The following is a 50,298-nucleotide window of genomic DNA, read 5'->3' as shown; positions in this document are numbered from 1 at the left end:
GCGCGCGCCGTCATATCTTCGGTTCCGCCGGGCTGAGGCAGTACACGTTTCCCTCCGGCGAGGCACACAGGTGCGAGCGGCCGTCCCGCAGCAGGTCTGGCGCCAGCACCTTGGCCGGTGGCACGAAAAGCCACCGCCGCCCGTCCCACGCCCGCCAGTGACCGAAGTCATCCTTGAAGGCGCGGGTCGGCCGGCAGTCGGCATCGTTGCAGCAGCTCATGCCGGGCTGGTCCGGCTGCCGCCACTGCTTGTAGTCCGCATGCATCTCGGCATGCCCGACGCCATGCGCGCCGTCCTAGGCGCTCGCCCTCCCCACCAGGACGCCGAGGAACAGCCAGACGAGCGTCCAAGCGACAGCGATGGCGAGGAGGTGGCGAGCGAGGCGGGTCACTTGATGCCGTACGTCGCCAGCGTCTGCGCCAGCAGTGCGACGGCGGATGTGGCGTAGGACGACCACTTCTCGACCGAGCTCTGGTCGGTCGACGCGAGGATCTGCGCCTTCGCCTCGACGACGGCGGTGTCGGCCACGACGAGCGCCTTCTTCACCTGGGCGACGATGGCCGGGTCGGAGCAGAGGCTGGTCGCGTTGGCGTCGCCGCACGGCGGCAACGCCGAATAGAGCACGACTGCCGACTTGAGCGCGGCGTAGCTGATGGTGATCTTGTCGGCGATGGCCTGCCGCTCGTCCGTGGTGCCGGCGCATCCGGCCAGTCCGAGGGCGAGCGCGATCGCGGCCATAATGGCCGTTGCGGTGGTCTTCATGATGTCTCCTTGGGTTACTTGCTGCTCAGGCTGGTGATCGTCTTGTCCTTGGAGGCAGAGCCCGACGAGCTGCCGATCCAATAGTTGATGACGCCGACGAAGGCGCCGCCTAGGATGCCGCCGGCGGTGTTCACCACGTCCCGCATCTCGGCCGGGATGGGGACGAACAGGATGGCGCCGACGTAGGCGACGAACGCCGCGATCGCGAGGATGCTGACGCTCACGCGCCCGATGTTCTCGGTGTTCATGTCAGGCTCCCTAAATGCCGAGCGCCCGGCGCGTCATCGCACCGGCGATCCCGTCGACCACGAGGCCGCGATCGGCCTGGAACAGCCGCACGGCCTGATCGGTCAGCGGCCCGAAGTCGCCATCGGCGCGGATGCCGAGGGCCGTCTGCACCGCGACCACGTCGGCGCCCTTGTCGCCCTTGCGCAGCACCCTCGGCGCGGTCGATAGGGCGGCCCCGCCGCCATACAGGGCCGCCGCCGCTTTGAGCTTGACGGCATAGGCGCCGCCTTGGCCGCCGCCGTTGTAGCGCTGCTCGACGTCGCGCCAGGCGCCGATCGACAGGCTCGCCCGCAAGGCAGGATCGGCCTCGACGTAGCGTACGAAAGCATCCATCTGGCCGTCGTCGCCATCGGCGCTCATGCTGTCGACGAAGGCCTGCACGCTGGGGTAGCCAAGCCGCTTCCACTGAAAGCCCATGACCTGGAAGGCGCCATGGCTCGCCGCTTGGTTCGCCGCGTCTCGGTCGAGCACTCGAGCCCGCTCGAGTTGCTCCCACGCGCCGGCCCGCGTCGTGGCCGCCAGAGCAGGGCTCCACTCGACGCACGACAGGTCGGGATGGCTGTCGTTGAACCGATAGCCGGTCAGCTTGCCGAACCAGTGCGCCTCGAACCGCACCGGCACGACCAGACGGCCGTTCAGTGCCCAGAAGGTCTCGCCGGAACTCTCGACGGCCGCCATCGCCATGACGTGTGCGACGGGACACTCGAGGCGCGCGGCCGCGCGCTGGTAATCAGCGGTGTCGAACATGGAAGCTCCGATGTGATTGGAGAGCGGGCTACAACCCGACCTTGAACTTGATGCCGAGCCAGAGCGCGCCGGCACCGAGCAGCGCGTACATCAGCGCCTTGCCGAACGCCGCGGCCGCGCTGTTGCGGACATGCCGGTAGACCGACAGGAGGTCACGCAGGCTGCGGACATCGTTTGCCGCGCGATCATCGTGCAGCCCCACCGATGCCAGCGCCTTGCGGGCGCCGCGCTCGGCGGCAACCTCGATCAGGTCGTCCAGCTCGGCGCGCGACAGGGTGATGTGATCGTTCATGTGGCTCCCCTGCCGCGGCTAGATCGGCCGTCCCGTCGACACCGGGATATTTGCCGAGAACACGATGCGGTGATCGCTCTTGTTCTTGAGATACATCGTGGCGACGCTGGAATGCGCGCTGTTGTCGAGCGAGATCAGGAACTTGCCCGTCGGCGACGACCCATCATCCTCCGTCAGCACGGCATCGGTCGTGAGCGTGAAATCGGCGTCGTCGTCGTCTTCCACCAGGAGCCACTTCAGCACCGTCGCATCGACAGTGTGCGCGACCAGCTTCAGGATACCGTTCGGGCTCGGCGCATCCTGCGTATAGGTCACGATCGACATGTGGTGCGCGCCGGCCGGGATCGGCAGGGTCAGCACCTTGCCTGGATCGAACGCCATCTTCCAACCGCGCGTGATGCCGACCATGCTCGTGTGGCCGAAGAACACCGGCCCGTGCACGAACGCGGCATACTCAGATTCGTCGTGGTCGCGATCGATGACCGACCCGGGCGGCAGGGTCATGGCGCCGATGGTCGACTTGGCGTCCAGCGTGCCGAGGCGCTTGAAGATCGCGATGTCTTCGTCGGCCTTGACGATGACGTTGTCGATGCGGACGTCCGGCGACGTGTCGACCGGGATGTTGAGCAGCACCAAGTTGCCGAGCAGGTCGGCGCCGCGGAAGTCGAATTCGACGTTCCGCATCGTCAGCTTTTCCATGGTGATGTTGCGGATCACCTGGTTCTTGATCACCCGGCCGGGGTTCGAATATTTGAACCGGCAGTCCTCGAGAATGAGCTCGGTGCCGAGCAGATCGATTTCGATCATGTCGTCGGTATCGGGCCCGGCGACATCGCTCTCGAACGTGCACCGCGACACCCGCATGCTGCCGGCCTTGTTGCTCACGAAGCCGAAGCGCGGGTTCTTGACGATGATATTCTCGAACCAGATGCCGTCCGAAACGCCGAACACCTCGCCGTCGTCGTCGGTCTGCTTGAAGCCTGCGATGCCCGTGGCGCAGCTCTCGATCACGCAGTCGCGGGCGCCGTTGCGGATGCCGCGGAGCGACAAGCCGGAACCGTCGCAGTTACGGGCCTGGCAGCGCTCGAAATAACAACCAACGGTATTGTGGTGAAAGGTGAACGGCGCTACCCGCGCACCGACCACGATCGAGTCATGCCCGACGCAGTAATAGTTGGCACCGTACGAAGCGAACTTCGAATAGCAGGTCGTCCTGCTCCCCATGTCGATCGGGTGCCGGCCGCCCGTCGAGTTCTTGACCATCGTGCGCGAGCCGTAGCAGCCGCTGAGCCGTGTGATGTAGCTGCCCAGCTCGTCGCCGCCGCCGCCATAATCGACGTCGAGGTCGCCGCCGACGCAGGCGCGATGGCTGGCGGCGATACTGGTGCCGGGTGACCAGCGCGGCGAGCTGCCGATCCACGTATACGGTTCATGAAAAGACTCGGCGAGGATGCCGGCGCCGGTGACGCCGGGCGCGAATTCTATCTTGCCGATCTCGCAGCGCCAGGAGTTGGCCCGCGCAAGCCGCGCCATCTGGATGTTGGTCGCGTAGATGCCGTATCGCTCGAGCCGTCCGGACAGCTGCACGACGTCGTCCGTGATCGTGCGGACGCCCACCCACTCGCCGACGCCCGGCACGTTGCCCGAGAGATCGGCGTCGAGATCGTCCGCGATCACCTTGCAGAAATCGTCGAGCTTGTACTTTGAGCCGTCGTCGATCGTGACGGTGGAATACCGGCCATCGGGATCGCCGATCGCCGACACGGCCTGCGGCTCCTCCCATGTGCCGACGCCGACGATGCAGGGCCCGTCGCCGGTGATGCTCTTGCGCAGCACCGAATAGCGGCCGGCGATGTGGACGTTCCGCTGCCGGATGACTGTGGAACCCTCGACCATCGAGACGATGTCTTCATCGTCCGGGTCGAAGATCTCGACGAAGTCGCTGGCCTGGGCAAACTCGTAGACGCCGCGCTCGACATCGTCGACGACCGAGTAAGGCGTCATCTCGACCAGCCCGGTGATCGAGAGCGCCCGCTGAAATCCGGCAACGTTGCCGCCGAGCTGGTCCGCGGTGAGATAGCCTCTCGGGCTCTTCTCGATCTCGAAATAGCCGCCGTCGAGCGCGGGGAACCAGCCGGCGGTCTCGAAGCCGGCCTGGCGGACCGGCTGCTCCGCGACGCGGACATAGGACGCCGGCGCATAGGGAGCATCGGCCGAGTGGCGCTCGACGACCACGCGCTGGACGGGCGCTAGGGCGATGCTCGCGGCGGCGGCCACTGTCGCCAGCGGCCCGACCGCGGCGCTGAGCGCAGCCGCCCAGGCGCGGACGTCGGACTTCGGCGGTTCCCGCGCGCCGCTCGACGGCACGTTGGGGGTGACATAGTCGCGCCACACGGCCGCGCCCATCTCGGTCAGGTCCGTCATCGGCGGCTCCAGAAATTCAGAACGCAGGCGAGCGTCAGGTGACGGTCGGGGCCTGGTAGGTCACGCCGGCGCCGGCCACCGTCGTCGAGGCATTGGTGTCGAGCACGCACGCGGTCGCCGTCGCCGTGCCGGGCGACAGGGTGACGCTCTTCACGCGGGCCACGAGCGCGGCCGAGGCGACGCCGGCGCCGGCAACCGACAGGATCATGCCGACCGTCACGTCGCGGTCGCCGCCACCGGCGAGGGTGAGGTTCGGCGTACCGCTCGCGATCGAGCCGGTGACGCCCGACAACGTGCCGAGCGTGCCCGAGACGGTCGTGATGTGGTCCGTCCGGTCCGAGGTCCGGAAGAAGCGATCGCCGATCAGCGTCGTGGTCCGGGCCGCGCTCGGGACCGAGCCGCCATAGCCGATCGTGCGCGGCTCCCACACGCTGTAGCCAGACACCTCGGGGCGGCGGCTGAAGTAGCCGAGATCGTCGTCGAGATTGACGATGTTGAACGGCTCGCTGCCGAGCACCTCGACGTCTTTGACCTTGACGTTGTCGCCGAAATAGCCCTCCGAGAAACCGGCGATGGCGGACGCATCCGAGTCGATGTTCACCATCTTGGTGTTGGTGAAGATCAGGCCATCGGCGGGCGAGTTGGGCGATTTCGTGCCGCGGATGCGATAGGCGGCCGTGCCGTTGATGACGGTGTTGTCGTCCGCCGAGATATTGAACAGCACCTCGAGCATTGGGATGTCGCTGAAGCCGTAGACCAGGCCATAGTTCGCGCCCGGCAGATGGCGGGACAGGTCGATCTGGTTGCCGGTGAACTTGTGGTTCTTGAAGACCTTGCCGTAGGCGGCGAAGGCGCTGCCCGAGCAATCGAAGATGTTGTTCGACACGACGAGGCTGGAGCACGAATTGCGCAGGTAGATGCCGATGGCGCAGCGGAAGTAGCTGTCGCTGACGCCGCAGACACCCATGTCGAGATTCTCGGGATACTCGACGCCGGTGTATCCGGCGCCGGCCACGATGCCGCCCGCCGAGTCCATGCCCTCGCCGGTGTCGTCGCTCAGGGGGCCCGAGACCTCGAACTTGCAGTTCGCGACCCACCAGTTCTTGCCGCGCATATAGGCGCCGCCGCGTTCGGCCCGGCACCCGTACATGTGATGGTTGTCGCAGAGGTGGCCACCGAAGACGCAGGCGGTCTGGCCATCGGCGACGACGCTCGCCACGGTGATATTGTTCGTGACAGCGCCGCCCGACGTGGCGAGGTCGGTGACGTGCCGGACGTTCTCGACGTTGCCACCGTCCCAGATCCCGTCCTCGCTGCTGTGCCAGGAGACGCCGCCGTGCCCGTTGTCGGTCTCGCCCGCGGCATAGGGATCGGTGTAGTCGATGCCGATGGCGTCGACGTTCGTGAGATACGAGCCGCGCACGTTCTGCATCAGCACGGCGAAGCTCTTGAACCGCCGCGCGCTCACATCGGCCACGCTGAGGCCCTCGACATAGGCCGCCGTGATGAAGCTCTGATTGACCAGATCGTTCCACTCGCCGTCCGGCCCGAAGCCCAGCCCGACGCCACGCAGGCCGGAGAAGCGGATGTTCGAGAGCAGGTCGAGCTTGTACACATCGACCACGACGCCGGTGTCGACGACGTAGGGATAGCGCAGCGCCGCCGCGAGCTGCAGGTTGCCCGCCGACACGTCCTTGAGCCGCACCGTCTCGGCGTAGAACACCGGCGAGAAGCCCGGCCGGCCGTCGATGCCATAGAAGTAGTTCGCACTGGCCGAGCGGGCGGCGATCAGGATGGTGTCGCCCGCGGAGAACGGCGCGCTGTCGGCGACGTCGATGTCGAACACGTTGCGCGGGTCCTCGACCGAGGCCGCCAGGGTCGTGAGCGCCACCCCCTTGCCGCCGCCGGCTACGCTGAACATCGACTTGTTCGCCGCCGGAAAGTCGGTGTCGGCGACGATCTCGGTGCCGTAGGCGCTGCTGATGCAGACATTGTCGAAGTCGATCAGCGCGGTGCCGGTGCGGACCTTGATCTTGCGCTGGGTCAGCTCGATCCGCGCGCCGCCCCGGTACTTTGCCTCGGCGATCGCGTCGACCAGGCCCTGTGTGCCGCTGCCGACATCGAACTCCGGAGCGTCGACATAGATCGTCCCCGGCGAGACCGCCGAGGCCAGATACTCGCCGAGCTCACGGATCTCCGACTTCGGGACGTGGCGGGTGCCGCTCGTCGGCTCGCCTTCGTTCACGAAGTCGCGGTAGACCGCTGCGAAGCGTGCGGCGATGTCGAAGGTCATGCGGGCTTCCCCCGGAGTTACAGCGAGACGCTCTCGGGGCCGACGAGGTCGGAGCCGGTGCCGCTTGCATTGAAGGCGCGGACCCAGAGGTAATAGGTCCCGCTGATCGGCCAGGTGGCGTGGTGCGTCGGCGTCGCCGAGGCGCCGGAGCGGTCGGTGTATTCGACCGCCGCCGTTGCGAAGTCCGACGACGGCGCGATGTAGAGCACGACGTTGTCGAGGTTGGCGCTCGCCGGGTTGGTCCAGGTCGCGTCGATGCCGAACGGCGTCGCCGCCTCGGCCGAAAAGCCGGTCGGCGCCGCCGGTGGCGTCGGGTCTCCGCTGCCGCCAGTGTCGCCGCCGGCGCCGGTCACGAGATAGTCCGTCCAGGCCGACGGCGCGCCGGCCGACCATGCGCGCAGGCGGAGGCGATAGGTCACGCCGGCCTCGAGGCTCGGCGTCCGGACCTCGTCCTCGTCCGGGTTGGAGGCGACCGACCGCGGCGGCCGGCTGCCGTCCGAGACCTGGTACTGCAGCTCGTGGGTGAAGGTGTCCTCGAAATGGGTCCAGTGCGCCAGCACGTAGGAGGCCGTCGCCCCGGAGGCGAGAGATTCGGATTTCATCTCGATCGCGAAGCCGGTCGGCACCGGCACGCCGGTCGCCTCGATCGGCCCGACGATACCGCCGGGGATGCCCTCCTCGGTGGCCGCGTTGAAGGCATAGAGATCGGCCGGCACCACGATGCCCTGGAAGCTGATGCTGAAATCGTCCGGCGCCAGGCTGAGCTTGGCTCCCTCGACGATCTCGATCACCGCCTCGTCGAGGCCGCGGCTCGGATAGTGGACCCGCACGAAGCGGGCCCCGAGCACGTCGGCGACGTCCTCGTCATAGGCGATCTTGATTGCGACCCTCGGGGCGTTGGCGCGGATGAACTTCAGCTTCTGCAGGCGCTGGATGTGGTTGTGGCTCTGGACGACGTCGTTCTCGACCGTGGCGGTGCGCTGCGTGCTTTCGTCCCCGCTGTAGGGATCGCCGTAGATCGCGGCATCGCTCAGGGTCCAGGCGTTGCGGGGGTCGGTGAAGCGGCCGCGCGCAGCCAGCACCGTCGAGGCCTGCGACTGGTTGGCGTCGTAGCTGATCGACGTGATGTGCCGGGCATCGAGCCGGATCGACGGCACCTCCATCCGCCCGGCATGGACGCCGATTCGGCCGTCGCCGCGGCTGTAGATCACCATCTCGCCGGCGACATCGATCTTGGTGCCGATCGTGACGGCGTCCTGGCCGTCGCCCTTATACTTCCAGGTGACGCCGCCCCAGTAGCGCGGCTCCTCGGCGCCGTCGCGGTTGATTACCAGCTCGTCGGCGACATCGGCCGCGACCTGCCAGTCCGGCAGGTACATGTCGGCCAGCGTCTGGCGGCCGCCGGCCGGATGCGTGAGATGATGCAACCGGATCAGCGCCAGGTTGCGCGAGAACACCCACGTCGAGGGATCGTCGGGGTCCTGATCGTCGTCGCGGGGATCGTAGATCCGGGCGCCGTCGACCAGACAGGTGTGCAGCGGCATGCCCTGCGGATAGATCTTCGCGAAGCTTTGGGCATCGACCGGGGCGCAGGTCATGCGGACCTGGCTGAGGCCATCGCCGCGATGCTCGCTCGTCCAGATGCCCGGCAGCGCGGCGGCCAGCTCGTACCATTCGGTTTCCGCCGGCACACCGCGGCGCGTCCTGATCCGCACGACCTCCGCCCCGAAATGCGCCGGCGCAGTGACCCGGCCGTTCTCGTCCAGCGTCACGAGCTCGTCGTGCAGCCAGTGCTGGACGTAGCCTTCGATGCGATGCGCAGCATGGACCAGGACGTGGTAGGCCATGCCGCCCTTCTCCTCGAGGGTGGCGTAATCGCCGCCGGTGCGGACCCTGCCGCAGATCGCGCGCAGCGGCGGCACGGCCTGCCGCTCGTTGACGGTGCCGTTGGGCGGCGGCGAGAGGTTCGGCTGCTGCTGCTGCGGACGCTGCGGCTGCTGGCGGGGAAACAGCAGCATCTGGGCGACGGTCAGCGCCACCGAGATCGCCAGGCTGATGACGACACTGCTGAGGATGGCGCCGGAAAAGAACGCCATGCGTCAGCCCACCTTCCAGGCGCGATGCCAGTGGCCGCCGCCGACGGGAAACAGCCCCTGCAGGCCCGGCGAGACGGCGGCATCGCCCATCCTCACCGCGAGGTGCAGTTCGCCGCCCTGCTCGAACGACACGATGTCGCCCGGCCTCGACAGGGCGGCATCGACCGGCGGCAGCAACTCGTCGGCCATTGCCTCGACGGTCTCCCAGCCGCGCGCGATCATGAACCGGGCGGCGGCAAGCCAGCCCGCCTGGCGCTCGGCCTCGGGCAGCAGGACGGTGCCGGTCACCGCCTCGACGGCATCTCGCGCGAAGGTGGCGCAGTCGTGTTCGCCGTAGCGATAGGGCGTCGCCCGGTGCCGGTTCGCCAGCTCGACCAGGCGTGGCTTCCAGTCGGGCAAGCGGACCAGAGACACCCTCGGACCTGACCGAAGCGGCGGCCGTTCCCGAAGGAAAATCACCTGGATCAGGCGGGCCCCGTCGCCCTCGCCATAGTTGTCGAACAGCGCGCGCGAATGGTGCAGCCCGGCGGTGAAGAGGAGCAGCCGGTTGAACCTGGCCGGCACCAGCCGCGTCATCTTCCAGTCGTCTCCGCTCCGCTCCCAGAACGCGGTCCCGTCGCCCTCGGCCGGCTCCGGGTTCAGATAGAATATGCCGGTGAAATCACCCATCCCCGCGTCGCAGTGGATGTAGTTCGGCTCGACCTGACCGAGCGGCGACCGTCGAAAGAAGGACAGGGCCGGAGACGCCCTGGTGTGCGTCTCGGCGATCCTGTCGACGTCGTCCCGGTGCGCGAGGGCGATCCCCTTGAAGGTGTCCGGACCGAAGGTCACGCTCCCGAACGACAGGCGACGGACCTCGGCCAGATAGGCCATCGGATCGGGAAGCAGGTCGTCCAGAACATCGATCATCGGCGTCACCCCGAGAAGCGCGGCCACACCAGCGCCTTGGTCTGCATCAGCACGACCCGCTCGGCGAAGCGGTCGGGCTCCGCGCCGGGGTTCAGGATCGCCGACCGCGCCCTTTGATCGGCGTCGCTCAGCACGGCGCCGTTGGCCAGGTTCCTGACCTGGAACTTGTTCGAGATCTGCGCCGTGACGGTCGAGACGACGCCTTCATCGCTGGCCGTGTCCTCGAACACCGCGTTGTCGATCGTCCCGCCAAACACGACCCGCGGCGATCCGACCGGCCGGTGCCGCGCATCGCAGGGCTGGATCATGATCTGCACGGTCGAGCTGATCAGGTTGCCGTCCTGGTAGTAGGTCCACACCATTCCGGCGGTTTCCGGCGAGACGCCCGACAGCGCGACATTGAGGGCCGTCGCGTTGCCGTTGATGGCGGCCTCGATGTCGTCGAGCTGGCTGTCATCGACCAGCGCCGCGCCGCGCCAGATCTCGCCGTCGGCGTCGACGTAGAGACCGGCGCCGAGCCAGAGCCGGGTGACCTGCCCGTCGGCCCAGTCGAAGCGGAAGAGGATGCGCGCCGTGCGCCGCCGGGCCACCCCGCCTCCGGCCCGGGTGACGACGCCGCGGGCGGTGGCACGGCCCGCAGCGCGCCCGATGACGACCCTGGCGCGGATGCCGGTGGCGGCGGCCGTCCCGCTGCCGGCGGCCGCGCCGGTGGCTGTGCCGATGGCGGTGGCGGTCGCTGCCGCTGCCCCGCTCCCGTCTGCCGTTCCGACGGCCGTTCCGGTGGCCGTGACCGTTCCGTCGGCGGCGCCGACACCATTGGCGGTGCCGGAGACGGTGACCGGCGACAGGACGAGGGTGTTGATGGCGAAGTCGCGGGCGGCACCCCCGGTGACATCGAACGTTTGATCGCCGGTGGCGTTGACCGTCTTGTACTGGGTGGCGATCGCCTGCGACGAGGTCGTCGTGCCGGTGCTGGCGGCCGCGCTGTAGACGCTCGACCACGATCCGTTCGTCGTGTCGCTGTCGGCGGTCGTGGTCGAGGTCGTCTCGATCGCGCGGAAGCCGAAGATGGTGTCGCCGTTCGCCACCGAGACGGCGGGCGCCGCCCATGCCGTGCCGTTGCCAAAGACGCCGGCGCCGACCGCCGTCACCAGCACCGTCTCCCCGGCGCCCGGCGTCACCTTCTGCAGCACGGCGACCTTGGCCGCAGTGTCGGGCGAGAAGGAGATCGTGACGGTGCCGGCCACCAGCGCGGTGCCGACGGTGCAGGTCCAGATGCCGAGCGTCGTGCCGTCGGAGGCCGCGCCGGAGGTCTGGTTGACCAGGCTCCGGTTGATCCAGAGGTTGCCGGCGCTGTCGGTGACGGTGGTCGAGAGCGACGGGACGCCCAACGTGCCGGCATTGTCGGCTGCCACGCCCAGCACGAGCATGGTCCCGACCGCGGCCGTGGCGGTCAACGCAAGGGTCGGGCCGGAGCTCGTGCTGTTGGCCGTCGCCTCGTTGGCGATCGTGAGGGCCACGGGCGCCTCAGTCCTCGGTGATGGTCGTCGCCGTGCTCAGCTTGGGCTGCACGCCGCTCGAGACGGCGATCGAGACATTGAGCGCGCCCGAGTAGAGGATCTTGCCGGTCCCGGAGACCGCCGTGCCGACCGCGAAATGCGTGATGGTGCCGCCGGCGCCGCCGGTCGAGACCGGAAACGAAATCTCCGCCGCGGGCGACCGGCTGTTGCCGCTGCCAGTCCATCCGCTGCCGCCACGGCTGACCGCCTGCCGGGCATAGCCGGTGTAGCTCAGCTCGCTGGTCGTCTGGCTGCCGCCCTCTCCCGGATCGGCGGTGTGCAGGGAGACGTAGAGGTTGGCGAGCGGCGAGGAGGCCGCGTTGTCGGCGATGTTGGCGATCGGCGTGCCGTTCAGGATCAGGTCGAGCACATCGCTCTCGAAGGTGTTGCCCTTGCTCACGACGTTTCCTTTCTCAGCCGGCCAGGTCGGCCCAGTAGTCGACCGCCTCGATGAAGCTCACGTCGGCCTTGTCGAGCGTGCCGCGGCTCAAGGTGAGGTCCATCTCGCGATCGGTGGCGAGGTGCACGAGCACGGTGGGCATGTCGAACTCGAGCTGCACGCCGGCCGGGATCGGGGCGCGCACGTCGGGGAAGACATCGACGGTCCACTCATCGCCGTCGACATCGGTCACCATGCCCGTCTCATAGAGCGCATGGTCGTGGCTGAACCGGACGCCGCCGAGATCGTCGATGCCGTAGACCAGCCGCAGCGTCACCGACGTGTCGCCGATCTCGGCCGCATTCACGAGCTCGACCACGATGCCGGCCTGGCTGTACAGGCTGCCGTCGGAGAACGGGCTGCCGTCCGAATGCGGGGTCAGGAACTTGCCCCGCACCGTGCCCGGCAGCCACGGCGCCGAGTCGAAGCTCCATGCCGGGATGGCGATCACGCCCGCCATGCCGCCCAGCCGCTGGCGGGTGAGGTTCCACTGCCGGCGCTGCTGTTTCCCGCTGAGCGCGACGCCCTTGTACGCCGCCGCCCAGTAGCCGCGGTCGGTCGTCGTGGCGAGCTGGAGGCCGGCCAGGGATCGGCCGCCCTTGCGTGTGAACGCCACCGGATCGACGGAAGCCTGCGCCGGCGTCAATATTCCCGGAGGCCAGAGCGGGACATCAATCGCCATGGGACATCCGCCAGTCCAGCGAGCGGGTCGCCTTGTCGTGCGCGACGGCGCGCGGGGCGAGCTGCGTCGCCTGCTTGACCGATCTTCCCTCGATCTGCGGGGCGGCGACGGCAATGGCCCTGCCGGCCTCGTCGCGCGCGGTCACGCGCACCAGGTCGGTATCGCCGGTGACCACGATCATGATCCCCCGCCCGCTGCTGCTGCCGCCCATCGCGTCCCACTGGCCGCGGTTGAATATCTGGCCGGGCCGCCCGTCGACCCGCACCTCTGGCCCGCGCTCGCCGACCAGATAGGGCACGCCGATCGGTGGCACACCGCCGGTGGCGAAGCCCGGTAGCGTCATCGCGTAGCCGGCGAACCCGCCGTAGCCGCCGGCGGGCCCGGCAACGGCCGTCACGCCGCCGCCACCACCGAACAGGCCGCCGAACAGGCTGCCCAAAAAGCCGCCGGCCGCCCCACGAACGCCGCCGAACGCCTGGCTGAAGAGGTCGTTTACGGCCATGTCGAGCAGCTTGGCGCTGATGCGATCGAGCGCATTGAGGCCGGCATTGCCGAAAATGTCCCAGACACCGGCGCCTTCGCGAATGCCATGGTTAAGGTCCAGGATGAAGCCCTTGAGAGTGTCCTTGCTGAGGCCGACCAGCTCGGTCATGCGGCGCGTGTTCTCGCCGGCCGCGGCCTGCGCGCCCGCGATGCCCTGGATCTGTGCGATCCGGGTCACCGACAGCGTGATGCCCTTCTCCTTCGCCGCATTGAGCAGCTCCTGCTCGATGCGGTAGGCGGCTGCCGCCTCGGTCGACATGAAAAGCGTGTCGCGCTCGACCTGCTGTGCGGCGATGAAGGCCTGCGACTTGGTGACGGCGTCGTCCATGAATTTGGCCATGGCGAACCCGGCATCGGCCTGCGCCATCGCCGCCGCCAGCCTGTCCAGATCGGCCGTCACCCTCGGCGTGAGGGCAATGTTCGCCGCCGTCACCTTGCCCAGCAGCTCCTGTTGATGCTTGAGCTCCGCCGCCGCCGCGGCGTTCATGCCGAGCGACCGCGTCTCGACGTCCTTGAGCGCGATGTACTGTTGGGCGTCGCGAATGATCTTGGCGTAGGGATCGGTGCCGCCGCTTCCTTTGGTCGCCGGGTTGCTAACGCCGCCACTGTCGCCGGTCACGGTGATCGGCGGCATCGTGATCGGATTCTGCTTCAGCTGTTCGACCAGCGCGTCGCGGCGCTGGATGATCTCCTTCAATGCCGGGTCGTCGTTGGCATAGCCGCGCTGGATGAAGGCGGTGATATCGCTGTTGAGCGCGTCGACCTGGCCCTGCAGTTTGCCCTGGATCGAGCCGGGCATGTTGCCGGTCAGCCATTGGACGCCGGACTTGATCGTGCCCATCGTCTTGGCCGCGAGGTCGAGGCCGACGTTCAGGTTGTTGAGCCAGACCATCGCGACCGGCGCGCCGAGTTCGCCGACCAGGGAGGTGAAGCGCACCTCGGCGACCTTCATGTGGTCGGCGAGCGCGTCCCATGCCGCGATCGCCTCGGGCGAGACGATGGCGTTCTGCGCGCGCGCCGACGCGATCACCGCGGCGTTTCCGGCCGAGAGGTCCTGCAGGACCGTCGCCATCTTGGCCCCGGACTTGCCGAACAAGTCCATCAGGGTCGCCGTGCGCTGTGACGACGAGCCGATCTCGCGCACACCGCGTGCCACCTCGGGCAGAACGTCGGCCGTCGGCCGCAGCTCGCCGCGAGCGTCGAGCAACTTCACCCCGAGCCTGTCGAACAGCGCGATCTGCTCCTTGCCGCCATCGGCGGCGGCGCCCATCGTCCTCGCCAGCTTCGTGAGCGCGGCGTCCATCTGCCCGGTTTCGATGCCCGCCTGCGCGCCGGCTAGGCGATAGGCCTGCAGTTGATCGGTGTTCACCCCGACCTGCTCGGCCTGCTCGCCGAGGTCGGCCGCCTTCATCGCCGTCGCGAACAGTCGCTGCGCCGCTGCGACCGACACAAAGCCGGCGGCAAGCACCCCGAGCTGGCTTCCAAGGGCAGCCACGCCCGACGAGGTAGAGGCCAGGACGCCGCCCTTCGCGACTTGATCCTGGCTCGCCTGCAGGCGCATCATGCGCTTGTCGACCGATGCGAACGCCATGGCCGTCTTGTCGACGGCGGCAAGCTCGATGGCCCAGCGGGCGCCGTCGAAGGGCATCAGCGAGCCTCCTTGCGCTTCTCTTCGGCCACGATCGAATAGGCCTGCCAGCCGTTGAACTCTTCGACCGTCATCGCGCTGATCTCAGCAACGGTCTTGTGGAGGCGATCGGCGAGCGCGTAGACGGCGAACGCGAACGACCGATCGCCCCTCATTTTTCCGCTTGGACGTCCAGCGACACGCCGTTGATGGCGTTCCACACGGCGGCGAACTTGTTGGCTCCGGGCTCACCGACAAGGGCGTCGCGATCGTCGGCGGTGAAGAGCGGCTTGCCGTCGGCATCGCAGATCTTGAGGACCAGGATCGCCGCCTGGCGCTTCGCCGAGTCCTCGGGAAACATGGCCGTGATCTTGGACTGCTCGGCGATGGTGATCTGGCTGACGTAGACGTCCTCGCCGAGCAACGGCACCTTGCGCGGCCGGTTGTCGGCGCGCAGCCGGGCGAGCAGTTCTTTGCCTCGTGACATGGTCCCTCGCTATGCGCCGACGGTGCTGCGCGTGCAGATGCCGTTGCCGGTGAACTGGATGTCCGCCGAGACGATCCCGTCGCGCTCGTTGGTGATCTGCACCGAATCGACGTGCACGGCGCCGGTGTAGAACACCTTCCCGGCGTCGGTGCCGGTCGGATAGAGGCTGATGGTCGGCTCGTCGCCGGCCTCGAGGCCACCCTGGCCGTTGGCGTCGGCCGGGTCCCACCAGACCTGCGCCTGCCCCGCCCAGCTCTTGGTCACGCTCTTGTGGGTGTCCCACTCATCCTCGAGCGTGCTGTCGTCGCCGCGCGCGGCGGTGATGGTGAAATTGAACGACCGCACCTCCGCCACCGTGTTGGCGCCGACCTTGAGGCGGCCGTCACGGCCCTTGTACGTCGTCATGAAGGTCTCCTTTAGTCGAGGGAAGCGTCCGGCCGGCCGGCCGTGGTGTGATACTCGACGGCAAATTCGAGCCGGACGCGGCCGAGCCGTGTCTCGCCGTCGGCGCGGGCATCGAGATCGGTGCGTGCCAGCTCGATGTCCTTGATCAACCCGCCGAGCGTCGAGTCAGCGGCCATGGCCACCTCGACGGCGAGTGCGAGGTCGTCGCCCTTCTCGTCGCTGTCTTCGACGGAGGCGAACACCGCCTCGATGGCGAGCGTCGGCGAGCGCTGCAGGCGGCGATCGTCGTCCATGTTGATCGAGCGCGACTGCTCGGTTCGCGCATAGACCAGCAGGTAAGGCGCCTTCGCCACGGGCTGCGGCGCGGCACGGCCGGCCGCGATCGCCGTGACGGTGCCGGCATCGACCAGCGGCCGCAGGGCCGCAACCACGGCGAGGACGATCCGGCGGCGGGCATGCATCAGATCGTCTCCGGTTACCGGTTATCGGCACGCAGCGCGCGGGCCATGGCCTCGGTCATGAAGCGGGCCGCGACGCGGTCGTAGGCGCGGTTGGCGACGCCGTAGAAATCGAGCCGCCGGCGATAGGACGGCGAACGGACGAAGCGGAACACGACGCCCAGCAGGCCGTTCGGCATGTGCCAGTACACGCCGGGCTTGAGCTGGCTGCCCGGCCGCGGCACGAAGAAGTAGTTCGTCTTTTTGGCCCCGCGCCGCGCGCCCCGGCGGTTGGCGCGGTAGCCCTGCTCGCCGAACGCCTGCAGGTCAGACAGCATGCGCACGATGAACGGGCCCGGCACGTTGCCGTAGGCATCGAGGGGCGCCTGGCCGCCCGGCACGGCCGCCGTGCCAGCCGGCATCAACCCCTTTGCAATGAGCGCGCGCTCGAAGCGCTTGTGCTTGCGTGGGCCGCCCATGATCTCCGCTTCGAGATATTGAGCCGCGGCGATGCCCTTGCCGCCGAACTCCTCGAGCCAGATTCGCACCACGGGGCGCGACCGGCTCGGCTGCTGGAAGCGGAGACCGCCCATCGTCCACGGCGTCGGCCGGTCGAACACCTCGCCCATCTCGGAGCGCAGGGCGGCGTGGATGTAGCGGCCCGTCGCGCCCGCCGCCTCGAGCTGGGCGCGCGGGAGATGCTTCTTCTGCAGGTCCGACAATCGGGCGAACACGGCCGGCGCGTTCGACCGGATGTCGAAGGAGAGCATCAGGCGACGACGGCGCCGGCGTGATAGGTGCCGCCGAACAGCAGCAGGCGGTTGGTGGTGAGACCGACGCCGAGCGCCGTCATCTTGTTGGTGCTGGTCACCACGTCGCCGACCGGCGCGATCGACCCGGCGCCCGGCCCGATCACGTAGACCACGCCGGCAGCGGGCGCGGCGCCGGCGCCCAGGGTCACGATCGCGCCCGGCTTGGCGACGGTCACCGGCTGGCCATCGGCCCCGGCCGCCGACAGGGCGATGCCGCAGCCATTCTCGCCCGCCTCTGCCGTCGTGCCGTCGCACTGCGCTGGAAGCCACTTGCCCGTCGAGGCCAGGTAGACCGACTGGCCTTGCGTAATTGCAGCGCCGGCAATGCCGTGCTCGACCGGGCCGCTGGCCAGCAAGACCTGCGTCGCGGTGATGGAGAGTGCAGTCATTGGAGGCTCCTCAGCTTCGCTTGAACAGGGGCAGGCGGACCATGCCGTGGCCGTCGGGCATCGGCGCCTTGACGACGTACGTCGTGCCGCGGCGCAGGATCGTGTCGCCCTCGCCATAGCCGGCCGGCAGGTCGGCTTCGGCGCAATGGAACGAGGCATCGGCGTCAACGATGTCGGCGCCGTCGGCCAACCCCTGCACAATCAGCGCCGGCACCTCGAAGATGCCGAGCACGTCGGTGGTGGCCGTGGCGTGGGTGTAGGAGACGGGCACGTCGTCGCCCGTCACCTGCACGAACAGCGGGGCGAGGCTGTCGAACAGCGATGCCATGCCGGCAACTATGAAGTCGCCTAGTAGCCGAACGCGACCCAGTTGACCTTCTTGCTGAAGGTCGTGGCCGCGGTCGGCGTGGGATCGCTGCCCGAGGTGTTCTTCCAGGTCTTGAGCAGGAACGACCCGGCGGCCGGCGTGCCGGCCTGGTCGCCGATCGAGGCCGACACCCACTCCGGATCGTCGACCAGGTCGCTGTCGAGGGTCGCCAGGGCGGCGACCAGGGCCGACAGGCCGGTGACGATGGTGTCCGACGCCGCGACCGTGGTCGCCTGGCCGGCGGCCATCTTCAGCCCGCCGGGCGCACCGAGCAGCACCGCGCCCGTGGTGTCGCCGGTGAGCGCGGCCGCGAAAGCCACCGCCTGAACCGACAGCTTGGTCGCGTCCTTGGTGAACTTCTTGGCCGACACGTCCCAGAAAAGCTCATCGCCCTGCGCCCACACCGCGCCGGTTGCCTTGGGCAGCAGGTAGACGCCGCACCGGTTGAGCACGACGGGTGCGCCGTTCTCGGCCGCGGCGACGGCCACGCCATAGAGGCCGCCGACGACCAGGAATTCGCCGGAGTCGGCGGCTTCCGGCGCGGTCACGGTGACCGTCTCGCCGGACTGGAGGAAGTTCTTCATGGATGTCTCCGAAGCAAAGGGGAATGGATGCGGCCCACGACCTCCGGCGCATTACGCGCCGGGGTTGTAGGCCATGCCGCGCCAGTCGATCGCCTTGGCGGCGAAATCCAGCCGGCCCTTGAGCTCCAGGCCGTCGACCTCGAAGCCCATGCGCTGCTCGATGAACACGCCTTCCTCGCCCTCGAGGTAGGCATATTCGATGGTGTCGATGTCGCTCGGATCGGCGATCACGAACCACTTGTTGCCGGTGATGTTGGAGTCGGCGATCGGCGTCATCGTGCCCTGGAACACGTTCACGCCCGAGGTCGCCGTCGGCATGACCGCGGTCAGGATCTTCTGCGCCGCCACCTTGTAGGCCGTGCCGGTGACCAGGAAGGCCGGCCGCAGGTTCATCTTCTCGCGGTCCTCGGCGAGATTGCCGAGCGTGGTCTGTTCCATGAGGGCCTTTTCGGCGAGCGCGAGGTTCGTCTCGTCGATCACCGTGCCGGTCAGCAGGTTGCCGTGGTCGGCATGGAACAGCGCGACCGTGTCGCTCATGGCGGCGTTGGCCGTCAGGATGGCGTAGACCGTGGTGTTCTCCAGGGTCGCGGCCTGGCGGCCGATCATGGTCGGCAGGCGGTCGAAGGCATTGAGATCGTCGTTGATGATCGCCTGCCGGGTGATGGCGATGATGCGGCCATAGGTGGCGAGCGCGTAGCTCTCGGCCCCTTCGGTCATGCCACCGTAGGTGAACTCGGCACCCTCGCGCACCGCCTTGAAGGCCGGCGCGGAGGAGAGCTGGACGACAGACTTGGTCTTGAAGTCGGGGTTGTTGCTCTGCCGGCAGAACGCCTTCCAGGTCTGGGGCGCCGTGCTGTAGGCCGCGCGCAGCCGCTTCGAGGCGACGTTCGCCAGGATGCTGGCGAAGTCCGACGTGGAATGCATGCCGGCGCGGATCTGGATACCGAAGTCGCTCGCGTTGCGCATGCCGAGCAGCACGGTGGCGCTTTCCATCTTGGACAGGCCACGCAGCTCGACGCCGCGCGACACCCGCATGAAATCGCGGCCCATCTCGAGCAGCGACATGCCGCGGAACTCACGCGCCGCGGCGATGCGGACGCGGCCGGCCACGTCGGTGGCCGGGATCGCCGCCGGCGCGGCACGCAGCAGCAGGGCGTCGCCCACCGCCTCGCGCAGCTTGTCGCCCTCGTCGGCGCCGATGCCGATATGCGGCTGCTGCCGCGGGGTCTGACCCTGGCGGGCCACCGCGCGCTCCTGCAGGGCATCGGTCGCGCTCTCGAGGCTGCGCACCTTGGGATCGGCCATGACCTCGAGCGCGGCGTTGCCGTCGAGCCCGAAGGCCGCGGCGCGCGCCTTGATCTTGCCGACGTCGTCCTGCGACCAGCTGTGCGCCTGGCTGCGGGCGGCCGCTTCGCGCTCGGCCGCCTCGGCCGCCGCGATCGCGCGCTCGGTTTCGCCGATCTCCTTCAGGATGCCGGCGTGATCGGCTTCGATCGTGCGCACCGCCTCGTCGGCCAGTCCGGCCACGATCTCCGCACGCTTGGCCACGGCACGAGCCTGCAGCTCGGCCTGCTTCTTCCGCAGTTCTGCGAGCGTCATGGCGCTCTCCTTTCGATGGTTGACCGGGGCACACGAGCCGTAGCCCTGCTGCCCCGGTCCGGGCGCAGGCGGCTTTGAGAATGAGCGAACGCAGTTCGCGAAGGCGGGGGAAAGCACTTCGGTCATCCGAAGTGCGGCCCCGCACCGCGCCTACAAAGAAGCGATGGTCAGAGCCTGTAGCTATCGGCCAGCAGCGCCATGCGCCGCTGCGCAGCCGCCGCGGCGTCGATCACGTCCGCCGTTGTCGCGCGGGTGATCGTGCAGGGAAACGTCTCTCCCGCCGGCGCAGCGCCGCGCGCGAGGCCCGCATCGGGATCGGCCCCCACCGGGACGAAGCTGATCTCGATCGGTTCCCAGTCGGTCGCGGTGCGGTAGGTTTTTCCGTCGCGCACCTCCTCGCGATAGGCGTGCGTGATGTAGCCCGGCGAGACGTTGGCGATGATGCCGTCCCGGATGTCGGCGATCAGGCCCGACAGTTCTTCCCGATTGGACATGCGCACGGTGGCCCTCGCGGTGCCGCCCTCGACTTTCGCGCTGCCCTTCTCGATCACGCCCATGACGTTGCCGAGCTGCCAGCGCTGGTGGCTGTCGAGCACCGGCGCGCGGCCCGATTCGAGGCGGCCCAGCCGGATTGCCGCTTCGCTCACCTCGAGGACTTCGATATAGCGCTGCCCGGTGTACCAGTCGAAGCGCTGAACTTCGGCGCCAGCCGTCCACAGGATGCCGAACGTCCGCTGCTTTTCGTCGAGAGATCCCGCAACGATCGCCGCCTCGCGGTGAAACGCCGGGAAACGAACGTCGTTCGCCATAGTCGTGCTCCTACTTCGCTACCGTCTTGCCCGGCTTGGGGGCCGGCTTCGGCGGCTCTGCCGGCGGCGTGTCGGTCGGGGTTGGGGCGGCCTTCGCCCCGACGATGCTGTTGGCGACGTTGGGATCGAGGCCTGCGTCCTCGAGCTTCTGCCGCCATTCCTTGATCTCTTCGAGCAGCGCCTCGGGGTCGTGGCCTCGGGCGGCGACCTTGTCGGCCCAGCTCTCCAGCGCCATCGCGATCTCGCCCGCCTCGGCGCGCATGTCGTCGGCCGGATTGACCCACGGCCGCTTGGGCATCGCCTCGAGCATCGCCGTGTCGGGCGAGACCTGCAGGCCGCGGCCCGCCGCCGCCTTCATCACGCGGCGCCACGCCGGCCGGCACATCTGCGGCGACAGCATGTGCCACTGCACCTGGTCGAGGGTCGGCCAGAAGTCGAGCTTGCCCTCGCGCAGCGAGGTGAAGTTGACGTTGCTGAGGTCTCCCGAGGCGCTCGAATGGGTCAGCCCGACGCCGGCGGCGACGCCGTAGAGCTGGCGGTTGATGTAGCCGGTGTCGCCCGCCGCGGTCGGCTGCGCCGTGGTCACCTCGCCCTCGCCGTCGACATAGGTGACCAGCCCGGGCGAGATGCGCTCGAGCCGGCGCCCCTGGCTGTCGGTCTTCTGGTCGGCGCTCTGGGCCAGCCCCTGCACCGCGCCGCCGCGCCGCACGAACACCGTGAAGCAGGCCTCGATCTTCTTGCGGACCAGCTCGGCTTCCTCGTAGTCGGCGATGTCGCGCAGCCGCAGCATGGCAGCGGCGAGCCACGGCACTCCGGTCACCTGGCCGGCGCGATCGACGCGGAAGACGTGGTCGCACTCGTCGACCGGCACGCGGCGCGACTGCATCGAACCGCGCGAGATCATCGCGATTTCGCCGGGATGAACGTCGTACAGCCAGTAGGCGGCACGGCGGCCCCATTGGTCGAACTCGACGCCGTTCAGCACGATGTTGTCGCCGTGCCGCTCGGTGCGGCGCGTGTCGAGATAGTCGTGCTCCAGGACCTCGCACTGCAGCGGCACCTTGAGGCCGAACGACGGCGGCCGCAGGTACCAGCGGATGAATGCCGCGCCGCCCTCGAACACCTCGCCGGCGACCTGCGCCTGCTGGCCGTAGTGGTCGGTGCGGCCGGCCGGGTCGGCGGTCTCGACGAACGACGCCCAGGCCTCGCGTGCCACCTTCTTCGCCTGGCCCGCGACGCCGATCGGGCGCGGCACGATGCCGGTGCCGACCATGTGGCTGACCCACTTGCGCCGGGCGTTGACGCCCCATTCGTTGTTGCGGCAGAGATCCCGGCTGCGCCGCCGCACGGTGTCGAGCGCGGGCCCCAGCTCGGCATTCGCCGAGCCGCCGGTCGCGATCCAACCCTCGGTCCGCCGGTTGCGCTTGGCGGCGTCGAAGCCGCGCTCCTCGATCGTGCTGGCGAAGGCGCGCGCCTGGTGCAGCGCGACCTTGTGGCCGAGCCGCTGCAGGCCCCAGCCCGGCGCGACCCGCGCGAGGGTGCGCTCGAGGAAGTTGAGGTCCATCAGCAGTCCCGGCCGAACACGGCCAGGGTCGAGGGCGTTCCCTGCTGTGCGCTCGACAGCAGCTGGTTCTGGGCGAACGCCAGCGCCCGCATCATCTCGTCGAGCGAGCGGTATTCGACCGAGCCCGAGCTGTACGACACGCGCAGCGCGCCCGTGGCGATGGCGCGCTCGAGCTTGTCGACATCGGACTGCGTGAGCGCGGTCATGGACACTCCTAGAATTTCACGTCGTAGCCCGCGAGCCAGTCGGACGCGTCCTGGCTGATTGCCTCGACCCGCTTCGCCCGGGCGGCGCGGTCGCTCTCGCGCCGTGCCTGCTCGAGCGCTCCGGCATCCTGCGCATCGGCCACGGTCGCGACCGGACGCGCGGTGAACAGGTTGGCTTCGGTCAACTCCGCCGGCAGGCCCCGCTCGCGCGCCAGTGCCGCCCACTGCTCGGCCGTGGTGTGGCTGAGGCCGAGCTGCTCGGCGAGCGCCTCGTTACCGACCCGGCAGTCGAGGAAGTGGTTCTCGCGGGTCTTCTCCCACTTCGTGCCGGTGACCCGGCCGCGGAAGCGGATGTCGACCAGCTGCTCGGCGGTGAGTTGCTTGAAGAACACCTCGTCGTTCCAGCCGCCCCAGTGGCAATAGCCGGCCCGCTGCTCGTCCGGCACCTCGGGCTTCGGCACCCGCAGGCGGCTGTAGACCGTCGCCTTGAGCGGCCAGGTGCCGAGCCCCCACACCTTGACGCCCTGCTTGATCTTCCGGCCGTCGAGATCGATGTCCTGCAGCGAGGGCTGGCCGATCGCCGGCCGGCCCCAGCCGTCGAGGCCCTTGGCGGCGAACACGATCTCCCGGCCGGTGATCGGGTGAAGCCGCTGGTTGTTGCGCACGAACGAATAGACGACGTGCGTGCGGTAGCCGGAATCTACCCCGTGCGCGTCGAGCCGGCGCTTGCGGCCGAAGGCGTCGGGGAACTCGCGGTCGATGGTCTCGCGGCGGAGCTGCTCGAACACCGGGCCGTCATGGCTCGACGTGTCGCCGTCGATGTAGAAGGCGTCGACCGACCAGCTCTCGCCGTTCGGCGCCCAGGCGACGATCTCGGTCCACAGGCCGCGCATCTGCACGTCTGTGAAGGCGGTCAGCAGCAGCCCGCGCGGCGGGATGTGCCCGCGCTTGAGGTGCGGCTCGATCCGCTCCTTGAGCTTCTCCCACTCCGGCGCGTCGCCGCGGAAGCGGTAGGGCAGCGCCAGCACCAGGTTGGCCAGCGCCTTCTTCTGGATCTCGGTCTTGGCCTTGAGCGTGTCCTCCGCGATCGCCTCGTAGGACATCATCAGCGACACGAAGGCGTCGTAGTGGAAGCCGGGATGGTTGGGCGCTTCCGCCGTCGCCTTCCAGAAGCCCGCGCGCACCGCGACGACCCGCTCGGCCTCGGTGACATGGTGGCCGCACTCGTGCTCGTAGACCGATTTGTGCGGATGCTTGAGGTCGATGATCAACCGGTCCGGGTGATGCACGAAGGGCTGGCCGCACGCGGGGCACGGCACGTTCCAGAAGCGCCGGTCGCTCATCCGGAAGGCGCGATCGATGCGGCAGTGTCCTTCGGCCTGGCCGAGCTCATCGCCGCTGTCGACCTCGGGCGTCGAGAACTCGAAGATCTTGTAGGTCTTGAGCCGCCGGAAGGCAGTGAAGCGGCCGAAGAACAGCTCCTCCGGGTCGCCGTAGCCGGGGATGTCCTCCCACTTGCTGACCTCGTCCTTCACACCGTAGCGCGCGGTGCTCATCGACAGGTCCATGACGGCGTTGGCGTTGGCCAGCGCGAGGTAGCCGCCGGCGAACTTCTTCTCGTACGTCGTCGAGCCCTGTCCCGAACGCGAGGTCATGGGCTGGATCACGGTGCGGTTGATCCGCGCGTGCCAGGCGTCGATCAGCGGCTGTAGCTTGGTCGAATTCAGCGTGCGCAGCGCGTCGATGCCGGGCAGGCCGTACAGGATGTTGGCCGGCGCGCGGTCGGCCAGCCACAGGCACCAGAACTCGGCCAGCGTCGTGACGCCGGACTGCTGGCCCTTGCGCACGGTCACCCGGTTCGAGGGATGATCCTCGTTCAGGCATTCGGCGATCTCGCGCAGCGGCGGGGCGCCGAGGAAGGTGAACGGCTCGCCGGCCTGCGGACCGTCGACCAGCACGCCGTTGCGCTCGATCCAGACTTCGAACGGCAGCGCCTCGGGCGGACGGATCGACGATGCCAGGGCGTTGGCGACGAGGCGCAGCGCGCCGGGGTGAGCGCTCATGGCTGGTCGTCCGGTTCGGTCTCCGGTGCCGTGCTGGCGATGTCGGCCAGGGCGTCGGCGATGTCGCTGCGGGTGCGGTGCACCAGCTTCTTCATCTCCGCGCGCAGGCCGCTCACGCCATCCTTCGCGACCGATGCGGCCATGTCGTCGACCGCCGCCAGCTGGCGCTCGACGGCGCGCACGATGCGTTCGCTGCAGGCCGACAGCGCGTCGGCCAGGCGATCGGTACGGATCAGCTGGCCCTGCTCTTCCTTGAGCCGAAGCTCGGAGCGGGTCGCCTCAGCCCAGGTCTTGCGGCGCAGCGCCTCGTCGTAGCTCTCCGCCACCAGCGGGCTCGGCTCGACCGGCCGCGGCGCCTGTGCCTTCGATGGGTCGGCGAACCGTTGGCGCAGCTCGTCGTACTGGACCGAGTTGACCTTGGCGACGCGGCCCTGCTGATCGAGCTCGACCTCGAGCCCGCGCTCGCGCAGCTGGCTCACCCGACGCGAGACGCCCGGCTTCGTCACCCCGTCGCGGCTCGCGATCTCACCAATGGAGAGCATGACGGTCCGAGGCGTTGCCCCGTTACCTCCTGTTGCCTCGGTCGTTAACATCGTTAACCGTGATTTTCAGGAACCCAAACTGGCACAAAAGCGCGGTTCGAATTGCCCGCAGGGGTGGGGGTGCAGGAAGGACCCGCGATCGTTGGCGATTTTTCTCGCTCACGAGTTTTGCGGGGCCGGCCGAATACTCGCTGATATCTTTTGTATTTTGTTGCGTCTGGACGCACGAATGTTGCGTGTCGGTCCAGAGAAAGGGCCGGCGCTGCGATGATGTCGCAACCCGGCCCGATGGTGACGGATTTGTAACCCCGCCTTGGACTAACTTGATAGTCCCTTTTCAGATTTTCCTGTGGAAGGATCGACTCTCGGCCCGCGTCACGTCCTCCGCATCGATCGGCACGCGCAGGGCGGTGAACAGTTCGGCGATGGCCGGCCCGATCTGATCGGCCCACTTGTTGCGCACATCGAAGCGCGTGATGTCCCGCCGCTTCAGCATCCGGTTGAGCTCATCCGCGCAGTCCGAGAACGACTTGCGGTTGGCGATGCACCAGATCACCGCGCCCGCCGTCTCGTCGGCCACGAACAGCCGCAGCACGATCTCGAACGTCGTCTCGGCGAAGTTGATCTGCGCCGCGGTCAGACGTGCCCGCGGCATCGTCGTCTCGGGCCGGTAATCCTTGCCCGGCTCGAGCAGCGGCGTCGGCATGCAGGTCTCGAACGCATCGGGCCGGATGCCCCCCGGCCCGCCCGCGAAAATCTCCGCCATGCGCTGCAGCCGAGCGGCCACCAGCGGCGGCGTCCAGCGATCGGCCGGCACCGGCTCGATCGACGGCGGCATCGCCTCGACGAACCGCGTTCGGGCATGCCGCGTCCGGGGCACAACGCGGCCCTCGACCAGCGTCCCGCCGGCCCGTTCGTCGAGCCCCGTCTCCACCACGATTTGCCGCCCGCTCATCGCACCCTCCGTCGCCATCGCACCGTCCTGGTAGCCTCAAGCCCGAAGGCCGGCGGGATCGCCTCGCGCGCGCGGATACCGATGATCAGCCACCACAGCCCTAAGAGGGATTCGGATATAGGGATAAGGAGAGGCGCACCGGAAATCGTGGGATTTCAATGGGTTGGAAGCTCGTATCGACCGAACTTCGCCCGAAGTTCGGTCGAACTTCGCCCGAACTTCGCCCGATGCGGCCGGCTTCTCCCGCGCCTCCCCCTCATCATCCACAGGACTATCAACAGGTCGGTCCACAGGCGGCGCGGCCACTCGATCGAATGGCAGCACGTTCTGGTCATCGGCCGCACCGCCGCCGCCACTCCCGTCCTTCGCCCGCTTGGTCGCCACATCCCGCTCGGTTCGCGGATTGGCGACGCGGCCGTCGGGCAGCTCGATCAGCTTGTCGGGGTCCGCCAGCAGCACGCGCTTGGCCCTCAGCCAGGTGCGAACGTTCTTGTGGCCGAGCTTGTCCCGGATCCATTCGTCGAATTCGGTCCGGGCCATCTTCAAGCGCCGCGGCGGCAGCGGCCCGGCCTCGACCCGCATCAGATTGATCAGCTTGATGTAGACGCCGACGACCTCGTCCGGCAGGCCCTTCACCCCGTCGTTGAAGTCCTGCGGATACATGTCGTAGACGAACGACTTGCGCCGGCTCACGCAGGCCCCCAGCGATCCGACAGATGCCGCTCGTCGAACAGCACGCACAGCCTGACCCAGTAGTGCGGCTCTTTGGCGAACAGCGCGAGGTGGAACGCCACGCCCGCCGGATCGGGCGACACGTGCGGCACCCGGCGCGGCGCCACGACCTGCAGCCACGCCAGCGCCGCGCGCGCCCACAGCGGATCGGTCATCGTCTTCACCGTGCGCGCGATCTCGGCCAGGTGATCGTCCGTGAGCCGGCCCCCGTCCGGCGGCGGCATGTGGGCACCGTCGGGCATCACGCCGCCTCGCTGTCGTCGTCTTCGCCATCGCGCGCGTCGAGGTCGAACAGCGCCGGGATCGCCGCCTCGGCCTCCTGGCGCTTGAGGTACCAGACGCTGTCGTCGAAGTAGGACGGCGACAGCTCGGTGCCGATGCCGCGGCGCTTGAGCCGCAGCGCGCGCAGCGGCACCGTGCCCAGCCCGGCGAACGGGTCGTAGACCGTCTCGCCCGGCATGCTGAACTGCGCCACCAGCCGGTCGACGATGTCGAACTGCAGCGGGCAGAGATGCATCTGCCGGTTCTTCTGCGACTGCTCGCCGTTCAAGGTGCGCATGCGCGTGATGTCGGTCCACACGTCGGGATGCCACGACTGCGGCGGCAGCAGCATGAAGGTCGGTGGCAGGCTGCCTTTCTCCTGCAGCGCCTCGGCGCAGGCGACGTGATGGTCGAAGTCGTAGACCTGCGAGAACGAATGGCGTCGATACAACCGGAACACCGACTTGGCGTCGAGCCCCACGAGATCCTCCGGCTGCAGCAGCCGGTTGCCGCCCGAGCGCATGTAGCCGTGCGCGTCGATCTGCCAGCGCCCGACGCTGTAGCCGTCGGGGTTGTCCCAGTGATCGCCGTCCCAGAACTTCTTGTCCTTCACCACCGGCACGTCGGCATAGCCGTTGCTGCGATCGCTCGGCGGCTTGCGGAACAGCAGCACATATTCCGGCATGCCCGCCCCCATGCGCGATCCGTCCTTGCATTGCTCCGTCCAGCCCAGCCGGTACGTCTGGTTGTTCTCGCGCACCACGTCGGTCACCACCGTCTTGCGCGCCAGGAAGCCGAAGCCGTGCTTGCGGAAGCGCGCCACCGTGTCGTCGCTGAACGGGCTCACCGTCTGGAAGCCGAGCCCGGTCAGGCCCGAGGGCACGATGCGATCCTTGACATGGATCGCCGCGACCCGGCCGGGCTTCAGCACGCGCCACAGCTCGGGGATCAGGTAGTCCATCTGCTGCCAGAAATGCCGGTCGTCGTCGGTGTGGCCGAAATCGCGATAGGATGGCGAGTACTCGTACTGCGTGCTGAACGGTATGCTGGTCACCACCAGCTCGACGCTGTCGGAGGCCATCGCCGCCGTCTCGTCGACCGTGTCGTTGTTGACCAGGCGCCAGCCCTCGCCCGCCGCCTCGCGCCGTGTCACCGTCATCGCGCGCTGCAGCTCGGCCGCCATCGACGCGCCGGCCAGCCCGTACGCGCGGATGATGCCGGTCATGATCGCCATCTGCGCATCGTGCTGCTTCCAGCGCCGCAGCAGCTCCTCGCGCACGTGCCGCTCGGCCTCGGTGTAGAGGATGTCGATCCGCACCTTGCGCTCGCGCCCCTCGGGGAAGCCGTGGAAGCCCTGCCCGAAGCGCTGGATGCGATGCACCGCCTGGATGAAGTCGTTGAACTTGAAGCCGATGCCGAGGAACACCGCCCACCAGCAGAAGCGCTGGAAGTTCGAGCCAGAGCCCAGCATCACGGGCTTGGCCGCCAGCTCCTTCAGCGTGCCGTTGCGGAACGCCAGCCCCAGCCGCTCCTGCTCCTCCGCTGCCTGCGATCCGTACACCGTGCCGACGCCGGGGATGGCCTTCTCGATCGCCAGCCGCTCGGCCTCGAGGTCGTGCCAGATCAGCCGGTGCGCCTCGGGCTGCTCGGCCCGCAGTTCCGTCAGCTTCTCGACCCGTGCCCCGAGGCTGCTGCGCTTCTCCCGGGCGGCATCGACCACGCCGATCGCGGCCGAGCGGAACAGCCGCGCCTGCCCGTCCTTCTCCGCCCCCGCCTCGGAATGATCGCTCGGGATCTCGTGCCAGCGCACGTCGAGCTCGGGCAGGTCGAAGCCCGCATCGCTGAAGCCGAGGTCGGACGGCTGCTGCACGAACAGCGCCCACGACGCGACCCACAGCCAGAACTCGCGCTCCTTGTGGGGATGGATGGTCAGCTGGTCGGCATGCTCGCTGTCGCGCCGGAAGAAGCGCGTCTTCGCCTGCCCCACGTCCATCACGTCGAGGAAGGCGGCATAGGCCAGCAGCTCGATGAACTCGTTGGGCGACGGCGTCGCGGTGGCGACGAAGCGATAGGTCGGCGTGTGCTCGAACAGCCGCATGAACTCGCGGAAGGTCTTGGTGCCGCCGAAGCCGCGCAGGATCGAGGCCTCGTCGAGCGACACGTCGAAGCCGGTCGGATCGAGCTTGCCCTCGCGCACGCTCTCGTAGTTCGTGATCCACAGCGGCCGGTCATCGTCGATCTGCTTCGTCGCCTGCACGAAGCGCAGGTCGACCGCGTGCTCGCCCTGGAAATAGGCCTCGGCATCGAGCCGGAACTCGTGCCGCACATTGAGCGGTGCCACGATCAGCTTGGGCTTGCCCGGCCGCTTCTTCAGCAGGAGCCGCATGACCTCGATCTGGGTCACCGTCTTGCGCAGCCCGAACTTCGCAAACAGCGCCCGCCGCCCGCCCTTCAGCATCCAGCCGACCATCGCCCGCGTGAAGTCGGCCAGGCACGGGTTCATCTCCCCCGGATCGACCTCGAAGCCCGACGAGCGGTCGAGCCGGACCTTCTGCTGCAGGAAGGCCTCGTAGTGGGGAAGAGGTGCACCGCCGTCCATCACGGACGTTCCACTTCGATCGTGTGTGTGATGAACCAGCCGCCGTCCGCCTTCGGCTCGCACTCGCCGAGCAGCCACGGCACCAGGACGGACTGCCAGTCTTCCAGAGCTGCCCAGCCTGTACCGTTGGCGATCATGTTGATGTCGAATACGCCGATGGCGCCCGTGCGCTGCAGGCTGCGCATCGCGCCGACCCAGTGGGTATGGCGATAGGCGACGCGCGGCGGCACGCCGGGCTTGGTCCAAGGTCCCGTCCACTGAATGCGTGCCAGCCCATACGTCGGCCACTGGCGGACCTGCCGCCGGTACCAGCTGACCCGCGCGCGCAGCAGTGATTCTGCCATCAGCGTCGGATTGGTGTAGCCCTTGGCCTCGAAGTCGCCCATCAGCAGGCGCACTTCGTCGAGCGTCAGGCCGCAGATCGCCGCCAGCGCCGCCGGCCCGCAGTTGCAGCCCCATTCCTCATGCGCGCGCTTGGCATCGGCAGCGGTGAAGCGGGTCGGCGGATGAGGCGCGTTCGTCATGCCGCCACCCGTTGTATCGCCTGGTCGCCCCACTGCTGCGCCATCGCCGCCGCCACTCCCGGGAAGAAGCGGCTGCGCTCGCGCTGCCGGTCCGGCCCCGGCGGCATTCGCCAGACGCGATGCACGACGTTCGCCGGCTTTTCCGAATGTGTCGGCACCAGCGGCGTCAGTGCTCGCAGCCAGAAGCATGTTCGCTTGGCTTCATTGTCTCCGAATTGCCATGGCTGAATGCTCTGCGCTGGCGGCTGATAGTTTCGGATCAGCCTTTTGGCATGGCGATGCATGACGGGGTTTTCGATCGCGACACTCTCGATCGGCGCATTCCAGCAGAAGGAAAACAGATCAGCCCCGGCCTCGAGATCGCGCTGCATGTCGTCGACCGTTCGCCCCGGCGGCGGCACGCTGAGCCAGCGCACACCGCTGTTGCACAGCCGGGTGCACGGCGGATGCATCACCGCCAGCAGGTCCCACGGACCATGCCGTTCGATCGCTTCCCGTACATCCATCTGCAGATGCCGATTGCTTCCATCGGCGGACCGCCTGAGATCACACGACCACGCATCGATACCGCGCGCGAGAAAGGCACGACGAACGACACCGGACTCTTCGCATCCAATGAGCGCTCGCACCGTCAGGCCCCCATGCCCAGCGCGCGGGCCCGCGCGATCACCTGTGCCGGGGTCAGCAGCGCGCGGTCGACCACGACCAGGTCGCCGGCGTCGCGGCCGTGGGTGACCGTCGCGGCGTACACGGTCGGACCGCGCCGGCGCAGGAAGGTTTTGGCCATTTCCAGCTCGTCGGCCGGGGCATTCCGGACGGGCACGGGCCGCGGCGCGGTCGACTGGCCGGTCGCCACGATGGTGACGACCCGGTAGTGGTTCACGTTGCCGCTGCACGGGATCTTCTCGACGACGACCCGGATGCGGCGCGCGGCGACCAGCCGCCGCAGCATCTCGGCGATGCTGCCCGGCGCGCAGCCGATCGCATGCGCCAGCGCCGTCGTGGTCGGGCAGGCCTCGCCCTGCGCCGCCAGATCGGCGAGATGGGCATACAGGGCCTTCCGCATCGGTTCCACCTCGGCGGGTTTCAGGCGGCGGCCGAAGGTCATGCCTTGCCTCCCGGGAACAGCGTTCGGAACCTGAGCAGGAACCACACGCGCGCCTCGTCCGGCCGCATCGCCGGGATGGCGAGCCCGAGCCGCGGGCGCGCATCGAGCCCGTGCGCGGCCAGCGCCTCGGCCGGGAACAGGAAGCGCATCTCGTCGCCGATGATCTTCGTGTCGGCGTCCTTCACCGCGTCCGGCAGCGCGCCCGTGAGCCCGAAGCGCTCGAAGATCACTCGCTCGAGCCGCGCCTCGATCTCGGCATAGCCTGCCAGGCACGGCTTGAGCGGCCGGATCACGTCGCCGAGATAGGCCTCGGCCGCATCGTGCAGCAGCGCCCACGGCGCGAGATCATGATGGGTGCGCGCGCTGAACCAGTCGGCAAGATGGACCGAGTGCTGTGCCACAGAATAATGCCGCCCTGGGCGCGCGTGGCCGCCGTAGCGCGCCACGTTCGACAGCGCCGCGGCGATTTCCTCGATGTCGATCTCGTCGGGTCGGGGATCGAGCGGCCAGAACTGCCGCCCCGTCGCCGTCAGCATCCAGTCGCCGATGCGCTCGCTCATCGTCTTCCCCCTCAATTCAGCGTGCGGGCCGGCGCGTGTTCGCGCGGCCGCTTGTTGACGACGACGTGGCAGCGATCGGCCATCATCTCGACGGCCGCGCGGAACATCTCCAGCCGGTCCGCCCGCTCGGCCAGGGTGAGCATGTCGCCCGCGATCTGGACCAGCGCGCCGACCAGCTCGCCCACATCCGGCGGCACCGGCCGCGTGCGGACATGCTCGAGCACGAGCTCGGTTAGCCGGCAGTGCAGGCAGTCGGGGTCACGGTCCCTCATCGCCGCACCTCGGCTGGCGGGAACGGCACGACGGCGCAGGCGCGCGGCCGGCCGAGCACGCCATGCACCACCACCGCGAGCAGGATGGTGGCGAGCAGCAGGAGGACCAGCGGCGGGACCCGCGTCCGGTCGTGCCGGCCGCCGCCCACCGGCAGCTCCATCAACGGTTTCAACGTCGGCTTCATGAGCGCTCCTCCCCGGCAGCCTTCTCCGTCTCGACCACGCGCAGCACGTGCGCTTCGGCGATCTCGCGCAGCACGCGGCTCGACGACACGCCGCGGCGGGCGGCGTGGTTGGCGACCCAGCGCATCACGGCGGGCGGCAGGGCGACGGCGATGCGCGGCGACTTCATCGCCGTCTTGCTCTCCGGCCCGTTGAGGCTGCCGCGCGCCCGCGCCCCGCCCCAGCGGCGGTCGAGCGGCGGCGTCAGGGCGTGGATGCCGAGGCTCATGTCAGCCTCGCCTTGCCATTGACCGGCTTCGCCCGCTCGCTGAGCAGGCGAAGGCCCTCGAAGTTGAGATGCACCGCTCGCAGTGCCTCACGGGCGATCAGCGCGCGGGCGCGGGCCTCCCGGACACCGATCCTGCCCTCGCGCAAATCGCGATAGTCGGCGATCAGATCCTGTGCGAGTTGCGTCAGGGCGACCGCCAGCGGCGGCGAGGGCTCATGCTGCTTCGACATGATGGCGGCCCGAGGTCATCGATTCGACGGCGTACAGCGCCACCCGAGCGACGAACATCGGCCGCTCGATGCTTTCCGGCAGGGCCGTGTTGTAGGACGCACGCCCGAACGGATAGTTGCCGGGCATGCGCCGCATGTGCTTGCTGCAGATCGCGATCGACGGGTCCAGGCCGAGACGGTTCCAGACCTCGGTCTGCCCGCCGCACAGCGCACAGGGCACGAACCGCTCGGCCTCGCGCAGGTTCTCTGCCTGCTCGCGCTCGTAGGCGACGCGGCGGCGCTCGCCGCGTGCCTCCAGGTAGGCGTCGATCCGCGCGTAGCGCGCCGGCTGGCGCGCGACATCGGCGCGCCACCGTATCGCCGGTCCCCGCGGGATCAGCCCCCGATCGCTCACTTCGATCCCCGCCCGGCGCGCGCCGTCAGGCTGCGCTTGAGCTTGGGCAAACGGGCCTGCAGCGCCTCGATCTGCTCGCGCAGCTCGTCGACCTCGGCATGGCTGTAGACGCCGTCGGCCTCGGCTTTCTCGACCGTGTCGATCAGGGTCGCCGCCTCGAGCACCACGCGGGTCGCCTGCGCCAGCGGACGCTCGGCCGGGTGATCCTCGACCAGGCCGGCCGCCAGCTGCAGCGCCGCGCGCCGGCCGCGATCGGCCAGCAGGTCGACCAGCTCGTCGAACGGTTGCGGATAGCCGCCGAGCGCGAGCTGGCGGTTGATCTCGATTGCCGAGCGCAGCTGCAGGTGATGATCGGTGTCCGGATCGGCGAACTTGCGCACCATCGCCGGGCTCTTGCCGATGATCGCCGCCACCCGGTCGATGCCGACATAGGCGATCGCCTGGTCGAGCGCGTCCTCGATCGTGTCCGGCGTCCGTCGCTTGGTCATTCCCGCCCTCCCGATTGGACAAGCATTGCGCGGCGGATGCAGGCATTGATGCCGCCGTGTCCGATGCGTTGCGTTGCGTACCTGTCCCGACCCCTGCCGTCGCCCGAGCGTCCGTTACCGGCGCGCTTCTGCGGCGGCCGGGAGCTTCTCCTGGTCTCGCGCACCTGCAACCAGTGCGCGAACGTGGCAAAACGATGCTCGCTCGCGGACAAATGCCCGCCACGATCGCAGTCCACGATCACAGGATGAAGCTCACCCGATGTCTCCTCACCGCCCTTGTCCTGCTCTGCGCCAGCCCGCTTGCCGCACAAGGCAACGCCTGCCGTGACCGGCCCGTCCCACCCCTTGTCGAAGGCCGCGCCTCGGCGGTCGACGGCGACACGCTCGCGATTGCCGGCCATCCGCGCCTCCGCCTGTGGGGCATCCAGGCACCCGAGCTTCGCGACCGCCGGAGCGGCGTCGAAACCGGGCCGGGCATGCAGGCCCGCGCCGGGCTCGCCGACCGGCTGGCTCGCGGCGGGGACGATCCGGTTCATTGCCGGCCGAGCAAATGGGATCACTGGTGCCGGCTGGTGGCGACTTGCGAGGCGGCGAGCGGCAACGGCCCGGACGGCAGACCGGTCTACGAAGACCTTTCCGCCGGCCTGCTGCGCGACGGCATGGCCTACACCTTCATGCTCGACGACACCGAGGGCAGGCGCGCCGAGGACAGCGGCCGCGCGGACGAGTATTCCCGAGCCGAGAGCGCCGCACGCAAAGGCCGGATCGGGCTGTGGCCGATTTGGATGGGCCGATGACATCAAGCGGCCGACCGGTTGTCCGGGATGGGGTCGCCGGCGCGCCAGTCTTCCGGGATCACCGTTTCCAGCCGACCGACGATCTCGGCGGTTGGGTTCCAGCCATCCCGATGTGCCTGCCGGACGGTCTTCTCATCGACCCCTGCCGCTGTGGCGATCGAGTAGTTCGACTCGCCGCAGCGCGCGATCCAGTCTTTCACGCGGGCCAGCGCCGCCTCGATCGTTGGGGTTGTCATGACCGCTATCATATGCGGACAATTATCCGCATGTCAAAGAAGATCGCGGATAATCGTCCGCTCGGAAAATTATCCGCAGGGCGGCACCCTGCCGCTCATGGCGTACGACAAGTCAGCAGCGGTTACTGCTTTGGCGCGTTTTCAGCGCGATACCGGATTGAAAGATCGGCCGTGGGAGATCGCGGCGGGTCTGGGCGGCGGGACCTTGCGCAAGTTTCGCACCGGCCCGAACCGGTCCATGAGCAACGAAACGTACGAGAAGCTTGCAGGCGGGGCCGCAAAGCTGCTTGGCCGGCCGGTTGCCGCGGCCGAGATCCGCGGCGAGGCTGACGTGCCGATCCTGGTGCCGCTTCGATCATTCGTGGGGGCGGGCGACGAAGTCATCGTCCTCCCCGCCGACGATGCGCCGATCGACTGGGTACAGGCTCCTCCCGGCATGCGTGATGCCGAGGCGACCGAGGTCCGCGGCCGCTCGATGAACCCGGCCTACCACGACCACGACATCCTGTTTCACCGACGGATCGAGACCGATCCCCTGATCTACCGCGACGAGATCGTCGTCGCGCAGGTGAAGGGCGGCAAGCGTTACCTCAAGCTGGTTCAGCCTGGCACTCGCAAGGGTCGTTATGATTTGGTAAGCATCAACCCTGCATATGAACGGATCGAGGATCAGGTCCTCGAATGGGTCGGACCGATCGAATGGTTTTATAGGCGGCCGCGGCGGCAATAGTCGCCCCGGCGGGAGGCCGTCATGGGGTTCAGGTTCAGAAAGCGCGTCAGCCTCGGCAGCCTCGTCCGCCTCAACTTCAGCAAATCGGGCGTCAGCCTCGGGCTCGGGCCACGCGGCGCCAATGTGAACATCAGCCAGCGCGGGATTACCCGAACGGTCGGCCTTCCCGGCAGCGGCCTCAGTCATCAGAGTTTCACTTCCTGGCAAGATGCGGCACCGCCTCAACCGCCAGCCCCTTCGGCGCCGCGCGGAAAGACGAATTTTATTCGCTTCGTGCTGATCTGCCTCGTGCTCGCTGGCATCTACCAGGTGATCGCTCGCCCAAGCCCACCAGCCGCGCCTCCGGCGGCGCCGACATCCAGCGCCACGCGCGAGAACCCGCCCACAGTGGAGTTGGTCGAGCCTCCCAATCGGCCCCTTACCACCGCCGAAATACAGGAGGTTCAAACCCTTCTGAAGCGCTTCGGCCGTGATCCCGGTTCATCGGACGGCATTGTCGGCCCGAAAACCACGCAGGCCGTGAAGCTGTTCGAGGCGGCGCGCGGCTGGCCGATCACCGGAAACGTCGACCTGCGCCTGCTCGAATATCTTCGTTCGCCCCGAGCGACGGTCGTTCCTCCGCCGCAGCCTTCTACCGTCCCTCCGGATGCACCACGCACGATCGATGCTTCCGCCGACGACACCGCCCTGGTCCTGCGTGTGCTCCGCGACACGGCCCACCCCTGTCCGATACTTGTGCGCGCTGTCCGTGTTAGCGACGGCTCGCTTCGGGCACTTTGCACAAATGGAGAGATCTATCGGCTTGCGCAGGCGCGGGGCGAGTGGCTCGCCATAAGGTGCAGCGCCGCCGAGCGGATGGGCGTAAAGGGCTGCTGATTAGCTCCTGAAACAGGAGGTGCGGATAATTGTCCGCTCCCTGTTGACACATGCGGATTATTGTCCGAGTATCCTCCCGTTCGCACCCCATGGTGGGGCGCGCACCCGGCCAAGCCGCCGGCCAGCGGCGACCGTCGGCCCCCCAACCGAGGGGATCACCCCGTCCGCTCCGGCGCTGCAGCCCCCGCAGCGCCGGAGCGGCGGTACCCGGAGGATCCGATGTCGCTTGCCGATGCCCGCGCCGCCGCGGTCTACCTTTCGATGCCGACGCCGTTCATCGTGGGCGAGACGGGTCCGGAGATCGTTGTTGCCGGATATCGAGGGCACGCCGTTCCGCTTTGGCGGCGAGCTGTTCGATGGCTTGCTCGCTCATGGCGCGCACGGTTTGGATGCGCTGAATCTCCGCGGGGTCGCCGCTGATGGGACCGTACCCTTTGCGCCCGACGCGGATGAGGTCGGCGGCAAAGGCGCCGATCTGCTCCTCCGTCATCGTCGACATCCAGTTGGCGATGAAGACCTCGAGCAGGAATTCATGCGCGTTCACCCGCGCCGTCATCTGCAGAACCGCATCGTCGTTGTCGTTCATCGATCACTCCACCGGCCGGCACGGCCGGATCGGAGCCTGCCACCATACGGGCGCGCCGTCATGACCGGCTACCATCGCAACGGCAACAGCCAGTCGCGCGCCGTCACCCTCGGGCCGGGCCGCAAGTTCGGCCGCGAGCAGGTCGAGCGCGAGATCCGCAAGGCGGCGCAGGGCGAGTTCGACGCGCTGGTGATGCTGGCGCTCGACCATCCCGGCCCGCGGGCCAAGGTGCTCGGGATCGTCGCGGAGGTGCTGGCGCAGCTCGCGCCGCCGCGCCCCGTTCCGCCGAAGAAGCCCCGCGCCTCACACCCCCGCAGGAGTGCCCGATGAGCCTTGCCGATGCCCGCGCCGCCGATGAAGCCCTGAGCCGGGTGCCCCGCCCGCGCTCGCGCCCCGGCTCCGGTAAGGCGCCGCCGTCGCCGCACGAGGTGCAGCGCCGCATGGAGGAGATCGTGCTCAAGCACCTCACCATGTCGGCCAGCGTCACCGAGCGCGACCTCGAGGCCGCCGGCTTCTCGCGCGCCGAGATCGCCGACCACTTCACCGCCGCCTGCCGCGCCGTGCGCGCGCACCGGCTGGCAGCGTGACTGAGGCCGCGCCGATGACCGCGCACCCGCATCCCTGGCCAAGCCCGACCGCCACCAAGGGCGCCGTGCCCGCCGCTGCGGCTCGCCCGATCGATGGCGACACGATCCTCGAGGTCAGCGTGCACGGCCTCACGCCGTGGCGCACGACGCGAGATGAATTCCTGCATGACAATGCCGCCGAGGCGCTCGACTGGCCCGCGATCGAGGCCTTTCTGGCGCGCGGCGAGAGCTGGCACGGCGGTGGCGGAGCGTGCCCGCCGTGGTCCGTGAGGGTCGCGTCATGAAGGCGACCCTCCGCCCCAAGCGCGATAGTCCGACCGCCGAATATGCCCCGGTCGAGCTGATCGCCCGCACCGGCAACCGCCGGATCACCATCCGGTGTGCGGGCAACAGGATCTACGCCGTCGACCGCTTCCGCCTGCACGACGCGCGCGCGCGCCAGCGGCTGACCGAAGCCGACTTCGCCCGGCTGCCGTGGCAGGGCAAAGGTCCCGATCCGGAGACACAACCATGACCGCCGCCGTCTATCCCGTGGCACCCGCCGTGCTGCCGCTGCAGATCGCCGCCCAGAAGCTGTGGCGCATCCGCTGGCTGATGCGCGAGCACGCGCTCGATCCGCTGGCCGCCGATGTCCACCTGCGTGGCCTGCGGGATCATCCCAATCCTCGGGTCGCCGCGCTGGCCGGCCACACCACCGGCCTCGCCTTCCAGATCCTCGACCTGCGGTCGAGCGCATGAGCAACACCTTCACCCCGTCCCGCCTGCAGGAGATCCTCGTCATGTCCGACACCACCCAGGACGGCAGCGTGCAGCCGGTCGATCCCAAGGGGCTGACCCTGCTCGCGGCGCTCGCCGTCACCGACGGCGGCTCGATCGCCTCCGATATCAACAAGGCGTGGGACGAGCTGCTGAGGGAGATGATGGAGCTCGACCATCACGAGGGGCTGCGCAAGAGCAAGGGCTCGCTGACCGTCAAGATCGGCCTCGAGTACGAGGACGGCACCGGCCGCCTCAAGGTCGAGCTGGCGACCAGGACGCCCAAGGCGCCGCAGCGCGCGCAGGTCTTCTGGCTGACCGGCGACGCCCGCCTCACGCCCGAGAACCCGCGCCAGATGACCATGTTCCGCGACGTGCCGCGGCGCAGCGTCAATATCGTTGGATAGGCGCAGCCTATCCAACGGGCGGGCGGCAGCGACTTCATAGTCGCGAGAGCCCGCGCAGTGCCAACAATCGAAGGAAGAGGAGATCATCCATGGATTTCAGCATCACCGACGCGATCGACAAGCTGAAGGGGCTCGGCGACGCCGTCGTGCTGCCCGCGCTCAGCCAGCCGGTCGTCGCCCTGCCGGCCGGCACGTCGCTCAAGAGCGTCAAGGCGCTCCTCGACGAATACAATGCGCGGCCCGACCGCCGCAGCGGCACCGACACGGTCACCGACATCGCCACCCTGGTCGAGTGGATCAACCGCCACAAGGACGGCGGCAGCGTCGTGTTCTGCGACGCCTCGCGCACCGCGCCGAAGATGCTGGCCGTGATCGACTATCACGAAGCCGGCGAGGGCGACGGCAAGGCGCGCTTCCGCACCTTCCGCGCCAAGTACGATTTCCCGCTCGACCCGCGCTGGGTGGCGTGGAAGGGGATTGACGGCATGGCGCTCGACCAGGCCGCCTTCGCCGCCTTCATCGAGGACCATGTGCTCGACCTGATCGGGCCGGAGGTGTCGCTGTCGGGCGACGGCGAGACCACGACGGTCAAGCTGCCGCAGCAGGTGCAGCAGCTGCTCGACCTCGCCGGCGGCCGCTGCGCCTTCCCCAACGAGGTGATGGCCCTGTCGCGCGGCCTCGACCTCACGGCCAACGACAAGGTGGTCAACCGGGTCGACCTGCAGTCGGGCGAGGGATCGCTGGTGTTCGAGAGCACCCATATCGACAAGAACGGCGTCAAGATCGACGTGCCGCGCCTGTTCATGATCGCCGTCCCGCTGTTCGAGCGCTCGCCCGACCACTACCGCATCCCGGTGCGGCTGCGCTATCGCCTGGTCAGCGGCAAGGTGATCTGGGTGCCGACCCTGTTCGGCGCCGACGAGATCATGGACAGCGCGATCCGCGACGCCGCGCGCACGGTGCGCGAGCAGACCGATCGGCCGCTGTTCTTCGGCTGGCCGGCTTAAGCCCTGAGCCCGTCGTGAGCACCGTCCCCGCCCGCGAGTTCTTCACCGCCGAGCTGCTCGCCAAGCTCGGGCGGTGGGCGGACGACGCGGGTGTCGTCAAGACGCCGGAGCGGATTGCGGCGTCCCTGCGCGAGCACGGCATCGGCATCGTCGACATCGATCGTCACCGCCACCTGATCGACGAGCGGGTCTACGAGAGCGCGCTCCTGCGGGCGCGGGCGGCGGAGGAGAAGGCGGCCCATCAATCGGAAGTGGAAAGGAGTGACGGATGACGAAGCGACGCGAGCCGGGCCTGCCGGGAATGAACCCTCCCCGGATCAAGAGCCTCTCGGCCGAGCAGGCCGCGCACCTGCCGGTCCATCGCGAGCACTGGCGCACGATCGGGCTGAGCACCACGCCGGCCGATTTCGAGCGCGCGAAGACGGCGATCTCATGGATTTACACCGAGCGGCTGAACAAGCCAGCGCCGATGTTCCTGTGCTTCAGCTCGCCCATGATGTGCGTGCTGGCGATCTGGACCTTGAAGCAGCTTGCGAAGCGGGCCCGCAAGGGACCGCTGAGCAAGCTGGACCTCTCCAGCCAGCTCTCCAGCCAGCTCGACAGCCAGCTCTCCAGCCAGCTCGTAAGCCAGCTCTTAAGCCAGCTCGACAGCCAGCTCTACAGCCAGCTCGACAGCCAGCTCTACAGCCAGCTCGTAAGCCAGCTCTCCAGCCAGCTCTCCAGCCAGCTCGACAGCCAGCTCGACAGCCAGCTCGACAGCCAGCTCTACAGCCAGCTCGTAAGCCAGCTCGTAGCCAGCTCTCCAGCCAGCTCGACAGCCAGCTCGACAGCCAGCTCGACAGCCAGCTCTACAGCCAGCTCGTAAGCCAGCTCGTAAGCCAGCTCGTAAGCCAGCTCTCCAGCCAGCTCTCCAGCCAGCTCTCCAGCCAGCTCGTAAGCCAGCTCGTAAGCCAGGATCTTCGCGATTCCTTCGGCCTGTTCCGCCGCTACTGGCTGATGACCGGCCAGACGACCGCATCCTGGATCGCGCTCCATACCTTCGCGGCCAAGATCGGCGTGACCTACGAGCCGGGGTTGTGGCGCCTGTTCGAAACGTGGGCGTCGCTGGGCGAGGCCTGCTCGTGGTGGATGGTGTTCGACGGGCTGTGCATCATCAGCGACCGGCCGCGCCGCCTGTCGTTCGATGCCGAGCGCCGGCTGCATGGCGAGACCGGACCGGCCATCGCCTTCAGCGATGGCTGGGGCGTGCATGCCTGGCACGGCGTGCGTATCCCCGCCGAGTGGATCAACGACCGCGCCAGCCTGACCGCGAAGACGGCGCTCACCTGGCGCAATGTCGAGCAGCGCCGCGCGGCCTGCGAGATCCTCGGCTGGTCGGCCATCCTCGAGGAGCTGCAGGCCAGCACGATCGACCGCGATGCCGATCCGGAGATCGGCGAGCTGGTCGAGGTGACGATCCCGGATGTCGGCCGCGAGCGCTTCCTGCGCGTGCGCTGCGGCACCGGCCGCCGCTTCGCCCTGCCCGTGCCGCCCGACATGCGCACGGCGCTGCAGGCCAACGCCTGGACGTTCGGCATCGACGACGCCGCGAAGTTCGTCAAACCGGAAGTGAGGACATAGCATGAAGACGTTCGACAGGGTGTGCGCCCAGGGCGACATCTACATCACGCGCATCGACGCGCTGCCGGCCGGCATCGTGCCAGTCGCGCCCGAGGACGGCCGGGTCATCGTCACCCACAGCGAGACCGGACATCACCATGTGATGCTGGCCGAACGCACCAAGGCCTGGCGCCTGCCCGACAGCATCATGGACATCTTCCTCGCCGTCGAGCACGGCGACACGCTGGAGCACCTGCGGCCGCACGACACGCACGAGGCGATCGCCTTCGAGCCCGGCCTCTACCATGTGCGCCGCCAGCGCGAGTACGTGCCCGAAGGCTTCCGCCGGGTCGAGGACTGACATGGCGTCGATCGCCGAGCAGCTGGCCGCGACGGTGGGCAGGTTCCCGCCTCCGTCGCTGGCGGTGGTGATCGCCGAGCTGAAGCGCGAGCGCGGGATGCGGGAGCGCGTCTATCCGCGCCTGATCGACAACGGCACGCTGACCGAGGAGAAGGCGCTGTTCCAGCAGCGCTGCCTCGAGGAGGCGATAGACCGGCTCGAGGAGCTGCTGTCGGCCGAGCGGAGCCGGACGCCGGCATCGCCTGCAAAGGGCCCGGTGCGGGCTCCCGCGCATGTGAATGCGCTGCCGCCCGCCGGCGACGCGGGCGTCGCCTGATGGCCGCCATCACCGGCATCGAATGGACGGATCACACATGGTCCCCCTGGATCGGCTGCACGCGAATCTCGGCCGCGTGCGACCACTGCTACGCCGCCGACTACGGTCGCCGCTTCGGCGTAGCGTTCGAGACAGGCGCGCCGCGTCGGCGCACCTCGGCCGAGTACTGGAAGCAGCCGGCGCGATGGAATCGCCAGGCCGCGGCCGCCGGGCGGATCGCCACCGTGTTCCCGAGCCTGTGCGATCCCTTCGACAGCGAGGTCGATCCGGCCTGGCTGGGCGAGACGCTGGCGCTGTTCGAACCGCTCACCGCCCTGCGACTGCTGCTGCTGACCAAGCGGCCGCATCTGGCGGCCAAGTACTTCGACGGACGCACGCCGCCGGCCAATGTCGCGCTCGGCGTCACGGGCGAGGATCAGAAGATGGCGGACCTGCGCATCCCGATCCTGCTCTCGATCCCGGCGAAGGTGCGGTTCCTGTCATGCGAGCCGCTGCTGACTCGAGTGTCGATCATGGAATATCTCTATCGCGATCTCGACGTGACCGGGCGCTTCAGGACGCATCACGGCACGCGGCAAATGGAGTTCAAGCACAAGGGGCTGCTTGGCGCCCTTCATTGGATCATCGCCGGCGGCGAGAGCGGCCCCAAGGCGCGGCCGAGCCATCCCGACTGGTTCCGCGCGCTGCGCGACCAGTGCGCCGCCGCCAGCGTGCCGTTCTTCTTCAAGCAGTGGGGCGCCTGGATCGACGTTTTCGATTGCGACAAGGACGATCCTGGCGGACGGATAGCCGACGATGTCGTGCGCCGCACGCCCAAGGGCCAATGGCTCAACCTTGCCGGCGGCCAGGGTTTCCACGGCAGCCGCGTGGTCCGCGTAGAGCGGAGGCCAAAAGCCCTCGTTGCCGCCCTCGACGGTCGCGAGCACCGCGAGGTCCCTGCATGGTGACCTACGCTCTGACCGTCTGGCAGCCCTGGGCCTCGCTGATCGTCGAGGGTATCAAGCCCTTTGAGTTCCGCGGCTGGTGCACGCCCGACCGCGTGATTGGCAAGCGCCTGGTGATCCACGCCGCGCGGCGGCCGGTCCGGGCCAGCGAGATCCGGCAGGCGATGGAGAGCCTGCATCGTGGCCATGACGACGGGATGAAGATCGGACCGGCGCTCGATCTCCTCGAGGCTGTGTGGCGGCGCGATCGCGAGCTGCCGCTCGGCGCCGGGCTCGGCACGGCGATGCTCGGCCCCGCGATCGAATGCAGCGTCCTGTTCCGTGACGACGCCGACGTCGATCCCGACAAATGGGGCTGGCCGCTGGACGATGTGCGCCACTGGCCCGCGCCGGTGCCGATGGCCGGGGCCCAAGGCTTCTGGAAATGGCCTCACCCGCTCGGAGCGGGAGCATGACGGCTACCCGCGAGCAGAAGGTCCGCCACGTCCTGCGGGCCGGCCAGAGCCGCCACCATCATTGCCACTGGCCCGGTTGCCAGGAGCAGGTGCCGCCGGCGAAGTGGGGCTGCCGGAAGCACTGGTTCAAGCTGCCCAAGACCCTGCGCGACCGGATCTGGCAGGCCTACCGGCCCGGCCAGGAGGACACCCAGACGCCGAGCCGCGACTACATCGCCGTCGCCCGCGACGTACAGGCGTGGATCGCCGCCAACCATCCGCCCGCCCGTGAGGAGAGACTGTTGTGACCGACACCGCGCTGATCCCCTACACGTTCGATCGGTACCGCAACGGCCGCTTGATGGCCGAAGGCATCACCGTCCATGCGCACAGCACGGAAGAAGCCGAGGCGATCGCCACCGAGAGATTGCGGAAATATCTCCCCCATCGCGACACCATCCGGTTCGGCGACAACGATCGATGCGTACCCCTCACCAGGTGCCCGTACTGCTATCCAGACAGAGGAATTTCCATGGACACACCCACTGCCGAAGTGATGCCGCCGCCCGCCGCTCCGAGCCCGTGGGAAGCCCTGCCAGACGGCATCTATGCCATCGTCGAGATCATGGGCCATCAGACCCTCGTCAGCAGGGTCACCGAGCTCGAGCGCTTCGGCACGAAGATGATGGGCATCGAGGTGCTGTTCGGCGGGACGCTGCTGCCCGTGGTGCTCCAAAGCGGATCGTCGATCTATCGCTTCACGCAGGTCTCGCCCGCCGCGGCGTGGAAGGCGCAGCACACGTCGACATGCGTCTGGAGCCTGCCGGCGCCCATCCAGGCCATCGTGCCGCCCGCGCTGCTGCCGGCACCGACATCGTCAGCGCCGAGGCCCTATGACGATGGCGGCGACGACGATCCGGACGACGACGGCCCGCATTTCTGAGGCCGCCATGAGCCCCCAGCGCATCCAGAGACGGCGGACGAAGGGCTGGCGCATGCCGGCCGGCGCGGTCTGCGTCTCGCGGCCGAGCCAGTGGGGTAACCGCTACGTCATCGGCGGCGAGATCGAGCATGTCGACGGCAGCAGCGTCACCGTGCGCGATCGTGCCCACGCCGTCGCCCTGCACCGGGAATGGATCGACGATCAGATGCGCCAGTGGACAACCTTTCGGCTGGTCATCCAGGAGGAGCTTGGCGGCCGGGATCTCTGCTGCTGGTGCCCGCCGGGCGAGCCCTGCCATGCCGACACGCTGATCGAGCTGGCCAACCCATGACCGCCCTGCCCGCCGACGAAATCACCGTGGCCGATCTCGCCGGCCATTACGGCCTCAGCGTGCGCACCGTCCAGCGAGCGATCGTCGGCGCCGGGGTCGACCCCATTGGCAGGGGCGCCGCGGCGCGCCTAACCTGCGACGATGTGCTGAAGGTCAGGGAGGCGCTGCGACGATGCCCATCAAGGACGAGACCGGCGCCTGGTACGCCCCCGGAACGCGCAAGGGCAACGTCGGATGGGCCTGGCGCGGCAAGCGCGCCGATGGCGTGTGGACCGAGCTCGTCACCCATGAAGTCGATCATGGGAAGGCTAAGGCGCGCATCCGCGAGGCTCTCGACGAGTTCGACCGTCGTCGCCCTCCCGCCGCGGGCGCGTGGGTAGACCTCGACACGGCGGCGCGCCACTACAAGGCGACCCTGCGATCGAGCGACGAGAAGGACCGGGTCGACCGCGTCGTGCGCTACCTCGGCGCGGCGACACCCGTCGCGGCCGTCAACCAGAGCCATGTCAGCACGGCCGCCGCGGCCTTCCGGGCCGAGCGCGGCGCCGCCAGGGGCAGGCAGACCTATCCACCGCCCTCGGCCCCGACCGTCAACCGCGAGATCACCACGCCGCTGCGCGCCATCCTGCGGTTCGCCGCCGCCCAGCAGTGGCGTCCGCTGATCGAGCTGCGCGCCGTCAAGCCGCTCGAGGGCGAGAGGCCCAGCCCGCCCCGGTCCGTCGCGCGCGACGCGGATGTCGACCGGCTGCTGGCCGCCGTCGGCGAGGCGATCGAGGCGTGCCGTCCCACGCCCACAGGCCGCAGCAAGGGCGCCGACCAGCGCCGCCTCGCCCTGCGCGCCCTCCATGCCCTGATCCTTGCCGTGCACGAACGCGGCTACAGGATATCCGAATGGCTGCGCTGGGACTGGGAGACGATCGACCTCGGCCGCGGCCAGGCGTCTATCCTTCTCAGCAAGCCCGATCGTTGGGTGACCTTCGACCTCTCGACCGAGCTCGTCGCGGCGCTGGCAGCGCTCGACGCCCGGCCGGCCGGCAAGGTGTTCCCGTGGCACGGCCGCTCGGCGGTCTATGCCGCCGTCGACGCGGTCGCGCCGGAGGACATCCACTGGCGGCCGCACGACAGCCGGCGCGCGGTCGTGACGGCGGTCATCCGGGCGACTGGCGATCCGGTCGCCGCCCAGCGCTATGTCGGCCACGCCAATATCAAGACGACCCTGCGCTACAACGTTCCCGAGCCGATCGGTCCACAGGTCCGATCCGGGGGAAAGCTGGTCGGCAAGCGCTAGGACCAGCGGAAACCCGCTACTCTTCCTCGCCTTGGTAAGGGAGAGGTCGACAGTTCAATCCTGTCCGGCAGCACCATCGATCCATCTCGGGCTGGCTGGCGTTCGGCGCTGCCACGCGCCACGAATGGATTGTGGATAACAGACGATCTCGCCCATTAGCGGACCGCAACGGACCGTGAAAAGCCGCGGAAATGGTGGGCAAAAGTTTGCCGGCCGTCCCTTGCTGCTCGGGGTGGAACTGCGGTCCTCCCGGTCACGGGCATGAAGACTGGCTGCACCGTCGTGGCTCCTGCCGCGCGATCGTCACCGTGTGCGGCCCCAGATTATCTCTGCCGGGCCGTATCGTCATGCAATCGAGGACTTGGTCCGACCTGCCCGATTGCCCGCAGCGGGGCGGCACCTCTGGTGAGACCGAGAATGCCGCCGAAACGCCCGCCGACCAGGACAGGAAGCGATGACGGCAAACAGCGCCGCCTCATTCAATAGTTCCCGTTGCCTCAACTCGGCTCGGCACTCATCGTTTCCCTGACCGCACTCGAGCGCGCGAGAGCCTTCCGGGCCAGACGATCGACAAACGCCTTTGTCGCCCACCGAACACGCTCCTCGTCTTCGGCGCGAATAAAATCGGGAGTGGACTTTTCGCCATAGCGGCGCTGCCAACGCTCGACCAAGGTGCGTTTCAGTTTTTCGGCCTGTTCCTGCTCGTCATCCAGGAACGCCCACGTCAGCAACATTTCCAGAATATAATCGTGAGCCAGCGCCATGGATAAGGCGGTTGTGTTCGCATCGATGCCTCGAATGCGATCATCTTTTTCCAGTTCGAACATTGGACCACTCCTCAGTAGGGCAGCACATGGGTAGCACCTACTATTTTCGCTGACCATCGTGAGATTCGACTTGGCGGGGACGCTAGCGGACTTGGCAAGTCAACCGATCCTTGAGCGGGCGGCTGAGACGTGCGACGAATTCGACGGCGCGGGTGGGGTTGCGCCATGACTGATATCCGTCTTCTGAACTGAGGAACCTGTCGATGGAAGACCAGGAGTTTGTCGCTGCGATTGCCCGCAACCTGTACTGGGGATACCTCAAGGACACGACCGGCACCCCGGGGAAGTGGTCCGAGCTTGACGAAGAGGGTCGCAAGCTTTGGCGGGCCATGGCGAAGCGCGCAGTACGCAAAGTCGATGAGCTGCGCGTTCAGGTCGCCGAGCAGTGAGGCGATGAAGCTTTCCGGCATGGCGCAGTGATATTAGGGGCTGGATCAGTGTAAAATGCAGCCGGATTTCGGCGATGGTCGATGTGAAGCGGTTCGGCGTCGAACACGCAACGAGTTCCATCGAGGGTCGCTTGCGTTGGAACTTCGGTGAAGCACGCGATAGTGCAGGCCAACTTCCTCAGGAAGTGTATTCGTAGCCCGCGCCGAGAAAATGTTGATTGGCTTCGCGGATCTTGGCCGCCGCGTCGTCGTAGAGGAACGGCAGGAAGGCGAAGCGGCGCCCCTTCGTGACAGGCGACACGGCGTGCAGCAGGGAGCAGGAGAACACCACCGCGCCCCCGACGGGCGGCCGGAACTCGCGCGCGCCGAATTCGGGAAATGAAAGATCGCCGCCCTCGAAATCATCATTGAGGTTGATCGAGACCGCGAAGCGGCGATGGGCCGTGCCCTTCGTGGTGTTGTCGCGATGGGGGCGGAAATGGCCGCCGTCTTCCGCGCGGTAGCAGGCGACGAGGTAGCGCTCCATGCGCGTGGCGTTGAAGTGATGGACCTTTTGGATCTCCGGCTTGATGCGACGCAGGACACGGTTCTGAATCGATTTGATCAGGTCGGCGTCCTCGACGACGAAGTCGCGGCGCCGCTTGTGCCAGGGGTCGTGGATGAGCTTCGTCTTGCCGTCGACGTCCCGCATGAAGCCCGACTCAGCGCCGCCGTGCTTTTCGTAGGCAGCGATCAAGGTGCGGCACAGCCCAGGTTCGAACACGTTCGGCAACCAGAGCACCGGCACCGGAAGCTCGGCCCCCGCGCGTCCCGGCGGGGGCAGGCGACGGAGTTGATCGAACAAGGCTTGCGCATCGCTTCCATCCGGCGCGAAAGGGACCGATGCAATGATGCGCAACGTCGGGTCGAGCAGCAGCCAGAAGCGACGGATGTTGATCACCGTCGAGCCGACGGTGGAGTCGGCCGCGATGGCGCCATAAAGGCGGCTGACGGCGCCGTCGAAATCCCAGAAGAAGCGTATGCCGGGAAGGCTTTCCTCCACCCGGCCGCTCGAGGCATCGGACGGATCCAGGCTGACGCCGAAGAAGCAGGCTCGCATATCGTCGAACAACTCGCGATGAGCCTGCATTGCGCGAAGCGCCGCTTGCGCGCCGGGATCGGCGGCCGACCCGAAAAAGCACAGCACGACGTAACGGCCCCCAACCGTGTCGAAGCTGTAGTTGGGATTGCTGGTCGAACGCTGTCGAAACCAGGGCGCGGGATCGCCGGGAGCGAGGGTTGCGTAGCGAGGCGACATGACGGGCAGCTGTTGATGATGGGCACGACGAACGCCCGATGGTACGGCCGGCAGGCGCCCCTGCCAACCAGGGCTGGGGGCTACAGCTTGCCGCTTGCGAGGATGGCGCGGACCTGGTCGATCAGGCCACCGACCGGCCGGGCCTCCGACGGCGCACCACCATTCGATTTGTACCCTCGAACGACGTAGACGAAGCCCCGAAACTGCGTCTGGAGATGGCTCGTGCTGGGGCTGCTCATCGACCGATAGTCAATTCTCTGGGTCCCGCCCATTGTCGCCGGACTGCTCCAGACGACGAGGTCGTAGCCGTCCTTGCGGGCCGCCTCCAGGCCCTTTAGCAGGGTGTTCCATCTGACTTCGCCCGGGATCACCCCTTGCCCGTCGACGTACGATCCCGAGGTGATGTACTGGCCGCTGACAGCCGGGTCCCTGGTGACGTCGAAGCCGATACGTTCCTTCTCGTACATGGTGCTCGGCGGCGTCTCGGTGGGGGTGCACGCCGCAGCCAGCACGAGCATCATGACAATCAGCCACCGCATTCATCGAGCCCCCCGCGCGGCGATGGTTCCCCGGCAAAGTAGAGGAGTCAACTGTTCTGCAACCGCCGCTTGGCCCTGCTGCGACGGGGCCACGCCCGGGAGGGAACTGCCTGGAGTCGTTATCCGAGTTCGGCCCGGATGCGCGTCTCGCTCTCGATCATGTCGACGACCGCCGCGTGCCCGCTGGCCGTCGCTCGCTTGAGCGCCGTCATGCCGTCCGAGGCCGTCGCCTCGGTCGCCGCGCCCGCCTCGATCAACCGCTTGACGATCGTGGCGTCGCCCGCTGCGGCACACATCAGCGCGGTCCAGCCGTTGGCGTCGGTCCGGTTCACGTCGGCTTTCGCTTTCAGCAGGTGCTCGACCATCATGCCGTCGCCGCCGAGCGCGGCGCGCATCAGCGCGGTCTTGCCCCGACTGTCGCCATGGTTGGGATTGGCACCATGCCCGATGAGAAGGTCGACCATCTCGAGGCGCCGGTTCTCCGCCGCACGCATCAGGGCCGTTTTCCCCTTCCCGTCACTATGCTCGACGTTTGCCTTGGCCTGCAGGAGGCTCCGCGCGGCCGCGATATGGCCGCCTTCCGCCGCGCGCATCAAGGCCGTCATGCCCTTGATGTCGGCTCGTTCCACATCCGCGCCGGCAGCGAGCAGCCGTTCGACAGTGCCGCCATTGCCGCGCATGGCCGCCGCGACCAGGGCCGTCCACCCGTTGCCGTCGGCGTGATTGACGTCCGCCCCAGCCGCGATGAGTTGGCCGACCCGGTCATCTTCCCCACCGAGGGCGGCCATTATGAGATCGTCCATGACGCCAGTTCCTTCCGCGAGACTGCGCCACAGAATGCCACGCGGGCCGCGAGGCGACCACCTTTCCGCCGGCCGCTCCCTGCCCGTTATTCGATCATTTCGCCATGCTCTTCGGGCAATTATGCGCAGGCCGCCTTGATCTCGGGCACGCCGCACACCGGCAGACGCTCCTACATCACTGCGAGTGGATCTCCAGCAACTTTCCGGCAACGGAGACAGGAAGGAAGAATGATCAGGCTGCTGTGCGCCGCGCTCGTTGGTCCAGCGCCAGGAAGGATCCGGATAAATCGAAACGGTCGGTATCGAAATCAAAGATTAGGATCTGGGCCCCCCTGTTCTTCCAGCAGATTGCCCAGCAGGAGGACGCCACCTGGACGCTGTCGGTGAAGCCGTGACCTCGTATCGGGTCATTGTGCGCCCAGGTAGTTGACATCCGGCGGGCAGGGGATCTGCAGGTAGCCCTGCCGGCCGACCGACCATACCGGCCCGCAATACGAAATGAACGACATGGCTTCAGGAGGGGCGGCGGCCACCGGCGGCGGCTCGGCAGGCTTCTGCGCGCACGCGGTCAGGGCAGCGGCGGACAGGATTGCGACGGCGATCGACCTCGACATAGGGACTCCGATATTATCCGTCCCGGCGTGGGCGGCGGCGGTGTGTTCCAACCATGATCCTGAAGGATCGGCGGGCGCAATCCAAGCACTTCGGCTCACTGAGGCCTGGCCCTTCACCGCTCTCCTGCTGTG

The 50,298-nt window shown here is 68.2% G+C and carries 71 protein-coding genes and 1 tRNA gene (1 of these 72 only partly in view); 23 read left to right on the top strand and 49 right to left on the bottom strand.

Features of this window, described 5'->3' with window-relative positions; genetic code table 11:
- From ACQY8M_RS15570 to ACQY8M_RS15365, 42 genes are all read right to left on the bottom strand, one after another.
- On the bottom strand, positions 1-14 hold the 5' portion of the coding sequence (locus ACQY8M_RS15570) for a hypothetical protein (protein ID WP_428673741.1). Its footprint begins 205 nt before the window's first position; 14 of the gene's 219 nt are visible here — the first part of the coding sequence; its start codon is at positions 12-14; the stop codon falls past the left edge of the window.
- The gene (locus tag ACQY8M_RS15565) at positions 11-265 is read right to left on the bottom strand and encodes a hypothetical protein (RefSeq protein ID WP_428673739.1); all 255 of its coding nucleotides are present in this window, start codon (positions 263-265) and stop codon (positions 11-13) included. The genes ACQY8M_RS15570 and ACQY8M_RS15565 overlap by 4 nt, the downstream gene beginning before the upstream one ends.
- Positions 266-387: 122 nt before the next feature.
- On the bottom strand, positions 388-762 hold the full coding sequence (locus ACQY8M_RS15560; RefSeq protein WP_428673737.1) for a hypothetical protein: 375 nt from the start codon (positions 760-762) through the stop codon (positions 388-390).
- A gap of 14 nt (positions 763-776) precedes the next feature.
- Positions 777-1,010, bottom strand: a complete 234-nt coding sequence (locus ACQY8M_RS15555; RefSeq protein WP_428673735.1) for a hypothetical protein — start codon at positions 1,008-1,010, stop codon at positions 777-779.
- A 10-nt stretch (positions 1,011-1,020) separates the two neighbouring features.
- Complete coding sequence (locus tag ACQY8M_RS15550) at positions 1,021-1,797, bottom strand: N-acetylmuramidase domain-containing protein (protein WP_428673733.1); 777 nt, start codon at positions 1,795-1,797, stop codon at positions 1,021-1,023.
- A 28-nt stretch (positions 1,798-1,825) separates the two neighbouring features.
- A complete protein-coding gene (locus ACQY8M_RS15545) occupies positions 1,826-2,089 on the bottom strand; it encodes a DUF6127 family protein (protein WP_428673731.1) in 264 nt (87 codons plus the stop codon).
- 18 nt (positions 2,090-2,107) lie between these two features.
- Positions 2,108-4,513 carry a hypothetical protein gene (locus tag ACQY8M_RS15540; protein WP_428673729.1) on the bottom strand — a complete coding sequence of 802 codons (2,406 nt, stop codon included), beginning with the start codon at positions 4,511-4,513 and terminating at the stop codon, positions 2,108-2,110.
- 34 nt (positions 4,514-4,547) lie between these two features.
- The gene (locus ACQY8M_RS15535) at positions 4,548-6,806 is read right to left on the bottom strand and encodes a hypothetical protein (RefSeq protein WP_428673727.1); all 2,259 of its coding nucleotides are present in this window, start codon (positions 6,804-6,806) and stop codon (positions 4,548-4,550) included.
- Positions 6,807-6,823: 17 nt separating this feature from the next.
- Positions 6,824-8,902, bottom strand: a complete 2,079-nt coding sequence (locus ACQY8M_RS15530; RefSeq protein WP_428673725.1) for a hypothetical protein — start codon at positions 8,900-8,902, stop codon at positions 6,824-6,826.
- Positions 8,903-8,905: 3 nt separating this feature from the next.
- Positions 8,906-9,811, bottom strand: coding sequence for a DUF6950 family protein (locus ACQY8M_RS15525; RefSeq protein WP_428673723.1), 906 nt, complete (start codon positions 9,809-9,811; stop codon positions 8,906-8,908).
- A gap of 5 nt (positions 9,812-9,816) precedes the next feature.
- Positions 9,817-11,331: a hypothetical protein gene (locus tag ACQY8M_RS15520; RefSeq protein WP_428673721.1), complete on the bottom strand. Its 1,515-nt coding sequence runs from the start codon at positions 11,329-11,331 to the stop codon at positions 9,817-9,819.
- A 7-nt stretch (positions 11,332-11,338) separates the two neighbouring features.
- Positions 11,339-11,770 carry a phage tail fiber protein gene (locus ACQY8M_RS15515; RefSeq protein ID WP_428673719.1) on the bottom strand — a complete coding sequence of 144 codons (432 nt, stop codon included), beginning with the start codon at positions 11,768-11,770 and terminating at the stop codon, positions 11,339-11,341.
- Between the two features lie 13 nt (positions 11,771-11,783).
- Positions 11,784-12,491: a hypothetical protein gene (locus ACQY8M_RS15510; RefSeq protein WP_428673717.1), complete on the bottom strand. Its 708-nt coding sequence runs from the start codon at positions 12,489-12,491 to the stop codon at positions 11,784-11,786.
- The gene (locus tag ACQY8M_RS15505; RefSeq protein WP_428673715.1) at positions 12,481-14,682 is read right to left on the bottom strand and encodes a hypothetical protein; all 2,202 of its coding nucleotides are present in this window, start codon (positions 14,680-14,682) and stop codon (positions 12,481-12,483) included. Before ACQY8M_RS15505 ends, ACQY8M_RS15510 begins: the two co-directional genes overlap by 11 nt.
- Complete coding sequence (locus tag ACQY8M_RS15500; RefSeq protein WP_428673713.1) at positions 14,682-14,837, bottom strand: hypothetical protein; 156 nt, start codon at positions 14,835-14,837, stop codon at positions 14,682-14,684. Before ACQY8M_RS15500 ends, ACQY8M_RS15505 begins: the two co-directional genes overlap by 1 nt.
- A complete protein-coding gene (locus ACQY8M_RS15495) occupies positions 14,834-15,148 on the bottom strand; it encodes a phage tail assembly chaperone family protein, TAC (protein ID WP_428673711.1) in 315 nt (104 codons plus the stop codon). Before ACQY8M_RS15495 ends, ACQY8M_RS15500 begins: the two co-directional genes overlap by 4 nt.
- A 9-nt stretch (positions 15,149-15,157) precedes the next feature.
- Entirely contained in the window at positions 15,158-15,553 is a 396-nt protein-coding gene (locus tag ACQY8M_RS15490; RefSeq protein ID WP_428673709.1) for a hypothetical protein, read from the bottom strand.
- Positions 15,554-15,564: 11 nt separating this feature from the next.
- Complete coding sequence (locus ACQY8M_RS15485; protein ID WP_428673707.1) at positions 15,565-16,014, bottom strand: hypothetical protein; 450 nt, start codon at positions 16,012-16,014, stop codon at positions 15,565-15,567.
- Positions 16,015-16,028: 14 nt separating this feature from the next.
- The gene (locus tag ACQY8M_RS15480) at positions 16,029-16,760 is read right to left on the bottom strand and encodes a hypothetical protein (RefSeq protein WP_428673705.1); all 732 of its coding nucleotides are present in this window, start codon (positions 16,758-16,760) and stop codon (positions 16,029-16,031) included.
- Positions 16,760-17,191 (bottom strand): capsid cement protein, encoded by a 432-nt coding sequence (locus tag ACQY8M_RS15475; protein ID WP_428673703.1) that lies wholly within the window; start codon positions 17,189-17,191, stop codon positions 16,760-16,762. Before ACQY8M_RS15475 ends, ACQY8M_RS15480 begins: the two co-directional genes overlap by 1 nt.
- Before the next feature lie 10 nt (positions 17,192-17,201).
- The gene (locus ACQY8M_RS15470; RefSeq protein WP_428673701.1) at positions 17,202-17,519 is read right to left on the bottom strand and encodes a head-tail joining protein; all 318 of its coding nucleotides are present in this window, start codon (positions 17,517-17,519) and stop codon (positions 17,202-17,204) included.
- Between the two features lie 20 nt (positions 17,520-17,539).
- Entirely contained in the window at positions 17,540-18,142 is a 603-nt protein-coding gene (locus ACQY8M_RS15465; RefSeq protein WP_428673699.1) for a DUF2190 family protein, read from the bottom strand.
- Between the two features lie 51 nt (positions 18,143-18,193).
- Positions 18,194-19,741 carry a hypothetical protein gene (locus ACQY8M_RS15460; protein WP_428673697.1) on the bottom strand — a complete coding sequence of 516 codons (1,548 nt, stop codon included), beginning with the start codon at positions 19,739-19,741 and terminating at the stop codon, positions 18,194-18,196.
- A 167-nt stretch (positions 19,742-19,908) separates the two neighbouring features.
- Positions 19,909-20,550 (bottom strand): hypothetical protein, encoded by a 642-nt coding sequence (locus ACQY8M_RS15455; RefSeq protein ID WP_428673695.1) that lies wholly within the window; start codon positions 20,548-20,550, stop codon positions 19,909-19,911.
- A gap of 10 nt (positions 20,551-20,560) precedes the next feature.
- The gene (locus ACQY8M_RS15450; protein ID WP_428673693.1) at positions 20,561-22,114 is read right to left on the bottom strand and encodes a phage portal protein; all 1,554 of its coding nucleotides are present in this window, start codon (positions 22,112-22,114) and stop codon (positions 20,561-20,563) included.
- Complete coding sequence (locus tag ACQY8M_RS15445; protein WP_428673691.1) at positions 22,114-22,320, bottom strand: phage head-tail joining protein; 207 nt, start codon at positions 22,318-22,320, stop codon at positions 22,114-22,116. Before ACQY8M_RS15445 ends, ACQY8M_RS15450 begins: the two co-directional genes overlap by 1 nt.
- 8 nt (positions 22,321-22,328) lie before the next feature.
- Positions 22,329-24,383 carry a terminase gpA endonuclease subunit gene (locus ACQY8M_RS15440; protein WP_428673689.1) on the bottom strand — a complete coding sequence of 685 codons (2,055 nt, stop codon included), beginning with the start codon at positions 24,381-24,383 and terminating at the stop codon, positions 22,329-22,331.
- Positions 24,380-24,925 carry an ArsR family transcriptional regulator gene (locus tag ACQY8M_RS15435; protein WP_428673687.1) on the bottom strand — a complete coding sequence of 182 codons (546 nt, stop codon included), beginning with the start codon at positions 24,923-24,925 and terminating at the stop codon, positions 24,380-24,382. Before ACQY8M_RS15435 ends, ACQY8M_RS15440 begins: the two co-directional genes overlap by 4 nt.
- A 337-nt stretch (positions 24,926-25,262) precedes the next feature.
- Positions 25,263-25,880, bottom strand: coding sequence for a hypothetical protein (locus tag ACQY8M_RS15430; protein WP_428673685.1), 618 nt, complete (start codon positions 25,878-25,880; stop codon positions 25,263-25,265).
- 36 nt (positions 25,881-25,916) lie between these two features.
- Positions 25,917-26,573 (bottom strand): hypothetical protein, encoded by a 657-nt coding sequence (locus tag ACQY8M_RS15425; RefSeq protein ID WP_428673683.1) that lies wholly within the window; start codon positions 26,571-26,573, stop codon positions 25,917-25,919.
- Entirely contained in the window at positions 26,570-26,854 is a 285-nt protein-coding gene (locus tag ACQY8M_RS15420; RefSeq protein ID WP_428673681.1) for a hypothetical protein, read from the bottom strand. The genes ACQY8M_RS15425 and ACQY8M_RS15420 overlap by 4 nt, the downstream gene beginning before the upstream one ends.
- On the bottom strand, positions 26,854-29,472 hold the full coding sequence (locus tag ACQY8M_RS15415; RefSeq protein WP_428673679.1) for a DNA methyltransferase: 2,619 nt from the start codon (positions 29,470-29,472) through the stop codon (positions 26,854-26,856). The genes ACQY8M_RS15420 and ACQY8M_RS15415 overlap by 1 nt, the downstream gene beginning before the upstream one ends.
- Entirely contained in the window at positions 29,472-29,996 is a 525-nt protein-coding gene (locus ACQY8M_RS15410; protein ID WP_428673677.1) for a hypothetical protein, read from the bottom strand. Before ACQY8M_RS15410 ends, ACQY8M_RS15415 begins: the two co-directional genes overlap by 1 nt.
- Positions 29,993-30,625 (bottom strand): hypothetical protein, encoded by a 633-nt coding sequence (locus ACQY8M_RS15405; protein WP_428673675.1) that lies wholly within the window; start codon positions 30,623-30,625, stop codon positions 29,993-29,995. Before ACQY8M_RS15405 ends, ACQY8M_RS15410 begins: the two co-directional genes overlap by 4 nt.
- A 2-nt stretch (positions 30,626-30,627) precedes the next feature.
- A complete protein-coding gene (locus ACQY8M_RS15400; RefSeq protein WP_428673673.1) occupies positions 30,628-31,062 on the bottom strand; it encodes a helix-turn-helix domain-containing protein in 435 nt (144 codons plus the stop codon).
- A 38-nt stretch (positions 31,063-31,100) separates the two neighbouring features.
- On the bottom strand, positions 31,101-31,664 hold the full coding sequence (locus ACQY8M_RS15395) for a phosphohydrolase (protein ID WP_428673671.1): 564 nt from the start codon (positions 31,662-31,664) through the stop codon (positions 31,101-31,103).
- Between the two features lie 11 nt (positions 31,665-31,675).
- Entirely contained in the window at positions 31,676-31,936 is a 261-nt protein-coding gene (locus ACQY8M_RS15390) for a hypothetical protein (protein WP_428673669.1), read from the bottom strand.
- The gene (locus ACQY8M_RS15385; RefSeq protein ID WP_428673667.1) at positions 31,933-32,121 is read right to left on the bottom strand and encodes a hypothetical protein; all 189 of its coding nucleotides are present in this window, start codon (positions 32,119-32,121) and stop codon (positions 31,933-31,935) included. Before ACQY8M_RS15385 ends, ACQY8M_RS15390 begins: the two co-directional genes overlap by 4 nt.
- A complete protein-coding gene (locus ACQY8M_RS15380) occupies positions 32,118-32,387 on the bottom strand; it encodes a hypothetical protein (RefSeq protein WP_428673665.1) in 270 nt (89 codons plus the stop codon). The genes ACQY8M_RS15385 and ACQY8M_RS15380 overlap by 4 nt, the downstream gene beginning before the upstream one ends.
- Positions 32,384-32,617 carry a hypothetical protein gene (locus ACQY8M_RS15375; protein WP_428673663.1) on the bottom strand — a complete coding sequence of 78 codons (234 nt, stop codon included), beginning with the start codon at positions 32,615-32,617 and terminating at the stop codon, positions 32,384-32,386. Before ACQY8M_RS15375 ends, ACQY8M_RS15380 begins: the two co-directional genes overlap by 4 nt.
- Positions 32,601-33,011, bottom strand: coding sequence for a hypothetical protein (locus ACQY8M_RS15370; RefSeq protein WP_428673661.1), 411 nt, complete (start codon positions 33,009-33,011; stop codon positions 32,601-32,603). Before ACQY8M_RS15370 ends, ACQY8M_RS15375 begins: the two co-directional genes overlap by 17 nt.
- The gene (locus ACQY8M_RS15365) at positions 33,008-33,499 is read right to left on the bottom strand and encodes a phage regulatory CII family protein (protein WP_428673659.1); all 492 of its coding nucleotides are present in this window, start codon (positions 33,497-33,499) and stop codon (positions 33,008-33,010) included. The genes ACQY8M_RS15370 and ACQY8M_RS15365 overlap by 4 nt, the downstream gene beginning before the upstream one ends.
- A 245-nt stretch (positions 33,500-33,744) precedes the next feature.
- On the opposite strand from ACQY8M_RS15365, the gene ACQY8M_RS15360 reads away from it, so the two are divergent.
- A complete protein-coding gene (locus ACQY8M_RS15360; RefSeq protein WP_428673657.1) occupies positions 33,745-34,296 on the top strand; it encodes a thermonuclease family protein in 552 nt (183 codons plus the stop codon).
- A gap of 2 nt (positions 34,297-34,298) precedes the next feature.
- Here the strand turns inward: ACQY8M_RS15360 and ACQY8M_RS15355 are convergent, their stop codons facing one another.
- Positions 34,299-34,532 (bottom strand): hypothetical protein, encoded by a 234-nt coding sequence (locus tag ACQY8M_RS15355; protein ID WP_428673655.1) that lies wholly within the window; start codon positions 34,530-34,532, stop codon positions 34,299-34,301.
- Between ACQY8M_RS15355 and ACQY8M_RS15350 the strand changes: the two genes are divergently transcribed.
- Both ACQY8M_RS15350 and ACQY8M_RS15345 read left to right on the top strand, forming a co-directional pair.
- Entirely contained in the window at positions 34,531-35,262 is a 732-nt protein-coding gene (locus tag ACQY8M_RS15350) for a S24 family peptidase (RefSeq protein WP_428673653.1), read from the top strand. The genes ACQY8M_RS15355 and ACQY8M_RS15350 overlap by 2 nt on opposite strands.
- Positions 35,263-35,283: 21 nt before the next feature.
- Positions 35,284-36,138 (top strand): DUF4236 domain-containing protein, encoded by an 855-nt coding sequence (locus tag ACQY8M_RS15345; protein WP_428673651.1) that lies wholly within the window; start codon positions 35,284-35,286, stop codon positions 36,136-36,138.
- A 274-nt stretch (positions 36,139-36,412) separates the two neighbouring features.
- On the opposite strand, the gene ACQY8M_RS15340 is transcribed toward ACQY8M_RS15345, so the two are convergent.
- Positions 36,413-36,724 (bottom strand): hypothetical protein, encoded by a 312-nt coding sequence (locus ACQY8M_RS15340; protein ID WP_428673649.1) that lies wholly within the window; start codon positions 36,722-36,724, stop codon positions 36,413-36,415.
- 60 nt (positions 36,725-36,784) lie between these two features.
- On the opposite strand from ACQY8M_RS15340, the gene ACQY8M_RS15335 reads away from it, so the two are divergent.
- From ACQY8M_RS15335 to ACQY8M_RS15245, 19 genes are all read left to right on the top strand, one after another.
- Positions 36,785-37,054: a hypothetical protein gene (locus ACQY8M_RS15335; RefSeq protein WP_428673647.1), complete on the top strand. Its 270-nt coding sequence runs from the start codon at positions 36,785-36,787 to the stop codon at positions 37,052-37,054.
- Positions 37,051-37,311, top strand: a complete 261-nt coding sequence (locus ACQY8M_RS15330; RefSeq protein WP_428673645.1) for a hypothetical protein — start codon at positions 37,051-37,053, stop codon at positions 37,309-37,311. Before ACQY8M_RS15335 ends, ACQY8M_RS15330 begins: the two co-directional genes overlap by 4 nt.
- A 14-nt stretch (positions 37,312-37,325) precedes the next feature.
- Positions 37,326-37,595, top strand: coding sequence for a hypothetical protein (locus ACQY8M_RS15325; protein WP_428673643.1), 270 nt, complete (start codon positions 37,326-37,328; stop codon positions 37,593-37,595).
- Positions 37,592-37,825 carry a hypothetical protein gene (locus tag ACQY8M_RS15320; protein ID WP_428673641.1) on the top strand — a complete coding sequence of 78 codons (234 nt, stop codon included), beginning with the start codon at positions 37,592-37,594 and terminating at the stop codon, positions 37,823-37,825. Before ACQY8M_RS15325 ends, ACQY8M_RS15320 begins: the two co-directional genes overlap by 4 nt.
- Entirely contained in the window at positions 37,822-38,049 is a 228-nt protein-coding gene (locus ACQY8M_RS15315; protein ID WP_428673639.1) for a hypothetical protein, read from the top strand. The genes ACQY8M_RS15320 and ACQY8M_RS15315 overlap by 4 nt, the downstream gene beginning before the upstream one ends.
- A complete protein-coding gene (locus tag ACQY8M_RS15310; protein WP_428673637.1) occupies positions 38,046-38,474 on the top strand; it encodes a hypothetical protein in 429 nt (142 codons plus the stop codon). Before ACQY8M_RS15315 ends, ACQY8M_RS15310 begins: the two co-directional genes overlap by 4 nt.
- 89 nt (positions 38,475-38,563) lie before the next feature.
- Positions 38,564-39,481 (top strand): DUF2303 family protein, encoded by a 918-nt coding sequence (locus ACQY8M_RS15305; protein ID WP_428673635.1) that lies wholly within the window; start codon positions 38,564-38,566, stop codon positions 39,479-39,481.
- 14 nt (positions 39,482-39,495) lie between these two features.
- A complete protein-coding gene (locus ACQY8M_RS15300) occupies positions 39,496-39,753 on the top strand; it encodes a hypothetical protein (protein WP_428673633.1) in 258 nt (85 codons plus the stop codon).
- Complete coding sequence (locus tag ACQY8M_RS15295) at positions 39,750-40,346, top strand: hypothetical protein (protein ID WP_428673631.1); 597 nt, start codon at positions 39,750-39,752, stop codon at positions 40,344-40,346. Before ACQY8M_RS15300 ends, ACQY8M_RS15295 begins: the two co-directional genes overlap by 4 nt.
- Positions 40,347-40,477: 131 nt before the next feature.
- Positions 40,478-41,101: a DUF6745 domain-containing protein gene (locus ACQY8M_RS15290; RefSeq protein ID WP_428673629.1), complete on the top strand. Its 624-nt coding sequence runs from the start codon at positions 40,478-40,480 to the stop codon at positions 41,099-41,101.
- 1 nt (position 41,102) lies between these two features.
- Positions 41,103-41,441, top strand: coding sequence for a hypothetical protein (locus ACQY8M_RS15285; RefSeq protein ID WP_428673627.1), 339 nt, complete (start codon positions 41,103-41,105; stop codon positions 41,439-41,441).
- 1 nt (position 41,442) lies between these two features.
- The gene (locus ACQY8M_RS15280) at positions 41,443-41,757 is read left to right on the top strand and encodes a hypothetical protein (RefSeq protein WP_428673625.1); all 315 of its coding nucleotides are present in this window, start codon (positions 41,443-41,445) and stop codon (positions 41,755-41,757) included.
- The gene (locus ACQY8M_RS15275) at positions 41,757-42,704 is read left to right on the top strand and encodes a DUF5131 family protein (protein ID WP_428673623.1); all 948 of its coding nucleotides are present in this window, start codon (positions 41,757-41,759) and stop codon (positions 42,702-42,704) included. Before ACQY8M_RS15280 ends, ACQY8M_RS15275 begins: the two co-directional genes overlap by 1 nt.
- Positions 42,698-43,156, top strand: coding sequence for a hypothetical protein (locus tag ACQY8M_RS15270; RefSeq protein WP_428673621.1), 459 nt, complete (start codon positions 42,698-42,700; stop codon positions 43,154-43,156). Before ACQY8M_RS15275 ends, ACQY8M_RS15270 begins: the two co-directional genes overlap by 7 nt.
- On the top strand, positions 43,153-43,443 hold the full coding sequence (locus ACQY8M_RS15265; RefSeq protein ID WP_428673619.1) for a hypothetical protein: 291 nt from the start codon (positions 43,153-43,155) through the stop codon (positions 43,441-43,443). Before ACQY8M_RS15270 ends, ACQY8M_RS15265 begins: the two co-directional genes overlap by 4 nt.
- Positions 43,440-44,078, top strand: a complete 639-nt coding sequence (locus tag ACQY8M_RS15260) for a hypothetical protein (RefSeq protein WP_428673617.1) — start codon at positions 43,440-43,442, stop codon at positions 44,076-44,078. The genes ACQY8M_RS15265 and ACQY8M_RS15260 overlap by 4 nt, the downstream gene beginning before the upstream one ends.
- Before the next feature lie 7 nt (positions 44,079-44,085).
- Positions 44,086-44,409: a DUF4326 domain-containing protein gene (locus ACQY8M_RS15255; RefSeq protein WP_428673615.1), complete on the top strand. Its 324-nt coding sequence runs from the start codon at positions 44,086-44,088 to the stop codon at positions 44,407-44,409.
- Positions 44,410-44,581: 172 nt separating this feature from the next.
- Complete coding sequence (locus tag ACQY8M_RS15250; protein ID WP_428673613.1) at positions 44,582-45,697, top strand: tyrosine-type recombinase/integrase; 1,116 nt, start codon at positions 44,582-44,584, stop codon at positions 45,695-45,697.
- Positions 45,693-45,773 (top strand) — tRNA-OTHER (locus tag ACQY8M_RS15245). Before ACQY8M_RS15250 ends, ACQY8M_RS15245 begins: the two co-directional genes overlap by 5 nt.
- Positions 45,774-46,194: 421 nt before the next feature.
- Here ACQY8M_RS15245 and ACQY8M_RS15240 read toward each other — a convergent pair.
- A complete protein-coding gene (locus tag ACQY8M_RS15240) occupies positions 46,195-46,524 on the bottom strand; it encodes a hypothetical protein (RefSeq protein WP_428673611.1) in 330 nt (109 codons plus the stop codon).
- A 203-nt stretch (positions 46,525-46,727) separates the two neighbouring features.
- Between ACQY8M_RS15240 and ACQY8M_RS15235 the strand changes: the two genes are divergently transcribed.
- Positions 46,728-46,913, top strand: a complete 186-nt coding sequence (locus ACQY8M_RS15235) for a hypothetical protein (RefSeq protein WP_428673609.1) — start codon at positions 46,728-46,730, stop codon at positions 46,911-46,913.
- 178 nt (positions 46,914-47,091) lie between these two features.
- On the opposite strand, the gene ACQY8M_RS15230 is transcribed toward ACQY8M_RS15235, so the two are convergent.
- The 4 genes from ACQY8M_RS15230 to ACQY8M_RS15215 all read right to left on the bottom strand — a co-directional run bounded on the left by ACQY8M_RS15230 (position 47,092) and on the right by ACQY8M_RS15215 (position 50,166).
- Entirely contained in the window at positions 47,092-48,210 is a 1,119-nt protein-coding gene (locus ACQY8M_RS15230) for a 2OG-Fe(II) oxygenase (RefSeq protein WP_428673607.1), read from the bottom strand.
- Positions 48,211-48,290: 80 nt separating this feature from the next.
- Positions 48,291-48,749: a hypothetical protein gene (locus tag ACQY8M_RS15225; protein WP_428673605.1), complete on the bottom strand. Its 459-nt coding sequence runs from the start codon at positions 48,747-48,749 to the stop codon at positions 48,291-48,293.
- Between the two features lie 119 nt (positions 48,750-48,868).
- The gene (locus tag ACQY8M_RS15220; protein ID WP_428673603.1) at positions 48,869-49,552 is read right to left on the bottom strand and encodes an ankyrin repeat domain-containing protein; all 684 of its coding nucleotides are present in this window, start codon (positions 49,550-49,552) and stop codon (positions 48,869-48,871) included.
- A 407-nt stretch (positions 49,553-49,959) separates the two neighbouring features.
- On the bottom strand, positions 49,960-50,166 hold the full coding sequence (locus tag ACQY8M_RS15215; RefSeq protein ID WP_428673601.1) for a hypothetical protein: 207 nt from the start codon (positions 50,164-50,166) through the stop codon (positions 49,960-49,962).
- Positions 50,167-50,298: the final 132 nt, after the last annotated feature.

This window comes from Reyranella sp. (assembly GCF_965279465.1).
Taxonomy (GTDB): Bacteria; Pseudomonadota; Alphaproteobacteria; order Reyranellales; family Reyranellaceae; genus Reyranella.
Note: the sequence above shows the minus strand (reverse complement) of the source record. Positions and strands in the feature narration are given on the sequence as shown.

What these genes read in the sequence shown, in the direction of transcription:
- ACQY8M_RS15565 (WP_428673739.1), bottom strand. Translation starts at nt 265, where the DNA reads ATGCATGCGGACTACAAGCAGTGGCGGCAGCCGGACCAGCCCGGCATG.
- ACQY8M_RS15560 (WP_428673737.1), bottom strand. Translation starts at nt 762, where the DNA reads ATGAAGACCACCGCAACGGCCATTATGGCCGCGATCGCGCTCGCCCTC.
- ACQY8M_RS15555 (WP_428673735.1), bottom strand. Translation starts at nt 1,010, where the DNA reads ATGAACACCGAGAACATCGGGCGCGTGAGCGTCAGCATCCTCGCGATC.
- ACQY8M_RS15550 (WP_428673733.1), bottom strand. Translation starts at nt 1,797, where the DNA reads ATGTTCGACACCGCTGATTACCAGCGCGCGGCCGCGCGCCTCGAGTGT.
- ACQY8M_RS15545 (WP_428673731.1), bottom strand. Translation starts at nt 2,089, where the DNA reads ATGAACGATCACATCACCCTGTCGCGCGCCGAGCTGGACGACCTGATC.
- ACQY8M_RS15540 (WP_428673729.1), bottom strand. Translation starts at nt 4,513, where the DNA reads ATGACGGACCTGACCGAGATGGGCGCGGCCGTGTGGCGCGACTATGTC.
- ACQY8M_RS15535 (WP_428673727.1), bottom strand. Translation starts at nt 6,806, where the DNA reads ATGACCTTCGACATCGCCGCACGCTTCGCAGCGGTCTACCGCGACTTC.
- ACQY8M_RS15530 (WP_428673725.1), bottom strand. Translation starts at nt 8,902, where the DNA reads ATGGCGTTCTTTTCCGGCGCCATCCTCAGCAGTGTCGTCATCAGCCTG.
- ACQY8M_RS15525 (WP_428673723.1), bottom strand. Translation starts at nt 9,811, where the DNA reads ATGATCGATGTTCTGGACGACCTGCTTCCCGATCCGATGGCCTATCTG.
- ACQY8M_RS15510 (WP_428673717.1), bottom strand. Translation starts at nt 12,491, where the DNA reads ATGGCGATTGATGTCCCGCTCTGGCCTCCGGGAATATTGACGCCGGCG.
- ACQY8M_RS15505 (WP_428673715.1), bottom strand. Translation starts at nt 14,682, where the DNA reads ATGCCCTTCGACGGCGCCCGCTGGGCCATCGAGCTTGCCGCCGTCGAC.
- ACQY8M_RS15500 (WP_428673713.1), bottom strand. Translation starts at nt 14,837, where the DNA reads ATGAGGGGCGATCGGTCGTTCGCGTTCGCCGTCTACGCGCTCGCCGAT.
- ACQY8M_RS15495 (WP_428673711.1), bottom strand. Translation starts at nt 15,148, where the DNA reads ATGTCACGAGGCAAAGAACTGCTCGCCCGGCTGCGCGCCGACAACCGG.
- ACQY8M_RS15490 (WP_428673709.1), bottom strand. Translation starts at nt 15,553, where the DNA reads ATGACGACGTACAAGGGCCGTGACGGCCGCCTCAAGGTCGGCGCCAAC.
- ACQY8M_RS15485 (WP_428673707.1), bottom strand. Translation starts at nt 16,014, where the DNA reads ATGCATGCCCGCCGCCGGATCGTCCTCGCCGTGGTTGCGGCCCTGCGG.
- ACQY8M_RS15480 (WP_428673705.1), bottom strand. Translation starts at nt 16,760, where the DNA reads ATGCTCTCCTTCGACATCCGGTCGAACGCGCCGGCCGTGTTCGCCCGA.
- ACQY8M_RS15475 (WP_428673703.1), bottom strand. Translation starts at nt 17,191, where the DNA reads ATGACTGCACTCTCCATCACCGCGACGCAGGTCTTGCTGGCCAGCGGC.
- ACQY8M_RS15470 (WP_428673701.1), bottom strand. Translation starts at nt 17,519, where the DNA reads ATGGCATCGCTGTTCGACAGCCTCGCCCCGCTGTTCGTGCAGGTGACG.
- ACQY8M_RS15465 (WP_428673699.1), bottom strand. Translation starts at nt 18,142, where the DNA reads ATGAAGAACTTCCTCCAGTCCGGCGAGACGGTCACCGTGACCGCGCCG.
- ACQY8M_RS15460 (WP_428673697.1), bottom strand. Translation starts at nt 19,741, where the DNA reads ATGACGCTCGCAGAACTGCGGAAGAAGCAGGCCGAGCTGCAGGCTCGT.
- ACQY8M_RS15455 (WP_428673695.1), bottom strand. Translation starts at nt 20,550, where the DNA reads ATGGCGAACGACGTTCGTTTCCCGGCGTTTCACCGCGAGGCGGCGATC.
- ACQY8M_RS15450 (WP_428673693.1), bottom strand. Translation starts at nt 22,114, where the DNA reads ATGGACCTCAACTTCCTCGAGCGCACCCTCGCGCGGGTCGCGCCGGGC.
- ACQY8M_RS15445 (WP_428673691.1), bottom strand. Translation starts at nt 22,320, where the DNA reads ATGACCGCGCTCACGCAGTCCGATGTCGACAAGCTCGAGCGCGCCATC.
- ACQY8M_RS15440 (WP_428673689.1), bottom strand. Translation starts at nt 24,383, where the DNA reads ATGAGCGCTCACCCCGGCGCGCTGCGCCTCGTCGCCAACGCCCTGGCA.
- ACQY8M_RS15435 (WP_428673687.1), bottom strand. Translation starts at nt 24,925, where the DNA reads ATGCTCTCCATTGGTGAGATCGCGAGCCGCGACGGGGTGACGAAGCCG.
- ACQY8M_RS15430 (WP_428673685.1), bottom strand. Translation starts at nt 25,880, where the DNA reads ATGAGCGGGCGGCAAATCGTGGTGGAGACGGGGCTCGACGAACGGGCC.
- ACQY8M_RS15420 (WP_428673681.1), bottom strand. Translation starts at nt 26,854, where the DNA reads ATGCCCGACGGTGCCCACATGCCGCCGCCGGACGGGGGCCGGCTCACG.
- ACQY8M_RS15415 (WP_428673679.1), bottom strand. Translation starts at nt 29,472, where the DNA reads ATGGACGGCGGTGCACCTCTTCCCCACTACGAGGCCTTCCTGCAGCAG.
- ACQY8M_RS15410 (WP_428673677.1), bottom strand. Translation starts at nt 29,996, where the DNA reads ATGACGAACGCGCCTCATCCGCCGACCCGCTTCACCGCTGCCGATGCC.
- ACQY8M_RS15400 (WP_428673673.1), bottom strand. Translation starts at nt 31,062, where the DNA reads ATGCGGAAGGCCCTGTATGCCCATCTCGCCGATCTGGCGGCGCAGGGC.
- ACQY8M_RS15395 (WP_428673671.1), bottom strand. Translation starts at nt 31,664, where the DNA reads ATGAGCGAGCGCATCGGCGACTGGATGCTGACGGCGACGGGGCGGCAG.
- ACQY8M_RS15390 (WP_428673669.1), bottom strand. Translation starts at nt 31,936, where the DNA reads ATGAGGGACCGTGACCCCGACTGCCTGCACTGCCGGCTAACCGAGCTC.
- ACQY8M_RS15385 (WP_428673667.1), bottom strand. Translation starts at nt 32,121, where the DNA reads ATGAAGCCGACGTTGAAACCGTTGATGGAGCTGCCGGTGGGCGGCGGC.
- ACQY8M_RS15380 (WP_428673665.1), bottom strand. Translation starts at nt 32,387, where the DNA reads ATGAGCCTCGGCATCCACGCCCTGACGCCGCCGCTCGACCGCCGCTGG.
- ACQY8M_RS15375 (WP_428673663.1), bottom strand. Translation starts at nt 32,617, where the DNA reads ATGTCGAAGCAGCATGAGCCCTCGCCGCCGCTGGCGGTCGCCCTGACG.
- ACQY8M_RS15365 (WP_428673659.1), bottom strand. Translation starts at nt 33,499, where the DNA reads ATGACCAAGCGACGGACGCCGGACACGATCGAGGACGCGCTCGACCAG.
- ACQY8M_RS15360 (WP_428673657.1), top strand. Translation starts at nt 33,745, where the DNA reads ATGAAGCTCACCCGATGTCTCCTCACCGCCCTTGTCCTGCTCTGCGCC.
- ACQY8M_RS15350 (WP_428673653.1), top strand. Translation starts at nt 34,531, where the DNA reads ATGACCGCTATCATATGCGGACAATTATCCGCATGTCAAAGAAGATCG.
- ACQY8M_RS15355 (WP_428673655.1), bottom strand. Translation starts at nt 34,532, where the DNA reads ATGACAACCCCAACGATCGAGGCGGCGCTGGCCCGCGTGAAAGACTGG.
- ACQY8M_RS15345 (WP_428673651.1), top strand. Translation starts at nt 35,284, where the DNA reads ATGGGGTTCAGGTTCAGAAAGCGCGTCAGCCTCGGCAGCCTCGTCCGC.
- ACQY8M_RS15340 (WP_428673649.1), bottom strand. Translation starts at nt 36,724, where the DNA reads ATGAACGACAACGACGATGCGGTTCTGCAGATGACGGCGCGGGTGAAC.
- ACQY8M_RS15335 (WP_428673647.1), top strand. Translation starts at nt 36,785, where the DNA reads ATGACCGGCTACCATCGCAACGGCAACAGCCAGTCGCGCGCCGTCACC.
- ACQY8M_RS15330 (WP_428673645.1), top strand. Translation starts at nt 37,051, where the DNA reads ATGAGCCTTGCCGATGCCCGCGCCGCCGATGAAGCCCTGAGCCGGGTG.
- ACQY8M_RS15325 (WP_428673643.1), top strand. Translation starts at nt 37,326, where the DNA reads ATGACCGCGCACCCGCATCCCTGGCCAAGCCCGACCGCCACCAAGGGC.
- ACQY8M_RS15320 (WP_428673641.1), top strand. Translation starts at nt 37,592, where the DNA reads ATGAAGGCGACCCTCCGCCCCAAGCGCGATAGTCCGACCGCCGAATAT.
- ACQY8M_RS15315 (WP_428673639.1), top strand. Translation starts at nt 37,822, where the DNA reads ATGACCGCCGCCGTCTATCCCGTGGCACCCGCCGTGCTGCCGCTGCAG.
- ACQY8M_RS15310 (WP_428673637.1), top strand. Translation starts at nt 38,046, where the DNA reads ATGAGCAACACCTTCACCCCGTCCCGCCTGCAGGAGATCCTCGTCATG.
- ACQY8M_RS15305 (WP_428673635.1), top strand. Translation starts at nt 38,564, where the DNA reads ATGGATTTCAGCATCACCGACGCGATCGACAAGCTGAAGGGGCTCGGC.
- ACQY8M_RS15295 (WP_428673631.1), top strand. Translation starts at nt 39,750, where the DNA reads ATGACGAAGCGACGCGAGCCGGGCCTGCCGGGAATGAACCCTCCCCGG.
- ACQY8M_RS15290 (WP_428673629.1), top strand. Translation starts at nt 40,478, where the DNA reads ATGACCGGCCAGACGACCGCATCCTGGATCGCGCTCCATACCTTCGCG.
- ACQY8M_RS15285 (WP_428673627.1), top strand. Translation starts at nt 41,103, where the DNA reads ATGAAGACGTTCGACAGGGTGTGCGCCCAGGGCGACATCTACATCACG.
- ACQY8M_RS15280 (WP_428673625.1), top strand. Translation starts at nt 41,443, where the DNA reads ATGGCGTCGATCGCCGAGCAGCTGGCCGCGACGGTGGGCAGGTTCCCG.
- ACQY8M_RS15275 (WP_428673623.1), top strand. Translation starts at nt 41,757, where the DNA reads ATGGCCGCCATCACCGGCATCGAATGGACGGATCACACATGGTCCCCC.
- ACQY8M_RS15270 (WP_428673621.1), top strand. Translation starts at nt 42,698, where the DNA reads ATGGTGACCTACGCTCTGACCGTCTGGCAGCCCTGGGCCTCGCTGATC.
- ACQY8M_RS15265 (WP_428673619.1), top strand. Translation starts at nt 43,153, where the DNA reads ATGACGGCTACCCGCGAGCAGAAGGTCCGCCACGTCCTGCGGGCCGGC.
- ACQY8M_RS15255 (WP_428673615.1), top strand. Translation starts at nt 44,086, where the DNA reads ATGAGCCCCCAGCGCATCCAGAGACGGCGGACGAAGGGCTGGCGCATG.
- ACQY8M_RS15250 (WP_428673613.1), top strand. Translation starts at nt 44,582, where the DNA reads ATGCCCATCAAGGACGAGACCGGCGCCTGGTACGCCCCCGGAACGCGC.
- ACQY8M_RS15240 (WP_428673611.1), bottom strand. Translation starts at nt 46,524, where the DNA reads ATGTTCGAACTGGAAAAAGATGATCGCATTCGAGGCATCGATGCGAAC.
- ACQY8M_RS15235 (WP_428673609.1), top strand. Translation starts at nt 46,728, where the DNA reads ATGGAAGACCAGGAGTTTGTCGCTGCGATTGCCCGCAACCTGTACTGG.
- ACQY8M_RS15230 (WP_428673607.1), bottom strand. Translation starts at nt 48,210, where the DNA reads ATGTCGCCTCGCTACGCAACCCTCGCTCCCGGCGATCCCGCGCCCTGG.
- ACQY8M_RS15225 (WP_428673605.1), bottom strand. Translation starts at nt 48,749, where the DNA reads ATGCGGTGGCTGATTGTCATGATGCTCGTGCTGGCTGCGGCGTGCACC.
- ACQY8M_RS15220 (WP_428673603.1), bottom strand. Translation starts at nt 49,552, where the DNA reads ATGGACGATCTCATAATGGCCGCCCTCGGTGGGGAAGATGACCGGGTC.
- ACQY8M_RS15215 (WP_428673601.1), bottom strand. Translation starts at nt 50,166, where the DNA reads ATGTCGAGGTCGATCGCCGTCGCAATCCTGTCCGCCGCTGCCCTGACC.